A 57,671-nucleotide genomic window follows, 5' to 3' on the forward strand; every position below is an offset into this window, starting at 1 on the left:
CCGGCCGGCCTGCCGGGGATGCGCTGACCGGGCCGCTGCACGCGGTCGCTGCCGGACCCGGGGCGGCCGCCCAGGAGTCGCACGAGCCGGTACGGGCGCTGTGCGGCACCTGGGTGCGGATCGTGCCGGTCGAGGACGTCCCGGACGACACCGGCCTGTGCCGCGCCTGCCAGTACGGCTCCTGACCCGTTCCACGTGGAACGAGCCAGGGGCACGATGACCCGATGAACGACTTCGACCTGGTGCTGCCCCCGGCGGTCGACGTCCGGGAGGTCGGCATGCGCGACGGCCTCCAGCTGGAGGACCCGCTGCCGCTGGCCGACAAGCTGGCGATGCTCGAGGCGATCGTGGCCACCGGTGTCCGCCGGGTGGAGGTCACCTCGTTCGTCTCGCCGAAGGCCGTGCCCGCGCTCGCCGACGCCGACCAGGTCGCCGCCGAGCTGCACCGCTTCCCCGGCGTGCACTTCTCCGCCCTGGTCGCCAACCCGCGCGGCGCCGTGCGGGCGGTCGACGCAGGCATCGCGCACCTGGAGTACGTGGTCTCCGCCGCTGATTCGCACAGCCGGGCCAACGCCGGGCGGGCCACCGGGGAGGCGCTCGCGGCCGTCGGCGAGATCGCCGGGCTGGCGCACGGTGCCGGCGGCTCGCTGGAGGTGGTGGTCGCCACCGCCTGGGACTGCCCCTTCGACGGCCGCACCCCGATCGCCCGCACCGTCGACGTCGCCCGGGCCGCCGTCACCGGGGGCGCGGACGCCCTCTGCCTGGGCGACACGATCGGCACGACCACCCCGGCCCGGGTGGTGCGGCTGCTCCATGCCGTCCGGCGGGCCTGCCCGGGCACCCCGGTCGGCGTGCACTTCCACGACACGCGCGGCACCGGTCAGGCCAACGCGCTCGCCGCCCTGCAGGCCGGCGTCACCCAGCTCGACGCCTCGGTCGGCGGCCTGGGTGGCTGCCCGTTCGCACCGGGCGCCAGCGGCAACATCGCCACCGAGGAGCTCGTCTACTGGCTCGGCGACGCCGAGGTCGACACCGGTGTCGACCTGGCCGCGGTGCTCGCCGCCGCCGCCGTCACCGAGCGCGCGGTCGGCCACCCGCTGCCCAGCTCGCTCCACCGGGCCGGGGGGCCGTCGGTTCCGCGGGGGCCGGTCCGGCCGATCTGAGCCGCACCGGTCGGACCGTGGTGGGATGGGGTGCGTGAGTGCCGACGTCCCCGCCCCCGTGGTCGACCCCCAGCTGATGCGCAACGTCCTGGGCCACTTCGTCTCCGGGGTGACCGTGGTGACCGCCACCGGTCCCGACGGCCCGGTCGGCTTCACCTGCCAGTCGTTCAGCTCGCTGTCGCTGGACCCGCCGCTGGTCGCCTTCGCGCCGGCCCGCACCTCGCGCACGTGGCCGCAGCTGCGTGAGGCCGGCCGGTTCTGCGTCAACGTGCTCAGCGAGGAGCAGAGCGACCTCTCCCGCCAGTTCGCCCGCTCCGGCACCGACAAGTTCGCCGGGGTGGCCTGGGCGCCCAGCCCGCACGGGTCCCCCATGCTCGAGGGCGTGGTGGCCTGGATCGACAGCGAGCTGTGGGCCGAGTACGACGGCGGCGACCACACGATCGTCGTCGCCCGGGTGCTCGACCTCGGCGCCGACGCCAGCCGCACGCCGCTGCTGTTCCACCGCGGCGCCTACGGCCTGCAGGCCGCCCTGCTCGAAGACGGCGGAGCCTGAGCCGCGTCAGTCGAAGCGGACGGCGATGACCGCGATGTCGTCCCGGCGGTCCGGGTGCGGTCCGACGGCTGCGACGCACAGCTCCGCCGGGGGTGCGTCCAGCGGTGCGTCCGCCAGCCGCTCGACCAGCAGGGCGATGCCGGTGTCCATGTCCGCACCGGGGCGCTCGATGAGCCCGTCGGTGTAGGCCACCAGGGTCGAGCCGGCCGGCACCTCGACGGTGTGCGACCGGCGCTCCGCGCTGGCGTCGACGCCGAGGAGCAGACCGGTGACGCCGTCGAGCAGCTGGACCGAGCCGTCGGGACGGCGCAGCGCCAGCGGCGGGTGCCCCGCGTTGGCCAGGGTCAGCTGCCAGGGGCGGCCGCTCTCGGCCGGGGGCACCGCCCGGGCGTAGACCATGGTCGCCATCCGGGCCACGTGCAGCCCCTGGACCAGCGTGTCCACCCGGCCGAGCACCCGGCCGGCGTCGGTCTCCCCCGCATCCCAGGCACAGGCGCGCAGCAGCCCGCGCAGGTGGCCCATCGCGGCGGCCGCGGCCAGGTCGTGCCCGACGACGTCGCCGATGGCGATCCCCACCGAGCCGTCGGGCAGGTCCAGCAGGTCGTAGAAGTCCCCGCCCACCTCGGCGGCGCTGGAGGCGCTGACGTACTGCCCCGCGGCGCTGATCCGCGAGATCTCCGGCAGCTCGGGCAGCAGCGAGCGCTGCAGCGCCTCGGCGACCGAGTGCTCCTGCTGGTAGAGCCGCACGTTGTCCATCGCCATCGCCGCCCGGCGGGACAGGTCCCGGGCCAGGTCGACGTCGTCGGGGCCGAACCGGCGTTGCTGGGTCTCGGCGACCAGGGTGAGGGCACCGAGCGTGCGACGGCGCGCCACCAGCGGCACGGTCAGCTGCGAGGAGGTGCCCAGCTCGGCCATCACCGCGCGCAGCGCGGGGTCGGGCGCGGCCCTGAGCAGGATCTCCTCCGTGATCTCCGGGACCAGCACCGGCTCGCCGGACCGCAGGACCCGCCGGATGGGCGCTGCCTCGGGCAGGTCGGCGATGCGCAGCGCGGCGAAGCGGCGGAGCTCCTCGGCCAGGCCGCGGCGGTGGGCGGCCGAGATGCCGGTGACCGTGCCGTGCTCGTCGACGAGGGTGACGAAGACCCAGTCGGCCAGCAGCGGCACGCACAGCGCGGCGAGCCGGTCGAGCAGGTCGTCCAGGTCGAGGGTGGCGCTGAGCGTGCTGGTCGCCTCGGCCATCAGGGCCAGCCGGCTCTGCGCCCGTTCGGCGGCCTCGCGCGCGACCTCGGCCTCGTGCCGGGCGGCCTTCTCGGCCGTGAGGGCGGCGGTCCGGTCCTCTTCCACCCGGACCCGCTCGGTCACGTCGGTCTGCACCCCGACGAAGCTGATCAGCTCGCCCTCGCCGTCGAAGACCGGGGTGATGGACACCTGGTTCCAGAACGCCGTGCCGTCCTTGCGGTAGTTCAGCAACGTCCTCGTGATCGGCTCGTGCTGCTGCAGGGCCGTGCGCAGCTCGGCGGTCCGCTCGGTGTCGGTGGCCGGGCCCTGCAGGAAGCGGCAGTTCTGCCCGATGCTCTCCGCGTAGCTGTAGCCGCTGATCCGGCTGAAGGACGGGTTGACCCAGACCAGCGGGTTGTCGGGCCGGCGCGGGTCGGTGATGGTGAAGGCGATGTCGGTGGCGACGACGGCGCGGTCGCGGAGGGTCTTCAGCTGCGTCTCGGGGTCGGCGGTGGCGTGGCCCTCGTCCAGGTGCAGGAAGACGACGAGCGCCAGCCGCTGGTCGCTGTCGGCGCGGGAGAGCGGGAAGCCGGTCACCCAGAGCAGCTGCTCGTCCGCGGCATCGGCGGCGCTGGCCCGCAGCTCGTCGGAGCTGCGCCGCGCGGAGAGCCGGACCGCCTCCCCGGTGACCGGGCGCCCCAGGGCCAGGCGGGACAGCGGGTTGCTCGTGCTCGCCAGCGCGGCGCCGGAGAGGTCGGTCAACCCGGCCGAAGCCCCCCAGGTGTCGATGGGCAGCGGCAGGTGGGGGTTGCCGGCCAGCTCGATCGCCGCGGTGTTGGCGTAGACCACCGTGCCCTCACCCTGGTCGATGACGAGGACGGCGACCGGGACCTCGGCCAGCACGCCGGGCAGCGCCGCCTGCCCACCGGCGCCGTCGGTGACCGCGGCCGCGGCGGCGCCGACCAGCGACTGCTGCTGGTCGCGCTCGTCCTCGTCGACCGGCGCGCCCATCGTGGTCATGGCGGCCGCCGCCTCCAGCGGGACGTCGGTGCCGGGGTCCACCGGCACCCCGGCCTGGTCCACCACGGCGTCGACCCTAGCGATCCACTCGGTTGGGCACCACCGACAGGTCCGGATCACGCGGCCGGGGGTCAGCCCGCGGATCCGCCCTGCTCGGCGGCGACGTCGGACCGGTGGCGCAGCCAGAGCAGGCCGAGCACCGGCAGCGCCAGCGGGACGAATCCGTAGCCCTGCCCGTAGTTCGACCACACGGTGGCGTCGGGGAAGGCGTCCGGGTCGGCCAGCGAGAGCGTGCCGACGACGAGCACGCCGGCCAGCTCCACGGAACACGCGACCAGCGCCGTCCAGCGGCCGCCCCGTCCGCCGCGCGCCAGACCGACGGTGGCGACCAGGTACACCACCGCGGCGAACGCGGAGAGCAGGTACGCCAGCGGCGCCTCGCCGAACCGGGTGGCCAACTGCACACCGGCTCGGGCGCCGGCGGCCAGGGCGAAGACGCCGTACAGGGCGACCAGCACCCGGCCGGGCCCGCGCGTGGTGTCCGCCGTCGCCGAGGTCGACTCGGCCGGCGCATCGGCGTGCTCAGCCACCGGTCACCTCCCACACCTGGTCCAGCCGCCAGACCATGACCGCGACCGCGGCGGCGGCCACCGCGATGACCGTGCCGGCCCAGCGGGTCGGGTCGGTGCGCGCCCACAGCACGCCGGCCACCGGCAGCAGCACCACGCTGGCCAGGTAGCCGAGGAAGGTGGCCAGCTCGGTGGGCCGGTGCCCACCGACCAGCCCGGCGACCGCGACCCCGGCCAGCGCGAGGACGAGCAGCTGCAGCAGCCCGGCGCCGGCGAGGTGGGCGGTGCCGATGCGCCGCCGCAGCGCGGTGCTCAGCACGCCGAGCACGGCCAGGGCGACGGCGACGACGGTGACCGCGACGAGCAGCGGGGTGTTCACCGGCGGGGGCCGGACGGGCGGGGACGCACCCGCCCATCCTGCCGTGTCCTTCGGCCACCGTTCAGGGGCCCGCGCCGAGCGTGCGAGGCGTGGGGGGAACGGTGGTCCTTCATCAGCGGTGCACGGTGGACATGTCCGGGTAGCGGTCGCCGACGGTGGTCCCGGCGGGCGCCGCCGCGTCGATGCGGCGCAGGTCGTCCTCGCTGAGCTCCAGCTGTGCGGCGGCGGCGTTCTCCTCCAGGTACTGCACCCGCTTGGTGCCGGGGATCGGCACGACCGCGGGGTTGCCGCCCCGGCCGGACTGCGCCATCACCCAGGCCAGCGCGAGCTGGGTGGCGGTGACGCCCTTCTCCTCGGCGATCTCGCGGACCCGGTCGACCAGCCGCAGGTTCTGCTCGAACGCCGCCCCCTGGAACCGGGGGTTGTGCCGGCGGAAGTCGTCGGGCGCCAGGTCGTCGAGGCTGCGGATCTGACCGGAGAGGAACCCGCGGCCGATCGGGGAGTAGGCGACGAAGCCGATGCCGAGCTCGGCGCAGGTGGCCAGCACGCCGTCGTCCTCGGGGTCGCGGGTCCACAGCGAGTACTCGGTCTGCAGCGCCGTGACCGGCTGCACGGCGTGCGCCCGGCGGATGGTGTCCGGCGCGGCCTCGCTGATCCCCGCGTGCCGGACCTTCCCGGCGTCGACCAGCTCCTTGATCGCGCCCCAGGTGTCCTCGATCGGCACCGTCGGGTCGACCCGGTGCTGGTAGTAGAGGTCGATCTCGTCGACCCCCAGCCGCTGCAGCGAGGCGTCGCAGGCGGTGTGGACGTACTCCGGCCGGCCGTTGATGCCGCGGAAGGACCCGTCCTCGCCCCGCTCGTTGCCGAACTTGGTGGCCAGCACCACCTCCGCCCGCCGCCCGGCGATCGCCTGGCCGACCAGCCGCTCGTTGGTGAACGGCCCGTACATGTCCGCGGTGTCCAGGAAGGTGACGCCCAGGTCGAGGGCCCGCTGGATGGTCCGCTCGGCCTCGGCCTGGTCACCGGAGCCGTAGAACTCGCTCATCCCCATGCAGCCCAGGCCCTGGGCGGAGACGGTCAGGTCGCGCAGTGTCCGTGTCTGCATGAGCCGGGGGTGCCCGCCGACGGCCGTGGGCAACCGGCGTCCCGGCCAGTGGGAACTCCGGCCGGTTCGGTCACGAAAAGGTCACGGCGAGGTGACAGCAGGACCGGTGATGAGGTTGGTTAGGCTCCACTAACTGAGGCGAGCCTCTCCTAGCTCTCCCCGACAGGCTCTTCCCCGACACTGGAGTTTCTGCATGCGCGCAACGCCCCGGCCCCTGGCCGGCGCCGCCCTGTCCCTCTCGGCACTCCTCGCCCTGACCGCCTGCGGCGGCGAGCAGGGCGCCGAGGCGGCGGAGGGCACCTCCTCGAGCAGCGCCCCCGCCGAGGTCACCGTCTCCCACGCCCAGGGTGAGACCGAGGTCCCGGTCGACCCGGAGACCGTCGTCGTGTTCGACCTCGGCGTGCTCTCCACCCTGGACGCCCTCGGGGTGCAGGTGGACGGCGTCCCGGAGGCCAGCTACCCGGAGGCGCTGTCGGAGTACGGCGGCGACGAGTACGCCAAGGTCGGCTCGCTGTTCGAGCCCGACTACGAGGCGGTCAACGCCCTGGAGCCCGACCTGATCATCGTCGGCGGGCGCTCGGCGGCGGTGTACCCCGAGCTGGCCGAGATCGCCCCGACCATCGACCTGACCGTCGACAACACCGACTTCCTGCCCTCCTTCACCGAGCGGACCACCGCGCTGGCCGAGGTGTTCGGCGCGGAGGACGACGTCACCGAGCGGCTCGACGCCCTGGACGAGCGGATCACCGAGGTCTCCGAGGCTGCCGCGGACGCCGGAACGGGCCTGGTCGTGCTGACCACCGGCGGTGAGGTGAGCGCCTACGGGCCGAACTCCCGGTTCGGTGGGCTGATCCACGACACCCTCGGGGTCACGCCGGCCGACGGGAACCTCAGCGACGCCACCCACGGCGATGCGATCTCCTTCGAGTACATCGCCGAGACGAACCCCGACCTGCTGTACGTCATCGACCGGGACGCCACCATCGGCGAGTCCGGCGCCGCGGCCGAGCAGGTGCTCGACAACGAGCTGGTCCGGAGCACCACCGCCTGGTCCGAGGACGCGGTCACCTACCTCGACGGCACCGACTGGTACCTGGCGCCCAACGGCCTGCCGAACGTCGAGCGGATGGTCGAGGAGATCGCCGAGAGTGTCGGCGCCTGACCTCCCGCATGGCCGACACGCTGAAGACCCGCGACGCCGCGGCTCCCGCCTCCCGGGAGCCGCGGCGTCGCGGCGTGCGCCGCTGGCACCTGCTGGCCGGGCTGCTCCTGGTCGTCGGTGGCGCCTTCGCGTCGCTGTTCATCGGTGTCACCGACCTGACGCCGCTCGACCTGCTGCACCCCGACGAGGCCCAGACCCGGGTCTTCCTCGCCTCCCGGGTGCCCCGGCTGCTGGCGATCCTGCTGTCCGGCTCGGCCATGGCGGTCGCCGGGCTGGTGATGATGACGCTGACCCGCAACCGGTTCGTCTCCCCGCACACCGCCGGGACGGCGGAGTGGGCGGGGCTGGGCATCGTCGTCGCCACGCTGCTGTTCGGCAGCAGCTCACTGCCGGCCAAGATGGGCATCGCCATCGCGTTCGCGCTGTTCGGCACCTGGGTGTTCCTGCACCTGCTGCGGCGGATGGTCTTCACCGACATGATCGTCGTGCCGCTGGTCGGGATCATGCTCGGCGGCGTGGTCATCGCGGTGGCGATGTTCCTGGCCTACCGCTACGACCTGCTGCAGACCATGGACGCCTGGACCAACGGCGACTTCTCCGGCGTCGTCTCCGGCCGGTACGAGCTGCTGTGGGCGGTCGCCGCCGCCACCGTCGTGGCCTACCTGTTCGCCGACCGCTTCGCCGTCGCCGGCATGGGTGAGAGCTTCGCGATCAACCTGGGCATCGCCTACGACCGGGTGGTGCGGACCGGGCTGGTCATCGTCTCGGTGGTCACCGCGATCGTGGTGGTCACCGTCGGGTCGATCCCGTTCCTCGGCCTCGTCGTCCCCAACCTGGTGACCATGCTGCTGGGTGACCACCTGCGCCGGGCGCTGCCGGTCACCGCCCTCGCGGGCGCCGCGTTCGTGCTCGTCTGCGACGTGATCGGGCGGACCGTCCGGTACCCGTACGAGATCCCGGTGGGCAGCGTCGTCGGCGTCGTGGGCGGGCTGCTGTTCATCGCGCTGCTGCTGCGCGCCCGGACCCGGGGCGCCTGATGGCCACCGTCTCCCCCGCCGCAGCCACCGCCACCGAGGCCCAGCGCGCCGCCCGCCGCCGGCGGGTGCTGCTGCTGCTCGGGCTGGTGGCCCTGGTCTGCGCCGGCCTCTTCCTCACCGTCGGCGTCACCGGCTCGTGGGAGTTCTCGCTGCGCCTGCGCAGCCGGCGGCTCGCCGCGATGGTCGTCGTCGGGATCGCCGTCGCCGTCGCGACCGTGCTGTTCCAGACCGTGACGAACAACCGGATCCTGACCCCGTCGATCATGGGGTTCGACTCGCTGTTCGTGCTCATCCAGACCGTCGGGGTCTTCTGGTTCGGCGCCGGCACCCTGGCCGGGACCGACGTGCGGCTGCGCTTCCTCGTCGACCTGGTGGCGCTGGTCGCCTTCGGCGCGCTGCTGTACCGGATGCTGTTCGGCCAGACCCAGCGGGACGTCTACGTGCTGGTCCTGGTCGGCGTCGTGCTCGGCACGCTGTTCACCAGCCTGACCCTGCTGGTGTCCCGGCTGATCGACCCGAACGAGTTCCTCACCCTGCAGGACCTGCTGTTCGCCAGCTTCAACGGGGTCGACCCCCAGCTGCTCACGCTGGCCGCGGTCATCGTGGCGGCGGTGCTGGTCGGGGTGGTCCGGCTGGTGCCCCGGCTGGACGTCGTCGCCCTGGGCCGGGACACCGCCGTCGGCCTCGGTGTCGACCACCGCCGGGTGGTCGCCGTGTCGCTGCTGGCGATGACCGTGCTGGTGGGCGTCTCCACGGCGCTGGTCGGGCCGATCACCTTCCTCGGGCTGCTGGTGGCCAACCTCGCCCGCCAGCTGCTGGGCACCCACCGGCACGCCTGGGCCCTCCCCGGAGCCAGCCTGCTCGCGGTGATCGCGCTGGTCGGCGGACAGCTGGTGCTGGAGCAGGTGTTCGGCTTCAACTCCAGCCTGTCCATCGTCATCAACTTCGTGGGCGGCATCGTCTTCATCGCCCTGCTCACCCGCGAGCCACGACTGTGAGAGGGCGCCTCCTGTGATCCGCATCGAGGGAGTCAGCAAGTCCTACGGCGACGTCCGGGTCGTCGACGACGTCAGCCTGGTGATCCCGGACGGCGGGATCACCTCGCTGATCGGCGCCAACGGTGCCGGCAAGTCCACCCTGCTGTCGATCGTGTCCCGGCTGCTGCCCGCCGACGCCGGCCGGGTCACCGTCGACGGGCTGGACGTCGCCAGGACGCCGGGCCAGGAGCTGGCCCGGCGGCTGGCGGTGCTGCGCCAGGAGAACCACATGTCGGTGCGGCTGACCGTGCGGGAGCTGGTCGCCTTCGGCCGGTTCCCGCACTGCGGTGGCCGGCTGACCGCGGAGGACCGGCGGCTGGTCGACGAGGCGATCGAGTGGTTCGACCTGGGCCCGTTCGCCGACCGGCACCTCGACCAGCTCTCGGGTGGGCAGCGGCAGCGGGCGTACGTGGCGATGGTGCTGTGCCAGGGCACCGACTACGTGCTGCTGGACGAGCCGTTGAACAACCTGGACATGAAGCACTCCGTCGGCATGATGCGGATGCTGCGCCGGATGGCCTCCGAGCTGGGCAAGACCGTGGTCCTGGTGGTGCACGACATCAACTTCGCCTCCGCCTACTCCGACCGGATCGTGGCGATGCGCGACGGCCGGGTGGTGGCCGAGGGGCCGACGGCGGAGCTGATGGAGACCGCCGTGCTGCGCAAGGTGTTCGACGTGGAGGTCGACGTGCACGAGATCGGCGGCCGCCAGGTCGGCGTCTTCTGGACCTGACTCCCGCCCGGACCTCTCGACCTCCGGCGTCGGCGGCGGTTCCACGTGGAACGCCGGCGAAACCCGGGTCGCCTACGGTGGACGGGTGACCAGTGCACCCCGTCGGCTGGCCGGCCACCGCGCGCGACGGGAACCCCGCGCGCCGCTCACCAGCCGCTCCTGGCAGCAGCCCGATGCCCACGACCTCGCCGGCATGGCGACCGACGTCGTGCTGGACATGGGCTGGGGGCGGCTGGTCTTCGGCCAGACGTTCGCCGACCTCTCGGGCGTGCTGGCCGCGCTGCGCGCGGAGGAGACCGGCCGCCGGGACATCTGCATCTACCCCCGCGACCCGCAGGTGCTCGTCGGCCTGGCCCCCGACGAGCTGTTCATCGACCCCTCCTACGTCTACCGGCTCCCGCTGCACCGGTACCGGCCCCGGGAGGAGGTCATCCGGGGCGTGTTCGTGCGCACGGTGACCTCCGCGGCGGAGATGGACCGGATCAACGACCTCTACGCGCGGGCCGGCATGGTGGTCGGTGACGCCGCCACGATGTGGCGCAATCACCGCACCCGCACGTTCACCTACCTGGTCGCCGAGGACCGCCGCACCGGCGCGGTGATCGGCACCGTCACCGGCGTCGACCACGTGCTCGGCTTCGACGACCCCGACGGCGGCACCAGCCTGTGGTGCCTGGCGGTCGACCCGCAGGACGCCCCGCCCGGCACCGGCGAGGCGCTGGTCCGGGTGCTCGCCGAGCGCTACATCGGCCGCGGGCGCGCGTACCTGGACCTGTCGGTCATGCACGACAACGCCGGGGCGATCGCGCTCTACCGCAAGCTCGGCTTCTCCCGGGTCTCGGCGGTCTGCGTGAAGCGGAAGAACCCGATCAACACCCCGCTGTTCTCCGCTCCCCCGGCCGGCCTGGAGGAGCTGAACCCCTACGCCCGGATCATCGCCGACGAGGCGCTGCGCCGCGGCATCCGCGTTCAGGTCACCGACCCCGAGTGGGGCGAGATCCGGCTCACCCTGGGCGGGCGGTCGGTGCTCTGCCGGGAGTCGCTGTCGGAGTTCACCAGCGCGGTGGCGATGAGCCGGTGCGACGACAAGCGGGTGACCCGGCGGATCGTCGAGCGGGCGGGCGTGCGGGTGCCGCGCGCCGTCGTCGTCGACGGCCACGGCGACAACGAGGACATGGCCGCCGCCCGCCGGCTCCTCGCCGAGTGCGGTGAGCTGGTGGTCAAGCCGGCCCGGGGTGAGCAGGGCAAGGGCATCACCGTCGGCGTGCGCGACGACGACGGGCTGGTGCGCGCCGTCGAGCTCGCCGGCCAGTTCTGCCCCGACGTGCTCGTCGAGGAGCTGGTGGCCGGCGACGACCTGCGCGTCGTCGTCATCGACCACGAGGTGGTGGCTGCGGCGCTGCGCCGCCCCGCCGAGGTGGTCGGCGACGGCCGCCAGGACGTCACCGCGCTGGTGCAGGAGACCAGCCGGCGCCGTGAGCGGGCCACCGGCGGGGAGTCGAGGATCCCGCTGGACGACGCCACCGCCGAGGTGGTCGCCGACGCCGGGCACGGGATGGACGACGTGCTGCCGTCCGGGCAGCGGCTCCGCGTGCGACGCACGGCGAACCTGCACACCGGCGGCACCATCGAGGACGTCACCGACCGGCTGCACCCGGAGATCGGCGCCGCCGCCGTGCGGGCGAGCCGGGCGATCGGCATCCCGGTGACCGGCATCGACTTCCTGGTGCCCGACGTGACCGGGCCCGACGCGGTGTTCATCGAGGCCAACGAGCGTCCGGGCCTGGCCAACCACGAGCCGCAGCCCACCGCGGCCCGCTTCGTCGACCTGCTGTTCCCGGAGACCCGCCGGCGGTGATCGGGTACGTCGCCGCCGCGCTGGGCGGCGCCCTCGGGGCACTGGCCCGCTGGGCCGTCGCCGAGGTGCTCCCCTCCCCCGCCGCCGGCGGGTGGCCGTGGGCCACCCTGCTGGTCAACCTGGCCGGCTGCCTGCTGCTGGGCGCCCTGCTCGGCGCGGTGTTCCCCCGGCACCCCGACCACCCCTGGCTGCGGCCGTTCCTCGGCACCGGGGTGCTCGGCGGGTTCACCACGTTCTCCACCTTCGCCGTCGAGACGGTGCGGCTGGCCGACGGCGGCGCCTGGGCGACGGCGGCCGGCTACGTGGCCGCCTCGGTGCTGGGCGGGGTGCTGGCGGCGGTCGCCGGGGTCCGGCTGGCCGGGGGACGACGCCGGTGACGGCGCTGTGGGTGGTGCTCGGTGCACTGGCCGGGGCGCCGCTGCGGCTGCTCGCCGAGCGGGTGGCCGTCGCCCGCCGCGGCCGGGGCAGCGTCGTCGGCACGCTCACCGTCAACGTCGCCGGCAGCGCGCTGCTCGGGGTGCTCCTCGGCCTGCGCGGGGTCTCCCCCGCCGTCGTGGCGCTGGTCGGCACCGGCTTCTGCGGCACGCTCACCACGTTCTCCACCTACGGGAACGACGTCGTCCGCCTGGTCGAGGAGCGGGTGGTCGGCCGCGCGCTGGCCTACCTGGCGGGCACGCTGGTGCTCGGCCTGGCGGCGGCTGCCGCCGGCTGGTCGCTGGTGCGCTGAGCGGCTGAAGGCGCGCCCGACCCCACCGGTTGCGTAGGGTCAAGGCCGTCAACGGACCGGCGAACGGCGGAGGTGCACAGGTGGGCGCGGACAGCCCGGTCGTGGTGGTCGCCAACCGGCTCCCGGTCGACCAGGTCACCGACCCCGACGGCACGACCCGCTACCAGCGCAGCCCCGGAGGGCTGGTCACCGCACTGGAGCCGTTCGTGGCCGGCCGGGGCGGGGCATGGGTCGGCTGGTCCGGGGCGGCGGGCGAGGCGCCCGAGCCCTTCGAGTCCGGCGGGATCCAGCTGGTGCCCGTGCCGCTGTCGGAGGACGAGGTCGACCGCTACTACGAGGGGTTCTCCAACGCCTCGCTGTGGCCGCTCTACCACGACGTGGTGGAGAAGCCGGAGTACCACCGCAAGTGGTGGGACGCCTACGTGCAGGTCAACAGGCGGTTCGCCGACCGCGCCGCCCAGGTGGCCGCGGAGGGCGCGATCGTCTGGGTGCACGACTACCAGCTGCAGCTGGTGCCGGCCATGCTCCGCCAGCAGCGACCCGACCTGACCATCGGCTTCTTCCTGCACATCCCCTTCCCGCCGTACGAGCTGTTCACCCAGCTCCCCTGGCGCTCGGCGATCATCGAGGGGCTGCTGGGCGCCGACCTGATCGGCTTCCAGCAGCCCGCCGCGGCCAGCAACTTCGTCAACCTGGCGCGGCGCCTGCACGACCTGCAGTGCAAGGGCAACACGGTGAGCTACGAGGGCCGCACCGTGGTGGCCAAGTCGTTCCCGATCTCCATCGACGTCGCCGCCTTCGACCGGCTCGCCAGCTCCCCGGAGGTCCTCGCCCGGGCGAAGGAGATCCGCGCGGAGCTGGGCAACCCGGAGAAGCTCGTGCTCGGGGTCGACCGGCTCGACTACACCAAGGGCATCGGCGTGCGCCTGGAGGCATTCGAGGAACTCCTCGAGGACGGCGCCATCGAGGCGCCCTCCACGGTGTTCGTGCAGGTGGCCACCCCCAGCCGCGAGCGGGTCGAGCACTACGTGACCATGCGCGAGACGATCGAGCAGCAGGTCGGCCACATCAACGGCCTGTACGGCTCGATCGCCGGGCCGGCGGTGCAGTACTTCAACCAGTCGATGCCCCGCGATGAGCTCGCCGCGATGTACCGCGCGGCCGACGTCATGCTGGTCACCCCCTACCGCGACGGCATGAACCTGGTCGCCAAGGAGTACGTCGCGGCCCGGGGCGACCTGGGCGGGGTGCTGGTGCTGAGCGAGTTCGCCGGGGCCGCGGCCGAGCTCAAGCAGGCGCTGCTGGTGAACCCGCACGACATCGCCGGGGTGAAGAACCAGCTGCTCCGGGCGCTGCGCATGGACCCGGCGGAGGCGACCAAGCGGATGCGGTCGATGCGCCGGCACCTCGCCAGGCACGACCTGGACCACTGGGCGAACTCGTTCTTCGACTCCCTGAAGGCCCAGGCGTGAGCAGCGGCCCGACCGAGCTCGACCCGGAGCTCACCGCGGCGCTCGACGGGCTGGCCGCCCGGCGTCCGCTCCTGGTGGCCAGCGACTACGACGGCGTGCTCGCCGGGCTGCGCGACGACCCCGCCGCCGCCGTCCCCGAGCCCGGCGTCGCCGAGCTGCTGGGCCGGCTGGCCGCCGTCGACGGCGTCACCGTGGCGCTGGTCAGCGGCCGCGGGGTCGAGGACCTGCAGCGCACCAGCGGCCTCACCGGGCCGTTCCGCTGGATCGGCAGCCACGGGGCGGAGTTCGACGGCCCGCTCGCCGGTGAGCTGCGCGCCGCCCGGGACGAGCTGGTGGCCTCGCTGTCGCCACTGGTGGACGCCGTCCCGGGTGCCCGCCTGGAGGTGAAGCCGGCCGCCGTCGCGGTGCACGTGCGCACCGTGCCCGAGCCGGCCGCGCGTCCGGCCCTGCTGGAACGGGCCGCGGCCGCCGCGGGCCCGCACCACACCCCCAAGCCCGGCAAGGACGTGCTGGAGATCGCCGTCACCGACGCCGACAAGGGCACCGCGCTGCTGCGGCTGCGCGACGAGCTCGGCGCCGACGGTGCGCTCTACCTCGGGGACGACGTCACCGACGAGGACGGCTTCCGCGCCCTGGGCGGCGACGGGGTGACCGTCAAGGTCGGCGACGGGGAGACCGCGGCCGCCCACCGGGTCGCCGATCTGGCCGGGGCCCGGGCCGTGCTGGCCCGGCTCGCCGACGCGCTCGGCGGTTGAACCACCCCTTCCCCGCCTCCCTCCCTCCGGGGTGTCCCCGCCCGCCGGCGGTCAGGATGCCCCGCTCCCCTGCCGATGGCTGAGAGCACGCCGGGCAACGCCGGCGCCCGGCCTCACCCGTTCGGTGGCGTCCGGAGCAGAAAATCGTGCACAACGCCTGGGTTCCCCTCAAGGAGATCGGCGGTGTGCCGATGAAACCGACGCTGCGCGGGGAAGGCCCGCCGCGGCACCCACAGGGAAGAGGCGGGCGTGGACGGTCTGGACGACATCGTCGAGGAGTTCCTCGTGGAGAGCCACGAGAACCTCGACCAGCTGGACCAGGACCTGGTGGCCCTGGAGCAGGACCCCCGTTCCCGTGAGCGCCTGTCGAGCATCTTCCGCACGATCCACACCATCAAGGGCACCAGCGGCTTCCTCGCCTTCAACCGGCTGGAGGAGGTCGCGCACGTCGGGGAGAACATGCTGTCCCGGCTGCGCGACGGCGCGCTGGACCTGACCCCCGTGCGCACCGACGCGCTGCTGACGATGGTCGACTCCATCCGCGCGCTGCTGGCGGCCATCGAGGCCTCCGGCGGCGAGGGATCGGTCGACGTCACGAGCACGGTGGCCCTGATCAGCGCTGCCCTCGAGGACGCCCCCGCCCCCGTCGTCGAGGACACCCCCGTCCCCGTCGTCGAGGACACCCCCGCCCCGGCCGAGCCGGCGCCGGTCGCGGCCGCTCCGGCCCCGGCGAAGAAGGCCCCGGCGCGCAAGGCCCCCGCGCGGGCCGCCGCGAAGGCCCCGGCGAAGGCCGCCGCGAAGGCCCCGGCGAAGAAGGCCCCTGCCCGGAAGGCGCCCGCCAAAACCGCCGCCGCACAGCCCGTCGTCCCGGCGCCCGCTCCGGCGCCGGAGGTCGAGTCCATCCGCACCGCGGCTCCGGAGGTCATCGACCTCCCGGCCGTGGCCGAGGTCCCCCTGGAGGTCCCCGTGGACGTTCCCCCCGCACCGGTGGCCCCCGCCGTGCCAGCCGGCGACCTGGCTCCCGAGCCGGGCACCCCCGAGGCGCAGAACGGCCGGCGCGCCGTCGCCGACAGCACCATCCGCGTCGACGTCGACCTGCTGGACAACCTGATGCTGCTCGTCGGTGAGCTGGTGCTCACCCGCAACCAGATCGTCCAGTACGTCGGCCGGCAGAACGACCAGGACCTGGTCCGCGCCTCGCAGCGGCTGAACCTGATCGCCAGCGAGCTGCAGGAGAGCGCGATGAAGACGCGCATGCAGCCGATCGACCACATCTGGAGCAAGCTGCCCCGGGTCGTGCGCGACCTGGGCCTGCAGTGCGGCAAGTCGGTCCGCCTGGAGATGGAGGGGCGCGACACCGAGCTGGACAAGACGCTGCTCGAGGCGGTCAAGGACCCGCTGACCCACCTGGTGCGCAACTCCGTCGACCACGGCATCGAGCCGGCCGCCGGGCGGTCCGCCGCCGGCAAGCCGACCGAGGGCGTGCTCACCCTGCGCTCCCGGCACGAGAGCGGCCAGGTCGTGGTCGAGGTCGCCGACGACGGCGCGGGCATCGACCCGGCCAAGATCGGCGCCAAGGCCGTGGAGAAGGGCCTGCTCACCGCGGACGCACTGTCCCGGATGAGTCCGCAGGACGTGCTGCAGCTGATCTTCCTGCCCGGCTTCTCCACCGCCGCGGCGGTCACCAACGTCTCCGGCCGTGGCGTCGGCATGGACGTCGTCAAGACGAACATCGAGGCCATCGGCGGCACCATCGAGGTCGAGTCGGTGCCCGGCCACGGCACCTGCACCCGGCTGCGCATCCCGCTGACCCTCGCGATCGTGCCCGCGCTGACGATCGAGTGCGCCGGCGACCGCTACGCCATCCCGCAGATCAGCCTGCAGGAGCTCGTGGCGCTGGACGCGGAGAAGGCCGCTGCCGCGGTCGAGGACGTCGGCGGCGCCTCGGTCTACCGCCTCCGCGGCGAGCTGCTCCCCCTCGTCCACCTCGCCGACGTGCTCGGCCTGCCCTCGGACCGGCACGACGGCCACGTCGTGATCGCGGTGCTCAGCTCGGAGGGGCGCCGGTTCGGCCTGGTGGTCGATCGGGTCATCAACACCGAGGAGATCGTGGTCAAGGCCGTCAGCGGCCAGCTCAAGCAGATCGGCCTGTACTCCGGGGCCACGGTCCTGGGCGACGGCGCCGTCGCGCTGATCCTCGACGTGCAGGCGCTGGCCCGCCGCGCCCTGCGCACGGAGACCACCGAGCGCCAGGAGCACCGCAACGCGCTGGCCGCCGCGGCCGCCTCGTCCGCCGAGCGGACCCGGATGCTGCTCGCCGCGATCGGTGGGGGCCGCCGGGTGGCCATCCCGCTGGACACCGTCACCCGCCTCGAGCAGGTGCGCAGCGAGACGGTGGAGCGCGTCGGGTCCCGCGAGGTCGTGCAGTACCGCGGCGCGATCCTGCCGATCGTCCGGCTGGACCGGCACCTGGGTGCCTACGGCGACGCTGACCGCGAGGTGCTCGAGGTCATCGTCTACGCCGACCACGGCCGCAGCGTGGCGATCGTCGTGGAGGAGATCCTCGACATCGTCGACGGCGAGGCCGCGGTGCAGAGCGACATCGACGACCTGGGCCTGCTGGGCTCCGCGGTCATCGGCGACCGGGTCACCGAGCTGCTCGACGTCCGGGCCGCGATCCTCGCCGCCGACCCGGCCTTCTACACCAGCACCGCCCCGATCACCGAGCTGCCGGGGACCGGCTTCGACTCCCCCGGCTACGGCTTCGAGAGCGGCTCCTCGGCCCACCCCACCACCCACTTGACGGAGGTCTGACATGAGCAGCGCGACCGCCACGATGCCGGCCAGCGCGCAGCTGGCCACCTTCTGGCTCGACGGTGACCTGTTCGGCGTGGAGGTGGAGCACGTGCAGGAGGTGCTCCGCAGCCAGGGCATCACCCGGGTGCCGCTCGCCCCGCCGGCCGTCGCCGGCCTGATCAACCTCCGCGGCCAGGTGGTCACCGCCATCGAGCTGCGGGAACGCCTGGGCCGCAAGCCCCGGCCCGACGGGCAGGAGGCGGTCGTCATCGTCGTCCGGCTGCGCGGCGAGGCGGTCAGCCTGCTGGTCGACAGCATCGCCGACGTCGTCGACGTCAACGTCCGTGACTTCGAGGCCCCGCCGGACACCCTCGACGGTGCCGGCCGGGACCTGATCCGGGGCGCCTACAAGCTCGACGGGCAGCTGCTGCTGGCCCTCGACGTCAACCGCGCGGTCGGGGCCTGACGCAGGACCACTCCCCGACCGCACCACCACGACGGCCGCCGCGCCTCCTCCGGGAGGCCGGCGGCCGTCGTCGTGTCGGTGACCGGTGGACCGGGTCGACTCGTCGATCTCCCAGAATGGTCACCCGACCATTTTCCGCAGGCGCGCGACAACTGCTCCGGTGTTCGGGAGAATGGTCTCGTGCCGGTCGGGCCCGACCGGCACCTCCGGGAAATGCCGAAGGACCCGTCCCGGTCGACGGTCACTCGACCGGGACACCGCACCACCTCCGCGGCCACTGCCCCGCCCCCTTCCCCGGGCGAGGTGGTGGCCGCGGTGGCATTTCTGCCGGACGGGACACGAGTGTCGACATGGGGACCGTCGGGAACGGTGACCACCTTTTCCGGAAAAGGATTGCGCGACACGGATCGAGAACCGGTACAGCGCGTTTCCGCAACGCCCACCATGTGATCCGACGCCCTTCCCCCGTTGTTCTGGAGCCCGCCATGTCCGCACTCGCCACCCCGTCCCGTGACCGCTCCTGGTGGGGCGACCGCAGCGTCAAGACCAAGGTGCTGGCGACGGCCGGCATCGCCGGGGTGGCCGCGGCGGGCATCGGCATCATGGGCTTGCAGGCCCTGGGGGCGTCGGCCGACGCCGCCGACGCCCTGTACGAGGACAACCTCGTCGGCGTGGCCGCCGTCTCCGAGATGGAGGCGCGGATCGGTGACCTGCGGGTGAACCTGCGTGACACCATCCTCGGCACCGATCCGGCGGCGGCGGTCGCCAACATCGACACGCTCGCCGACCGCTTCGCCGCGTCGGCCCAGGCCTACACCGTCGGCACCGAGGACGACCGGAAGCTGGAGCTGCTCGACCAGATCAAGTCCGACTTCACCGACTACGTCGAGTTCCAGAAGACCGTGCTGGTGCCGCTCGCCCAGGCTGGTGACTACCAGGCCTGGATGGCGCAGAACGCGTCCGGCGGGACGCCGCCGGTGACGGCCGCGATCGCGGGCATCGGCGAGCTGGTCGACATGGAGTCGGCGGAGGCGGAGCAGGCCGCGGCGGACAACCGCGATGCCTACGAGCAGCAGCGCACCCTCTCGCTGGTCCTCATCGTGGTGGGCGTGGCCGTCGCGCTGGGGCTGGGCTGGTTCGTGGCTGGCTCGATCGCCCGCTCGGCCAATCGGGTGAAGGACGTCGCCGAAGGGCTGGCAGCCGGCGACCTCACCCGCAGCACCGGGCTCACCAGCCAGGACGAGCTGGGCCGGATGGGGGCCGCGCTGGACGCCGCGGTGGTGGAGCTGCGCTCGGTGATGGCCACGGTGGTGTCCTCGGCCGACGCGGTCGCCGCCTCCTCGGAGGAGCTGTCGGCGTCGTCGGCGCAGATCTCGGCGTCGGCGGAGGAGACCTCGGCGCAGTCCAACGTGGTGTCGTCGGCGGCGGAAGAGGTGTCCCGGAACGTGGGCACGGTGGCGGCGGGTGCGGAGCAGATGGGCGCGTCGATCCGGGAGATCAGCCAGAACGCGAACGAGGCGGCGCGGGTGGCCGCGCAGGCGGTCACGGAGGCCGAGGCGACGACGGCCACGGTGACCAAGCTGGGCGAGAGCTCCCGCGAGATCGGTGAGGTGGTGAAGGCGATCACCTCGATCGCGGAGCAGACGAACCTGCTGGCGCTCAACGCCACGATCGAGGCGGCGCGGGCCGGGGACGCCGGCAAGGGGTTCGCGGTGGTGGCGAACGAGGTGAAGGAGCTGGCGCAGGAGACGGCGCGGGCGACGGAGGACATCGCGCGGCGGGTGGAGGCGATCCAGGGCGACACCTCCGGTGCCGTCGCTGCCATCGGCCGCATCTCCGAGGTCATCGGCTCGATCAACGACTTCCAGCTGACCATCGCCTCGGCGGTGGAGGAGCAGACCGCGACGACGAACGAGATGTCCCGGTCGGTGCAGGAGGCCGCCGGTGGGTCGACGGAGATCGCCGCGAACATCACCGGGGTGTCCAGCGCGGCGTCCTCGACGACCCAGGCGCTGGGCCAGACCCGGCAGGCGGTCGACGAGCTGTCCCGGATGGCCAGCGACCTGCGGGGGAGCGTCGCCCGCTTCACCTTCTGACCGGTTCCGCCGGAACTCGTCCGCGGCCGACACCTCCCTCGGTGGAGGTGCCGGCCGTTGTCGTTCCCGGGCATCGCACGTGCACGTTCGGCCATTCCTGAGTGTCGACAAGGGGACGTCGGTGACGGTCAGGTGGATTTCATGGAATCCATTCCACGACACACGCGCCGGGCGCCCGGGACGAGCTCACCGACTCTTCATCCTGTGCGTGACGCCACCGCCCTCTCCCAGGTCGGTGCGCTCCTCATCGCCCCCGGCAACGAATTCTCAGGAGAAGCCCCATGTCCGCGAACCCACTGGCCCACATCGCATCGTGGTGGGGGGACCGAGGAGTGAAGACCAAGATCCTCGTGGCGGTGGCCGTTCCTGCCGCCGCCGCAGGCGCCATCGGGGTCCTCGGCATGCAGGCCATGTCCGAGGCCACCTCGCAGGCCGAGGTGCTGTACGAGAACAACCTGAGGGGTGTCGCCGCCGCCGGTGACATGAGCGACGCGATCAGCGAGATGCGCATCCTGGCCCGGGATGCGATCCTCGCGACCGGTCCGGCCGACGCCCAGGTCAACCTGGACCAGATGGACCCGCTGCGGGCGGAGTTCGACCAGCTCGCGAAGGCCTATGCGGCCGGTGGGGTGGGTGACGGTCGCCAGGAGGCCCACGACCACCTCCTGGCGACCGTCGACGAGTACGTGGCCTTCCAGCAGACCGTGTTGGCGCCGCTTGCGCTCGCCGGTGACGTCCAGGGCTGGATCGCTGCCAACGACGCAGGTGGCACGCCGCTGGTCGAAGCCATGTCGGCGGACATCCGCGACCTGCAGGACCGCGAGGACGCCGCGGCGCAGGAGCGGTTCGAGGAGATCAGCTCGTCGGCCACCACCCAGGCGACGAGCTCGATGATCATCCTCGTGGTGGCCCTGCTGGTGGCGCTGGGCATCGGGCTGTTCGTGGCGGTGGGGATCGCTCGGGCCACCCGGAGGGTGCAGCAGGTGACCACGGCCCTGGCCGGCGGTGACCTGACCGTGACCAGCGGCCTCAGCACGCGGGACGAGCTCGGCCGGATGGGGGCCGCGCTGGACGAGGCCGTGAGCGGGCTGCGCGGGGTGATGGCGTCCGTCGTGGCCAACGCGGATGCGGTCGCGGCGTCGTCGGAGGAGCTGTCGGCGTCGTCGGCGCAGATCTCGGCGTCGGCGGAGGAGACCTCGGCGCAGTCCAACGTGGTGTCGTCGGCGGCGGAGGAGGTGTCGCGCAACGTGGGCACGGTGGCGGCGGGTGCGGAGCAGATGGGCGCATCGATCCGGGAGATCAGCCAGAACGCGAACGAGGCGGCGCGGGTGGCCGCGCAGGCGGTCACGGAGGCCGAGGCGACGACGGCCACGGTGACCAAGCTGGGTGACAGCTCCCGGGAGATCGGTGCGGTGGTGAAGGTGATCACCTCGATCGCGGAGCAGACGAACCTGCTGGCGCTGAACGCCACGATCGAGGCCGCGCGGGCCGGGGACGCCGGCAAGGGGTTCGCGGTGGTGGCGAACGAGGTGAAGGAGCTGGCGCAGGAGACGGCGCGGGCGACCGAGGACATCGCGCGGCGGGTGGAGGCGATCCAGGGCGACACCTCCGGTGCCGTCGCTGCCATCGGCCGCATCTCCGAGGTCATCGGAAGCATCAACGACTTCCAGCTGACCATCGCCTCGGCGGTGGAGGAGCAGACCGCCACGACCAACGAGATGTCCCGGTCGGTGCAGGAGGCCGCCGGCGGGTCGACGGAGATCGCCGCCAACATCACCGGGGTCGCCACTGCCGCGGACTCGACCACCCAGGCGCTGGCCCAGACCCGGCAGGCGGTCGACGAGCTGTCCCGGATGGCCAATGACATGCGGGGGAGCGTCGCCCGCTTCACCTTCTGACCCGCCGCATCGGTCCGGCCGTCCCGTCCACCCGGACGGGGCGGCCGTTCGCCGTTCCGGGGGCAGCACGACCAGGGGCAGTGGCCATTCCCGGGAATCGACATGGAGCCGATCAGAACAGGTCACCCGCATTCCGGTCGGCCATTCCGCCGACACGCAGGACGACTGTCGCCGCGCCGATCACACCTGCAGCACCATTCGCCTCGTGAGCGTGGTGCCGGCCGCGCGAACCGATCACCCGAATCGCGGGGGAGTGAACGCGTCATGGGCGGCGCCCGCGCGCACCGGGACCGCAAGCCAAGCACTGCAGCAACGGACGCCCAGCGCGTTCCAGTCACCAGGAGCACCACATGCGAACTGCCTCTTCTCGATCGCGCCGACTGGGCTGGCTCTTCGACCGGCCGATCGCCGTCAAGATCGGGGTCGTCGTCGCCCTGATGGGGCTCGTGGCGGCCCTCATCGCCACTCTGGCGGTCCGCGGGGTGCACGATCTCCGGGACGGTGAGCGGCGGCTGTACGAGGAGATCGTCCGGCCGATGGACACCCTGGGTGCCATCCAGCGCAGCTTCCAGGGCGACCGGGTGCGGATCGTCTCCTACAACGTCGCGGACGCCGAGACTCGTGCGGCCCTGCGCGATTCCCTCGCCGAGCGCCGGGGGGAGCTCCAGGAGCTCATCGACGAGTACGACGGTCACCAGGCCGACGACGCGGCCTGGGCGGAGTTCACGTCCGCCGTCACCGAGTACTACGCCGAGGCGGACCGACAGCTGGCCGCCATCGACGCCGGGGCGGCGCAGTCCTACGGGTTCAACGAGGAGAAGCCGCTGGCCAGTGCGGTCATGAACCCGTACGCGGTCGAGAGCGAGGCGGAGGCGGCCGCCGCCGCCCAGGAGGCCGCGGCGGGCGAGGAGCGCGCCGCGGAGGTCGCCGTGCAGGTGCTCCTCACCGCGGTGCTCGGCATCGCCCTCGCCGCCGGCCTGGCGCTGCTCGTCGTCCGCCAGCTGAAGCGGACCGTCGTCTCGGTCCAGCGATCGGTCGAGGCGCTGGCCACAGGTGACCTGACCGTCACCCCGGAGGCCGGGTCCTGCGACGAGATCGGCCGGATGGCGACCTCGCTGGCCGCTGCCCAGGAGAGCCTGCGGTCGGTGCTGGCCTCGGTGGCGGTGTCGGCGGATGCGGTGGCGGCGTCGTCGGAGGAGCTGTCGGCGTCGTCGGCGCAGATCGCGGCGTCGGCGGAGGAGACGTCGGCGCAGTCCAACGTGGTGTCGTCGGCGGCGGAGGAGGTGTCGCGGAACGTGGGCACGGTGGCGGCGGGTGCGGAGGAGATGGGTGCCTCGATCCGGGAGATCAGCCAGAACGCGAACGAGGCGGCGCGGGTGGCCGCGCAGGCGGTGGCCGAGGCGCAGTCGACGACGGAGACGATCACCAAGCTGGGCACGTCGAGCCAGGAGATCGGCGCGGTGGTGAAGGTGATCACCTCGATCGCGGAGCAGACGAACCTGCTGGCGCTCAACGCCACGATCGAGGCGGCGCGGGCCGGGGAGGCGGGCAAGGGGTTCGCGGTGGTGGCGAACGAGGTGAAGGAGCTGGCGCAGGAGACGGCGCGGGCGACGGAGGACATCGCGCGGCGGGTGGAGGCGATCCAGGGCGACACCTCCGGCGCGGTGGCTGCCATCGGCCGCATCTCCGAGGTGATCGGAAGCATCAACGACTTCCAGCTGACCATCGCCTCGGCGGTGGAGGAGCAGACCGCGACCACCAACGAGATGTCCCGGTCGGTGCAGGAGGCCGCCGGTGGGTCGACGGAGATCGCGGCGAACATCACCGGGGTGTCCAGCGCGGCGTCCTCGACCACCCAGGCGCTGGGCCAGACCCGGCAGGCGGTCGACGAGCTGTCCCGGATGGCCAGCGACCTGCGGGGGAGCGTCGCCCGCTTCACCTTCTGAACCACGATGCCCGGCTCCGGCCGTCGTCCCCGCAGTCCGGGGGCGGCGGCCGTTCGCCGTCCCGGAGGCCGGCACCCCCCATCGAGTGAGGCGCCATTCCATTGAGCATGACGGAACGCGGTTGGGTCACTGCTCTCCGTGAAGGGATGCCGCACGGGCGTCCCCGGCGTCAGTCGTGGAGGGCACCACCGTGAGCACCCCGTCCGTCCGGTCCCGTCTCCGGGACCTCTCCATCAGCACCAAGATCCTCGCCGCCGTCGGAGCGGCGGTGCTGGTGGCCGTGCTCGTCGGCCTGCTCGGGCTGCGCAGCCTCGGGCAGACCGCCGACGCCACCGACACCATGTACCGCGACGAGCTGGTCGGCACCGTCGAGGTCGAGGCGGTCCGCTCGCAGTTCTTCGCCGTCCGGCTGGTCGGCACGAACTACGCCGTCGCCACCGACCCGGCCGACCGTGAGGCCTACCTCGCCGCCCGCGAGGCGGCCTACGCGGGCCTGGCCGAGGCTGCCGAGCGCTACCTGGGCACGCACCCCTCCGCCGCGGGCCAGGAGCTGATCGAGCAGGTGCGGGACGGGATGGCGGAGTACCGGCAGGACATGGTCGAGCTCGACGCACTGGCCGACATCGGTGACCTCGCCGCCTGGTCCGAGGCCCGCGAGACCACCGTCGGCCCGCTGGCCACGGAGATCATCGGCTGGATCGACGAGCTGGCCGCCCAGCGGCAGGCCAACGCGGCCGCGACCGCCGAGACGGCCGCCACCGAGTACCGGGACACCCGGCTGGTGCTGGTCGTGGTGATCGTCGCCGGGGCCGTGCTGGCCCTGGGGGCCGGTGTCCTGGTGGCCCGCGCCATCACCCGCGGGCTGCGCCGGGTGCAGGTCGTGGCCGAGGGGCTGGCGGCCGGCGACCTGACGCGCACCGCGCAGGTGCAGTCGCGGGACGAGGTCGGCCGGACGGCGGCCGCGCTGGACGGCGCCCTGGCCGAGTTGCGGTCGGTGATGGCGTCGGTCGTCTCCTCCGCGGACGCGGTGGCCGCATCGTCGGAGGAGCTGAGCGCGTCCTCGGCGCAGATCGCCGCCTCGGCGGAGGAGACCGCGGTGCAGTCCGAGCTGGTGTCGACCGCGGCGGAGGAGGTGTCCCGCAACGTGGGCACGGTGGCCGCGGGTGCGGAGCAGATGGGTGCCTCGATCCGGGAGATCAGCCAGAACGCGAACGAGGCGGCCCGGGTGGCGGCGCAGGCGGTGACCGAGGGGCAGTCGACGACCGAGACGGTGCAGAAGCTCGGCGTCAGCTCCCGGGAGATCGGTGCGGTGGTGAAGGTGATCACCTCGATCGCCGAGCAGACGAACCTGCTGGCGCTCAACGCCACCATCGAGGCCGCGCGGGCGGGGGAGGCCGGCAAGGGGTTCGCGGTGGTGGCGAACGAGGTGAAGGAGCTGGCGCAGGAGACGGCGAAGGCGACCGAGGACATCGCCCGCCGGGTGCAGGCGATCCAGGGCGACACCTCGGGCGCGGTGGACGCGATCGGCCGCATCGGTGGGGTCATCGGCCAGATCAGCGACTTCCAGCTGACCATCGCCTCGGCGGTGGAGGAGCAGACGGCGACCACCAACGAGATGTCCCGGTCGGTCCAGGAGGCCGCCGGCGGGTCGACGGAGATCGCGGCGAACATCACCGGGGTCTCCAGCGCGGCGTCCTCGACCACGCAGGCGCTGGGTCAGACGCGGATGGCGGTCGACGAGCTGTCCCGGATGGCCAGCGACCTGCGGGGGAGCGTCGCCCGCTTCACCTTCTGAGGCCAGCTCCGCTGCACGCGCCGACGGCCGTCCTCCCTGCCGGGGAGGGCGGCCGTCGGCGCTCCGGTCGGGCGGGAGGCAGTTGCTCGCTCGCCGGTCCCCGCCGGAACGACACGGAGAGTGATCGAGCTCTCTCACTCACTCGGGGCCCAGCGTTGCGGAACGAGTCCGGCTCGTGCCGATAGCAGCTCAGGATCGAGTGGTTCCCGCTCCTCCGTCCGGTCCCCGGTACGCCCTCGGGCGCAGGGTGGCCGGCGGGTCGCCGAGACGGCGGGCGGCGGACCACCTCCCCCGGCGGGCCCGATCGGGCGCTGGCCGGCGACCTACGAGAAAGGCACGCCACGATGAAGGCGCCATCCGTCTTCCGATTCCAGGATCGAAGCGTCCTGACCAAGATGATCACGTCGGTCACGGTGGCGGTCGTCGTCGCTGTCACGACCGGTGTCGTCGGCTTGAACGCACTGTCCACCTCGTCCGGTCGGACGGCCACCATGCACGAGCAGAACGTGCTCGGCACCCAGCTGGCCCAGGAGATGAAGTACCAGTTCCTCAACGGGCGGTTCCTCGCCCAGAGCCGCACCTACGCGGCGGCCACCGAGGAGGCCCGGGACGCGTTCCTCACCCAGCGCAACGACGCCCGCGCCGCCGTGCTCGCCGCCGCCGAGCGGCTGCGCGCGGACACCCGGCCCACCGCCGAGGTGGTGGAGCGGGTCGACGAGGTCGTGGCCGACGTCACCGCCTACATCCACAACAGCGACCAGGTGGACGCTCTCGCCGCCCAGGGCAAGGCGGGCACACCGGAGTTCGTGACCCTGGTCAGCACCCAGGTGACCCCGCTGGGAGAGGAGATCATCACCCAGCTCGAGGAGTTGACCGCCCTGGAGGCCCACCTGGCGCAGGCCAGCGTCGAGGAGGCGGAGGCGGCCTACAGCTCGACCCGCACCAAGATGGTGGCCCTGCTGGTCCTCGGCTCCCTGTCCGCGCTCGGCATCGGCGTCGTGCTGGCCCGGGCCATCAGTGCCTCGCTGACGAGGGTGCGCCGGTCGGCCGAGCGGCTGGCCGAGGGGGACCTGACCTCGACCACCGGACTCGAGCAGCGGGACGACGTCGGCCGGCTGGCCGCCGCCCTGGACTCCGCCTTCATGCGGCTGCGCTCGGTCATGGAGTCGGTCGCGGCGTCGGCCGACGCCGTGGCGGCGTCCTCGGAGGAGGTGGCGGCGTCGTCGGCGCAGATCTCGGCGTCGGCAGGTGAGACGTCGGCGCAGTCCAACGTGGTGTCGTCGGCGGCGGAGGAGGTGTCGCGCAACGTGGCCACGGTGGCGGCGGGTGCGGAGCAGATGGGGGCCTCGATCCGGGAGATCAGCCAGAACGCGAACGAGGCGGCGCGGGTGGCCGCGCAGGCGGTGAGCGAGGCACAGGCGACCACCGCCACGATCGAGCAGCTCGGCGTCTCCAGTCAGGAGATCGGTGCGGTGGTGAAGGTGATCACCTCGATCGCCGAGCAGACGAACCTGCTGGCGCTCAACGCCACGATCGAGGCGGCGCGGGCCGGGGACGCCGGCAAGGGGTTCGCGGTGGTGGCGAACGAGGTGAAGGAGCTGGCGCAGGAGACGGCGCGGGCGACCGAGGACATCGCGCGGCGGGTGGAGGCGATCCAGGGCGACACCTCCGGTGCCGTCGCTGCCATCGGCCGCATCTCCGAGGTCATCGGCTCGATCAACGACTTCCAGCTGACCATCGCCTCGGCGGTGGAGGAGCAGACGGCGACGACGAACGAGATGTCCCGGTCGGTGCAGGAGGCCGCCGGTGGGTCGACGGAGATCGCCGCCAACATCACCGGGGTGTCCGCCGCGGCGTCCTCGACCACCCAGGCGCTGGGCCAGACCCGGCAGGCCGTGGACGAGCTGTCCCGGATGGCCAATGACCTGCGGGGGAGCGTCGCCCGCTTCACCTACTGAGCCGGCCTGACCCACTGCTGGGGAGTCCACCACGAGGCCCTGTCCCGCCATCCCGGGGACGGGGCCTCGTGGCATGTGGTCCCGTCGTCGGGCGGCACGTCGCGAGTCGACAAGTCCGCACGTGGGAATGGTCGTCCGGACAATTGTCCGACGTTCGGAGGAACGGTCGCGTCGCGACGGAATGGGCGCTCCGTGGTTGTGAGGATGGCGCAGTACCCACCCATCTGCACGGCGACGAAACGGACAGTTCTGCGATGACGACGACGAAGGCCGTGGCCCAGGGCCCCCGGCGGTGGCTCGGTGACCGGGGGATCCGGACCCGCATCTACGCGTTGAGCGCGTTGCTGCTCCTCGGGATGGTCGCCGCGGCGGCCACCGGCATCTCCGGTGCCGCCCGCGTCAGCGACCTCAACGCGCGGGCCACCGAGGCCGCCGGGGTCCAGCGGGCGGTCGAGAACGCCCGCTACGACCTGCTGTGGGCGGCCAACTGGCAGAACATCACCGCCTGGCGGGCGCGCGTCGACGGCGGTGCCGCGGCCGCCGACCCGAACGGCGACAACGTGCCGAACTACCGGGACGGCGCCACCGGGTTCGAGGAGCTGTTCTCGCTCGACCGGGACCTGCTGGACGCCGATGGGCGGGCGAGTCTCGACGCGATCGAGGCGAACTGGACCGCGATGAGCGACTTCAACGACCAGATCTTCGCGCTGTGGGCACAGGACCGGCTGGACGAAGGTGACGCGGTCTCGACCGGGGACAAGTGGGACGTCTTCTACGTGCTGGACCAGGCGATGACCGACCTGGTCGGCTCCGTCGACGCCCGGGTCGCCGAGACCCGCGCCGAGGCGGCCGAGGCCGAGTCGGCCACCGCCCGCACCACTCTCCTGGTGGCCGGCGGCGCGCTCGCCCTCGGTGGTGCGCTCGCCTTCGTCGTCTCCGGTGGCATCGCGCGCGGCGTCCGTGAGGTCCACGGCGGCCTGGTGCGGTTGGCCGGCCGTGACCTCACCGTGCGGCTGCCGGTGCGCGGCCGGGACGAGCTGGGCCAGATGGCCGAGGCGCTGAACGACGCGGCCACGACCATGTCCACGACCATCGCGGAGATCATCGTCTCGGCGGATGCGGTGGCGGCGTCGTCGGAGGAGCTGTCGGCGTCGTCGGCGCAGATCTCGGCGTCGGCGGAGGAGACGTCGGCGCAGTCCAACGTGGTGTCGTCGGCGGCGGAGGAGGTGTCGCGGAACGTGGGCACGGTGGCGGCGGGTGCGGAGGAGATGGGTGCCTCGATCCGGGAGATCAGCCAGAACGCGAACGAGGCGGCGCGGGTGGCCGCGCAGGCGGTGGCCGAGGCGCAGTCGACGACGGAGACGATCACCAAGCTGGGCACGTCGAGCCAGGAGATCGGCGCGGTGGTGAAGGCGATCACCTCCATCGCGGAGCAGACCAACCTGCTGGCGCTCAACGCCACGATCGAGGCGGCGCGGGCCGGGGACGCGGGCAAGGGGTTCGCGGTGGTGGCGAACGAGGTCAAGGAGCTGGCGCAGGAGACGGCGCGGGCGACGGAGGACATCGCGCGGCGGGTGGAGGCGATCCAGGGCGACACCTCCGGTGCCGTCGCTGCCATCGGTCGCATCTCCGAGGTGATCGGAAGCATCAACGACTTCCAGCTGACCATCGCCTCGGCGGTGGAGGAGCAGACCGCGACCACCAACGAGATGTCCCGGTCGGTGCAGGAGGCCGCCGGTGGGTCGACGGAGATCGCGGCGAACATCACCGGGGTCTCCACCGCGGCGTCCTCGACCACCCAGGCGCTGGGCCAGACCCGGCAGGCGGTCGACGAGCTGTCCCGGATGGCCAGCGACCTGCGGGGGAGCGTCGCCCGCTTCACCTACTGACTGCCCGGACGGACCGAGGGCCGGCCTCGGCCCCGTTCCGGGAACGGTGGACCCACGGCGCTGCGCCGGTCATTCCACGACGGGTCGGAATTGTCGACAGGTCTCCTCCTCGCGTGCCTCGGTCATCATTTCCGGACAAAGGGCCCGACGCGCGAACGTGAATGCCGTGCCGTATTCCCCGGTGCTTCCATGATGGGCGTCACAGAGCTTGCCCAGCGGTACCCAGGAAAGGCAGTGACAGAGATGCAGAGGCCGTCCACCGGAATCCGATTCCGGGACCTCGCCGTCACCACGAAGATCACCATGGCGGTGACCGTGGCCGTTCTCGTCGCCGTCGTCACCGGGCTGGTGGGGCTCAGTGCCCTGTCCACGTCGGCCGACCGCACCGCCGACATGCACCGGCAGAACGTGCTGGGGGGCCAGCTGGCCCAGGAGATCCGTTTCCAGTTCCTCGGCAGCCGGTTCGCCTCGACCAACGCCACCTACTCGGCCGACGCGGCCGCCAAGCAGCGGTACATCGTCCAGCGGGACGAGGCCCGGGCCGCCCTGGCCGACGCCGGTGAACGGCTGCGCACCGAGACCTCGCCGACCCCCGAGGTGCAGGCGGCGCTGGACGCGTCGCTCGCCGACATCGACCGCTACATCGAGCTCGGTGAGCAGCTCGACGCGCTGGGCGCGGCGGGCAAGGCGCAGTCCCCGGAGTTCATCGACCTGCGCACCAACCAGGTGGCGCCGCTCAGCGAGCAGATCGTCGCCGAGCTGCAGGGGCTCGCCGACCTCCAGGCGTCGATCGCCTCCGACAGCGCGGACGCCGCGGCGGATGCCTACTCCTCGACCCGCACCTGGCTCCTCGTGCTGGTGGCCGTCGGCAGCGTCCTCGCGCTCGGCCTCGGGGTGTTCACCGCCCGGTCGATCAGCGGCGCACTGGCGCGCGTCCGGCACTCCGCCGAGCGGCTGGCAGAGGGCGACCTGACCCAGGGGACGGGCGTCGCCCAGCGGGACGACGTCGGCCGGATGGCCGCCGCGCTGGACGCTGCGCAGGAGAGCCTGCGGTCGGTGCTGGCCTCGGTGGCGGTGTCGGCGGATGCGGTGGCGGCGTCGTCGGAGGAGCTGTCGGCGTCGTCGGCGCAGATCGCGTCGTCGGCGGAGGAGACGTCGGCGCAGTCCGGGGTGGTCTCCTCGGCGGCGGAGGAGGTGTCCCGGAACGTGGGCACGGTGGCGGCGGGTGCGGAGGAGATGGGTGCCTCGATCCGGGAGATCAGCCAGAACGCGAACGAGGCGGCGCGGGTGGCGGCGCAGGCGGTGACCGAGGCGCAGTCGACGACGGAGACGATCACCAAGCTGGGCACGTCGAGCCAGGAGATCGGCGCGGTGGTGAAGGTGATCACCTCGATCGCGGAGCAGACGAACCTGCTGGCGCTCAACGCCACGATCGAGGCGGCGCGGGCCGGGGAGGCGGGCAAGGGGTTCGCGGTGGTGGCGAACGAGGTGAAGGAGCTGGCGCAGGAGACGGCGCGGGCGACCGAGGACATCGCCCGCCGGGTGGAGGCGATCCAGGGCGACACCTCCGGCGCCGTCGCTGCCATCGGCCGCATCTCCGAGGTCATCGGCTCGATCAACGACTTCCAGCTGACGATCGCCTCGGCGGTGGAGGAGCAGACGGCGACGACGCAGGAGATGTCCCGGTCGGTGCAGGAGGCCGCCGGTGGGTCGACGGAGATCGCGGCGAACATCACCGGGGTCTCCACCGCGGCGTCCTCGACCACGCAGGCGCTGGGTCAGACGCGGATGGCGGTCGACGAGCTGTCCCGGATGGCCAGCGACCTGCGCACCACGGTGGCCCGGTTCACCTACTGACGGCGGACCCGGACCCAGCGGCCGCCGCCCTCCCTGACGGAGGGCGGCGGCCGCTGCCGTGTCCGGGGCCGGTCATCGTCCGGGTGACGGCCGGTTCACGGGCTGTCACCACCTCCTGACCGAGTGAGGCGAACGCGCAGCTGGCGTCAGGTCGCTGTCGCGCGACCGGGTGACGGCCGCGTGGCGCACTGCCCACGCCGCCCCCACGATGGGTGCACCACTTCCACAGGAGGCGACGTGCCCTACTCACTGGTCAGCGCGGCCACTCTCGGCTTCGACCTGGTCCGCCTGCCCGCCGGCGGTCAGGTGGCCGACGTGCTGCTGACCGGTCTGGGCGCCGACGCGGCCACCCTGCACCGCCTGGCCGCGGCGCACCCGGGCGCCGGGCGGCCGGCCGCCGAGCGCGCCGAGATGGCCGTCCGTGCCCGGCGGGCGCACGAGCTGGCCGCGGCCGGCGTGCCCCAGCTGCGCGACGTCCCCGGCAACGTCCCCGGCAGCGTCCCCGGCGGGGCCGACGAGGGCGGCGAGCGCAACGCCCGCCTCGTGGCGCTGCTCGAGCGGGGCACGATCGGCAACACCCCGGCGCTGGAGCGGCTCGTCCGCGACGACGTCCTCGGCGCCGAGCACCCGGTGGTCGCCGACCTCGACCCGGCGGTGGCCGCCGTCGCCGCCGACGTGCTGGCCGACGCCGCCACCGGCTGGTGGGCCGCCGAGGCCCTCGACCGTCCGGTTCGGCAGGAGCTCACCGCCCCCTGTGCCGCCGCCACCGCCCTGGAGCCCGCCCCGCGCCCTGATCTCGGCCCGGCGACCGCCGGGCTGGCCGAGCTGCTCGGCGAGGTCCGCGAGCTCGGCGAGGCCGGTCGCCGGCGCTGGCGGCTCGCGGTCGAGGTCGGCCGGGGCCAGCGGCGGCCGTGGGCCGCCGCCATGCACGGCGCGTCCTGGGCCGCCCACGTGTCCGGCCGCACCCGCACCCTCGCCGCGGCGCAGCTGACGGCGGTCACCGCCTTCGTCGAGAGCGGCTTCACCTCCCGCGACGGCGCCGAGGGCGTGTGGAACGCGCTGGCCGGGTGCGTGCAGGGCCTGGCCATGTCCGACCTCCTCGACGAGGAGTCGATGGCCGTCCTCGGTGCGCCGTGGGCGATGGTGACCGGGAGGTCGCTCCCCCTCGCGGGGTAGTCCTCAGCTCGTCCCGCCGCTGCGCTCAAGAGAAGCCAGCGGATGCCGATGAACGTTGTGTGCGGCCCACCTGGCCGGTACATCGGCAGCGGGGGAGCGCGTGGAGCAGATCAAGGTCATGGTGGTCGACGACTCGGTCGTCGTCCGCAAGATCGTGACGGACGTCCTCTCCGAGGACCCGATGATCCAGGTCGTCGGTACGGCTGCGAACGGCCGGATCGCGGTGGCGAAGCTCGAGCAGCTGAAGCCCGACCTGGTCACGATGGACATCGAGATGCCGGACATGAACGGCATCGAGGCGGTGCGGGCCATCCGCAGCCGCGCCGGTGGCCAGGCGTTCAGCCGGGTGCCGATCATCATGTTCAGCACGCTCACCGAGCGAGGCGCCTCGGCCACCCTGGACGCGCTGTCCGCCGGTGCGAACGAGTACGTGACCAAGCCGGCGAACGTCGGCAGCGTCGCGCAGTCGATGGAGAGCGTGCGCCAGCAGCTCATCCCCAAGATCAAGGCGCTCACCGGGCGGCCGATCAGCTCCGGCCCGGCCGCCGCGCCCGCCCCGGCTGCGGTGGCCCCCCGGCCGCCGGCCCCGCGGACCCGCGCCGCCAAGGAGCCCGCCGTCCTGGTGATCGGCTCCTCGACCGGTGGCCCGGAGGCGCTGACCAAGGTGCTGCCGCTGCTGCCGGCGTCCCTGCCCGTGCCCGTGCTGCTCGTGCAGCACATGCCGCCGGTCTTCACCCGGCAGTTCGCGCAGCGGCTGGACCGGCTGTGCCCGCTACGCGTCGTGGAGGCCGTCGACGGCACCCCGCTGGCGCCCGGCACGGTGCACATCGCCCCGGGCGACCACCACCTCACCGTCAGCTCCAGCGGCGGCAACAAGCGCACGGCGCTGAACCAGGGGCCGCCGGAGAACTTCTGCCGCCCCGCGGTCGACGTGCTCTTCCGCTCCGCGGTCGCCGCCTACGACGGCGCCGTCCTCGGTGTCGTGCTCACCGGCATGGGCTCCGACGGCCGGATCGGTGCCGGTCAGATCCGTGAGGCCGGCGGCACCGTCGTCGCCCAGGACCAGGCCACCTCGGTGGTCTGGGGCATGCCCGGTGCGGTGACCCAGGCCGGCTACGCCGACGAGGTCCTGCCGTTGGGCAGGGTCGCCGAGGCGATCACCCGCCTGCTCCCCCACCCCCGCCCGATGGGCGGCACCGTTCGCCCCCTCACGACCATGGGAGGCACGCGATGACGCTCACCGCCACCAGCTTCGACTGGGTGCGCCAGCTGGTGCACCGGGAGAGCGCCATCGTGCTGCAGCCGGGCAAGGAGTACCTGGTGGAGGCCCGGTTGCTGCCCATGGCGCAGCAGCGCGGCCTCTCCGGCGTCAGCGAGCTCGTCGAGTCCGTCCGCAACCGCCCGGACCCGGCCACGACCCGGCGGATCGTCGAGGCGCTCACCACCAACGAGACCTCCTGGTTCCGGGACGGTGACCCGTTCACCGCGCTGACCGGCACGGTCCTGCCGCAGCTGCTCGCCGCCCGCGGGCCCAACGAGCGCCTGCAGATCTGGTCGGCCGCCTGCTCCAGCGGGCAGGAGGCCTACACGATCGCGATGCTGCTGTCCGACGCGCTGCCGAACGCGACCAGCCGGGTGTCGATCACCGCGACCGACCTCTCCCGGGAGATGGTCGAGCGCACCCGCGCCGGCCGGTTCAGCCAGCTCGAGGTCAACCGCGGGCTGCCGGCGCCGATGCTCGTCCGGCACTTCACCCGGGCCGGCAACGAGTGGGAGATCGCGCCCGAGCTGCGCCGGATGGTGACCGCGAGCGAGTGCAACCTCGCCGCGCCGCTGCCCCGGATGGGCCCGTTCGACGTGGTCTACCTGCGCAACGTCCTCATCTACTTCGACCTGCCCACCAAGCAGGGGATCTTGAACCGCGTCCGCCAGCTCATGCGACCCGACGGGTGGCTGTTCCTGGGCGCGGCCGAGACGACCCTCGGGGTCGATGACAACTGGGAGCGGGTCGTCATGGGCCGCGGCTCCGCCTACCGCCCGCGGAAGGGGTCCTGACCGTGCGAGCTCTCGTGATCGACGACTCCCGCGCCATGAGGCGCATCGTCGGCAGCATCCTGACCGATCTCGGCTTCGAGGAGGTGCGGGAGGCCGGCGACGGCCGCCAGGCCCTCGACGTCCTGGAGTCCGGCTACGTGCCGGACATCTGCTGCATCGACTGGAACATGCCGGTGATGGACGGGCTGCAGTTCGTCCTCGCCGTGCGCGTGAACCCGGCCCACCGCCAGGTGACGCTGATGATGGTCACCACCGAGAGCGAGCACGGGCAGATCGTCAAGGCCCTCGCCGCCGGGGCGCACGAGTACCTGATCAAGCCGTTCACCGCCGATGCGCTCCGCGACAAGCTGGCGCTGCTCGGCCTGCTCCCGGAAGGTGCCCCCGCATGACCGCCTCACCCGAGCTGGCCCAGCTCTCGAGTGCTCAGCCGATCTCCGCGTTGCTCGACGCGCGGACCGTGCAGAGCATCGCCGACGAGGTCTGGCCGTCCCTGGTCGGCGACGGCGAGGTCTTCATCCCCGTCCCGGCCCCTCCGCCGCTCGAGCCGGTCAGCGCCTGGGTGACGATCACCGGTCCGTGGAACGGCGCCGTCGTCCTCACCTGCGACACCGAGACCGCCGAGGCGCTCACCGAGAGCGTGCTCATGCTCCGCCCGCCGACCCTCGTCGAGGAGGAGGACGTCCAGGACGCGCTGGGCGAACTGGCGAACGTGCTCGGCGGCAACATCAAGTCCGTCCTGCCCGGGCCCTCCAGCCTCGGGCTCCCCCAGACCGGCGCCGCACCGCCCACCGGGCGGCTCGACGACGTCTGCCGCGTCAACGGCCAGTGGCGCGGCCAGTCCCTGACCATCACCGTCCAGGGCGCCTCCACGGCGCCGGACACCGAGCGGAACGAGGTGCCGCAGCAGTGAAGATCCTGGTGACCGACGACAGCCGTGTCATGCGGCAGATCGTGATCCGCACCCTGCGCCAGGCGGGGTACGACGACCACGACATCATCGAGGCCGAGGACGGGCAGCAGTGCCTGGCCAAGATCGGGTCCGACAAGCCCGACCTCGTCCTCTCCGACTGGAACATGCCCAACATGACCGGCATCGAGTGCCTCGAGGCGCTGCGCGCCTCCGGGTCGCAGGTGCCCTTCGGCTTCGTGACCTCCGAGGGGTCCCCGGAGATGCGGGAGAAGGCGGCCAACGCCGGCGCCCTCTTCCTCATCGCCAAGCCGTTCAACGAGGACACCTTCAAGGACGCGCTGGACGGGGTGATCGCATGACGGCCGCCCTCCAGCCGGCCACGCTGCCCACCGCCAAGGACGTCCGCGACATGCTCGAGGGCCTCTTCGGCAAGGCCGTCGTGGTCTCCCCCGGGGACCCGGTGTCGCTGAACGACAAGCCCGCCGTCGCCGTCTACATCGACCCGACCATGGCCACCACCGCGCTGTGCCTGGTCGACCTCCGGCTCGGGGCCTGGCTCGCCGGCGCCCTCGCGCTGCTGCCCAAGGGCGGCCTGGAGGACGCGATCGACGAGGGCGAGCTCTACCCGATGCACCTCGAGGCGCTGTACGAGGTGGTGAACATCGCCGCCTCGATGTTCAACGGCGAGGGCGTCAACCACTCGAAGCTGCACACGCTGCACGCACCCGGGGAGTCGATCCCCGGGGACATCGCCGGGCTGGCGGCGGCGTTCAACCGCATCGACCTCACGGTCGACGTCGCGGGCTACGGGTCGGGCTCGCTGTCCATCGTGATGGCGCACTGACCCTCCCGCGAACCCAGCACGACCCCGGGACCGGGGGAGCGCAGCCGTCACCGACGACGGGCCGCGCTCCCCCGGTCCCGTCGTTCGTCACCCGCTGGAGGGACGTGCCGGGCGGATTCCCGGCGGGCGGTACGGCGATGTCCCTGCCATGGGGCAGAGTGGCCGCCATGAGCCCGGACGGCTCCGCGCCGCCGGCGGACCTGCTAGCGCGGGCGGTCGACGCGATGCCCCGGCCGCTGTTCGCGCTGGACGACGAGTGGCGGTTCAGCTACGTCAACCCGGCCGGCGCCCGGTTGCTGCAGCGGCGGGTCGAGCACCTGGTGGGCCGGGTGATCTGGGCGGAGTTCCCGGAGGGCGTCGGCAGCGAGTTCGCGCGGCACTACGAGCACGTGGCACGCACCGGTGAGCCGGTCGGCTTCGAGGCCTGGTACCCGCCGCTGCGCACCTGGTTCCGGGTGGACGCCTTCCGCACTGCCGGCGGGCTCGTGGTCACCTACGACGACGTGACCGAGCGGCGGGCGGCGGAGCAGGCCCGGGCCGAGGCGGTCGCGGCCCGCGAGGAGGAGGCCGAGCGAGCCGCCGCGGCCGCGCACGCCGCCGAGCTGGCCGGCCGGCACCTCATGCTGCTCGGCGACGTCAGCCAGGCGATGACCGCGACGCTGGACGCCGGCGAGGCGGTGCAGCGCCTCGCGGAGCTGATCGTGCCGGCGCTGGCCGACTGGTGCCTGGTCAGCGTGGTCGAGGACGGCGTCCGCCGGGACGTCGGACGTGCCCACCGCGACCCGGCCATGCTGCCGCACGTGCACCGGTACGCCGACCTGCGCGCCCGCACCAACCAGGCGACCGCGCCGGTGCCCACCGCGCTGCGCGACGGCCGGCCGGTGGTCATCCAGGGGATCGAGGCCCAGCAGGTGGTGGCGATGACCACCCCGGCGGCCCGGGAGGCCCTGGCGCCGCTGCGGGTGCACTCGGTGGCGACGTTCCCGCTGATCGCGCGGGGCGAGCTGTTCGGCGCCGTCACCCTCGTCACCGGTCCGGAGCGGGGTGCCTTCACCGACGCGGAGCTGCGCACCGCCGACATCATGTCCCGGCGGGCCGGGCTGGCCCTGGACAACGCCCGGCTGGCGACGGCGCAGACCCGGGTGGCCGAGCGGCTGCAGCGCAGCCTGCTGTCCCCGCCCGTGCAGCCCGACGCCCTGGAGCTGGCGGTCCGCTACCGGCCGGCGGCCCGGGACGTCTCCATCGGCGGTGACTGGTACGACTCCTTCCTCCAGCCCGACGGCGCGACCGTCCTGGTCATCGGCGACGTGATGGGCCACGACCTGGAGGCGGCCGCGACGATGGCCGAGCTGCGCACCCTGGTGCGGGCCATCGCCTACGACCGGCAGACCGGCCCGGGGGAGGTGCTGCGGCGGGTCGACCGGGCCGTCGTCGGCCTGGGCGTCGCCTCCCTGGCCACCGCGCTGGTCGCCCGGATCGAGACCGACGACGCCGACCGGGCCGCCGGCGTGCGCCGGCTGCGCTGGGCCGTCGCCGGGCACCCGATGCCGGTGCTGGTGCTCCCCGACGGCACGGTGACCGACCTCGACGCGCCGGTGGGCCCGCCGCTGGGCCTGGGGCTGGACGGCGCCCGCGGCGAGGGGGTCACCGCACTGCCACCGGGCAGCACCCTGCTGTTGTTCACCGACGGCCTGTTCGAGCGGCGGACCAGCGACCTGGACGCCGGCCGGGACCGGCTGCGCGCGGTGGCGTCCCGGCTGGCGGGGGAGCCGCTGGAGCGGCTCTGCGACCGGCTGCTGGGGGAGCTGCTGGCCGACGGCGCCGAGGACGACGTCGCGGTGCTGGCGGTGCGCTGCCACCCGGTGGACGCGCCGCGCCCGGCGGCGGCACCGCGGGCACTGGCGGCCGCCGTCCCCCCGCCGGACTGACCCGGGTCAGCGGTCCGCTGCTGCGGCCGACCGGACCGCCTCGGCGATCGCGGCCACCCCGTCGGCCGACCAGATGATCGAGTCGTGGTCGGTGCCGGGCACCTCGCGGGCGCGGACGTGCGCGTCGGAGAGGTTCATCCCGGCCAGCCGCACCTCGTCGTAGAGGCCGGGCACCTCGCCGTTCATGCCGCGGGTGGCCCACAGCACGGTGGCCGGCACCGGCAGGTCCGTGGTCGTCTCCAGCACCGCCTGGTTGCGGAACATGTCCGCGCCGTCGACCCGGACCGCCTCGTGCACCACCGAGCTGCGCAGCTCCGGCGGCTCACCGGTCAGGTCACGGGCGAGGAAGGCCCCCACCGTGGGGTCGTCGACCCACCGGCCGATGACCGGGTGGTCGGCCCAGAAGGCGCGGACGGCGGCGAGGTCGGCGAAGGGTCGGTCCAGCCGCTCCAGCGTCGGGCCGAGGAAGGCGGCCAGCATGTCGTCGGTGTCGGCGGCCGGAGGGACGGCGAAGGGGAGGCCGCCGTCGACGAGCACCAGGCCGTGCACGAGGTCGCGGGCCTGGCCGGCGGTGGCCAGGGTGGCGACGAAGCCGCCCATCGAGTGCCCGACCAGCACCGTGGCGTCTGCACCGGCCGCTCCGTCCGCGCCGAACCGGTCCAGCAGCGCGGTGACGTCGGCGGCGTGCGCGGACAGGCCGTAGGGGCCGGGCAGGCGCGCGCTCCCGGCTCGTCCGCGCAGGTCGGGGGCGACGACCTCGCACTCGCCGGCCAGCGCGGCGGCCACCGTCGTCCAGGTCGCCGCGTTGGAGGTGATCCCGTGCAGGAGCACCACCAGGGGAGCGGCGGGCGCGTCGGCGGCCCAGTACAGCGCGGCCAGGTCACCGCCGGCCACCGGGACGGTGATCTCCTCAGGGGTGCGGACGTCGTACCTGCTGCTCCCGGTCGCGCTCATGTGATCACCCTGCCCCGGTGAGCGGCTGGTTGCACGTGGAACGGCGTCCTGCCGCGTCCGCCGTCAGGCCCGGTGAGCCCCATCAGTCGGCGTGGCTGAGCAGGTAGCGCCCGAAGTGCGGCACGGTGAAGGCGATCTGCCCGCGCTCGGCGGAGTAGACCAGGCCCTTCTTGATCAGCGAGTCGCGGGCGGGGGAGAGCGAGGCCGGCTTGCGGCCCAGCGTGGAGGCCACCTCCGCCGTGGCGACCGGGTTGCCCTGCGGCCCGCCGAGCTCGGCCATCGCGTGCATGTACTCGCGTTCGGCCGGGGTGGCGCGGTCGTAGCGGGAGCCGAAGAAGCCGACGGCGAGTTCGGCCTCGGCGGCCGGGGCGGCCATGGCGACGTCGGCGGCAGTGACGGGGGAGGAGGCGGCGACGTCCCAGGTGACCTTGCCGTAGGCCTGCACGAAGTAGGGGTAGCCGTCGGCGGCGGCGTAGAGGGCGTCGAGCGCCTCGGGCTCGAAGGTGACGTCCTCCCGCTCGGCGGGGGCCAGCAGCGCCCGGTCGGCGGCGGGCCGGTCGAGCCGGTCGATCCGCAGGTAGCGGAAGAGCCGCTCGGAGTAGCTCTTGGACGCCGACAGCACGGCGGGCAGGTGGGGGAGCCCCGCCCCGACGACGATCAGCGGCGCCCCCTGCTGGGACAGCTCGTGGCAGGCCGCGCAGATCGCCGACACGTCGGGCGCCTGCACGTCCTGCATCTCGTCGATGAACAGCGCGATGCCCTTGCCGACGTCGGCGGCCAGGCCGGCGGCGTCGCTGAGCAGCTCGACGAGGTCGATCTCCATGTCCCCGGAGTCGGCCCGGCCACTGGTGGCGGGGGCGTCGATCCCGGGCTGCCAGCGCTCGCGCACCTTGGCCGAGGCGTCCGACCCGCGGAGGGCGAACGCCTTGAGCACCCCGAGCACCGCCTCCATGGACTCCTGGTCGGGGTGCCGCAGCTCGCGCAGCGCCATGTGCAGCGCCGAGGAGACCGGCCGGCGCAGCGACTGGTCGGGCCGCGCCTCGATCTTCCCGGTGCCCCAGCCGCGGCTGATCGCCGCCGAACGCAGCTGGTTGAGCAGCACCGTCTTCCCGACCCCGCGCAGCCCGGTGAGCACGAGCGACCGCTCCGGTCGGCCGTGCGCGATCCGCTCGAGGACGACGTCGAAGGCGGAGAGCTCGGTGTCCCGCCCGGCCAGCTCGGGTGGGCGCTGGCCGGCGCCGGGGGCGTACGGGTTCCGCACCGGGTCCATGTCGAGCACCCTATGGCCTCGTATAGACGGAGCGGTAGAAACCGATAGACGAGGGCATGCTGCAGTGACTCGACCGTCGTCTGCAGGTGTCTAGCCCGATCACTAGACGCGACCAGACGAGGACAGAGCCGTCGACCTCCGGTGACACCGAGACTAGCAGACAGGTCGAACGTGTGTTCGAATGGTCGGGCGCCGAGAGGGGGGAGTCGAGGTGACGAGCACTGTCTTCCGATCTCTCGTGTGTGCGCTAGAGAGTGATAGACGGCGGGAGAGCCGGGCCTGCCGGCTCCGGGCGGCCGGTCGCCGCGCCCCGGCGCCGCCACCAGTGGGCGCAGGTCAGGACGACGAGCGCCAGGGACAGCGGCACGAGGGCCAGCAGCAGGGTCCGGCCGTCGCCCAGGCCGGCCGCGCCCACGCTGGCCCCCACCGCGACGTGCAGCACGGTGCCCGGCGTGAGCCCGATCGCCGAGCCGAGGAGGTGGTCGCGCAGCCTCATCCCGGACAGGCCCCCGGCGTAGCTGACCAGGGTGAACGGCAGCACGGGCGTCAGCCGGGCGACCAGCACCGCGACCGTGCCGCGGTCGGTGAGCAGCGCGTCGGCCCGGGCCAGCCGTGGGCCGGCGAGCCGGGTGACCGCCTCACGGCCCAGCAGCCGGGCCAGGGTGAAGCCGGCGAGGGCGCCGAGCACACCACTGGTCAGCGCCAGGGCGAGGCCGCCCCAGAACCCGGCGAGCACCCCGGCCAGCACCGACAGCGCCGTCCGCGGCACAGGGGCCAGCGTGGCCAGCGCCGAACCGGCGAGCAGGCCCGCCCACCCGGCGGGGCCGGCGTGGTCCAGCCAGCCGCGCACCTCACCCACCCCGGGCACGTCGACGGCGACGGCGAGGCCGGCGCCGAGCAGCAGCAGCACGACCAGCAGCGCGGCACGTCCGGCAGCGGGCGCCGGCACGCGGCGGCGTCGGGCCTGTTCGGTCATGGTCCACCCAGTGTGCCGCCTGCCGGTCTCTGCACTCCTCTACGACAGACGCGAGACTGCACTAGACGGCGGAAGAGGGCCTGGCGTCGAGCCGCGGGCGCTAGCGTGCCGACGTGGCAACGATCGGGAAGTTCGCCGTCCGTGTCGTCGTGCTCGCGGCGATCATCTACGCAGTCACCCGGCTCGTCGACGGGATCGAGGTGATCGGCAACCCCACCGGGTTCTTCGGCGAGACCGGCACGTACCTCTGGGTGGCGCTGCTGTTCGCGCTGGTCAACTCCATCGTGGGGCCGATCGTCCGGCTGCTCGCGCTGCCGTTCGTGATCCTGACGCTCGGGTTGTTCCTGCTGGTGATCAACGCCGCCATGCTCGGGCTGACCGCGCTGATCTCCGACCGGTTCAGCGTGGAGACCTTCTGGGCGGCGCTCGTCGGCGGCTTCCTGATCGCCCTGTTCAGCTGGATCGCCGAGCTGATCCTGCCGCTGAAGGTCCGCGCCGGCTGAGCTCCCCGGCGTGCCGCGCCGGGCTCGCCGGTGTAGGTGCGGCCCGGGGCGGCGGCCACTAGCGTGGCCGGACATGGTCCGCCGCGGCTCCTCCTCCGACGTGGGCGCCGACATGGCCGCCCTCGAGGCCGCCCAGGAGGAGAAGCGCCGCCTGCTCGACCGGGCGGCCGAGACCGCCGGCGGGCAGCTCGCGACCGCGCAGCCGACGGCCGGTCAGGCCCCGCTCGGCCCGGTCGACGCCGCGGCCCTGCTGCACCGCTTTTACGCCGGTGAGCCGGCCGCCGAGATCGTCGGGCACGACCCCGCCGACCTCGCGGCGCTCGCCGTGGCCCACCTCCGGCTGGCCGCCACCCGGCCGGCGGGCACCGCCACCGTCGACGTCCACCGCACCGCCGGGGGGCGGGCCGTGCTGCGGGTGGTCGTGGACGACATGCCCTACCTGGTCGACTCGGTCACCGCGGAGGTCGTCCGCCAGGGCGTGGCCGTGGAGCACGTCGTCCACCCGGTCGTCGTGGTCCGCCGGGACCCCGACGGTGAGCTGACCGAGTTCTGCGACAGCGCCGATGCCGCCGCCTGCGGGGCCGGCGCGACCGCCGAGTCGTGGATGGCCGTGGTGCTCGCCGGCCAGGTCGACGACGAGGCCGCCGCCGACCTGGTCGCGGGGTTGGCCGGCGTGCTCGCCGACGTCCGGCGGGCCCACGAGGACGCCGTGGCGCTGGCCGACCGCGCCCGCCAGGTGGCCGACGCCCTGGACCGGCTTCCCGACGACCCCACCGACGGTGCCCCGGCCGACGCCCCTGCCGGGCACCCCGCCGACGACCCGGCCGAGGCCGCCGCCCTGCTGCGCTGGCTGGCCGACGGCACGTTCCTCTTCCTCGGCGCCCGCACCGTGGAGCTGATGGGGGAGGACGCGACCCCGGAGGTGGTGCCCGGCTCGGAGCTCGGCGTGCTGCGCAGCTCCCCGGACCGGGCCACCTCCGTCGCCCCGGCCGCGCTGGCCGCCCGCGGCGGCACCGGCCACCGGGTGTTGGTCACCAAGGGCGACGCCCGGTCGACCGTGCAGCGCCCGGCCTGGCTGGACCTCGTCGTCGTCGACCTGCCCAGCGACACCCCCGGCAGCCGGGCACGCCAGCACCTGCTGGTCGGCCTGTTCCCCACCGAGGCCTACGCCAGCAGCGTCCGCGACGTGCCGCTGGTGCGCCGCACCGCCGAGGCCGTCCTCGCCGGCTCCGGCGTCCCGGCCGACAGCCACTCCGGCAAGGAGCTGCTCGACGTCCTGGAGAGCTACCCGCGCGACGAGCTGCTCCAGGTCGACGTCGACGAGCTGCTGCCGGTCGCCCTGGCCGTGCTGCACCTGCGCGAGCGCCGGCAGACCCGGCTGTTCCTGCGCCGCGACCCGTTCGGCCGGTTCTTCTCCGCGCTGGTCTACCTGCCCCGCGACCGCTACACCACCGCCGTCCGGCTGGCGATGCAGCAGCTGCTGCTGGAGCACCTGGGCGGCACGACGGTGGAGTTCACCGTCCGGTCCAGCGAGTCGGTGCTCACCCGGCTGCACTTCGTCGTGCGGGTGCCGGTCAGCCGGCGCGGGCTGCCCCGGCTGCCCGACGTCGACGTGCCGGCCCTGGAGGCGGCGCTGGCCGGCGCCGCCCGCAGCTGGACCGACGACCTGGCCGACGCGCTGGCCGCCCGCCACGGCGACGACGCGCCGCGGATGCTCGCCCGGGTCGCCGACGCCTTCCCCGCCGCCTACCAGGAGGACTTCCCGGCCGCGGTCGCCGTCGACGACCTGGCCCGGCTGGACCGGCTCGGGCCCGGCGAGATGGACCTGCGGTTGCGGGCCCCCCGTGACCCGGCCGAGGGGGAACGGCGGCTGACGATCTACCGGGTGGGGGACCGGCTGCTGCTGTCCGACGTCCTGCCGGTGCTGCAGCACATGGGCGTCGACGTCCTCGACGAGCGGCCCTACGAGATCGACCGGATCGGTGCCCCGCTGGCCTGGGTCTACGACTTCGGGCTCGCCTCCCCGACCGACGAGGTGCCCTTCGCCGGCACGCTGCCGGAGCGGTTCACCGACGCGGTCACCGCGGTCTGGGCCGGTCGCACCGAGGACGACGGGCTCAACGCGCTGGTGCTGCGCGCCGGGCTCACCTGGCGCCAGGTGGCGGTGCTGCGCGCCTACGTGCAGTGGCTGCGCCAGGGTGGGCTGCCCTTCGGGCAGGGCTACGTCCAGCAGACCCTCGCCGCCCACCCCGGCGTCGTCGCCCGGCTGGTCGCGCTCTTCGAGACCCGCTTCTCCCCCGACCGCGCGGCCGGGCGGGAGGCCCGCACCGAGGCGCTGGTCGGCTCGCTGACCGAGGCGATCGGCGAGGTGGCCTCGCTGGACGCCGACCGGGTGCTCACCGCGCTGCTCGCCGCCGTGCGGGCGACCCTGCGCACCACCGCCTACACCGCCGACGTCGTCGCCGGCCGTGCGCCGCTGGCGCTGAAGCTCGACCCGACCGGCGTCCCCGACCTGCCCGAGCCGCGGCCGGCCCGGGAGGTCTGGGTCAGCTCGCCGCGGGTGCTCGGGGTGCACCTGCGCTTCGGCGCCGTCGCCCGGGGTGGGCTGCGCTGGAGCGACCGCCGCGAGGACCTGCGCACCGAGGTGCTCGGCCTGGTCAAGGCGCAGACGGTGAAGAACACCGTCATCGTGCCCACGGGCGCCAAGGGCGGGTTCGTCCCCCTCCGGCCGCCGGCCGGTCCCGATCCCACCCGGCCCGCCTCGCGCGACGACGTGCTGGCCGAGGGGGAGGCCTGCTACCGGCTGTTCATCGGCGCCCTGCTCTCGCTCACCGACAACTACAGCTCGGACGGGGTGGCCCCCGGCGAGGTCGTCCCACCCGAGCGGGTGGTCCGGCACGACGGCGACGACACCTACCTGGTGGTCGCGGCCGACAAGGGGACGGCGACCTTCTCCGACCTGGCCAACGCCGTGGCGATCGAGCGCGGCTACTGGCTGGGCGACGCCTTCGCCTCCGGCGGCTCGGTCGGCTACGACCACAAGGCCATGGGCATCACCGCCCGGGGCGCCTGGGAGTCGGTCACCCGGCACTTCCGCGAGCTCGGCGTCGACGTGCAGAGCCAGGAGGTCACCGTCGTCGGCATCGGCGACATGTCCGGCGACGTCTTCGGCAACGGCATGCTGCTGTCGGAGCACCTGCGGCTGGTCGCCGCCTTCGACCACCGGCACGTCTTCGTCGACCCGACGCCGGACGCCGCCGCGTCCTTCGCCGAGCGGCAGCGGCTGTTCGCCCTGCCCCGGTCCTCCTGGGCGGACTACGACCGGTCGCTGATCAGCCCGGGCGGTGGGGTGTGGCCGCGGACGGCGAAGACGGTGCCGGTCTCCGCCCCGATGCGCCACGCGCTGGGCCTGGCTCCGGGCATCGAGTCGCTCAGCCCGGTGGAGCTGGTCCGCGCGGTGCTGCTCGCCCCGGTCGACCTGCTCTTCAACGGTGGCATCGGCACCTACGTGAAGGCCGCCACGGAGAGCGCCGCCGACGTCGGCGACAAGGCCAACGACGCCGTCCGGGTGGACGGCGGCCGGCTGCGGGTGCGGGTCGTGGGGGAGGGCGGCAACCTCGGCCTGACCCAGCGCGGCCGGATCGAGTACGCGCTGACCGGCGGGCGGCTGAACACCGACGCCATCGACAACTCCGCCGGGGTGGACACCTCCGACCGGGAGGTCAACATCAAGATCGCGCTGAACCGCGTGGTCGACGAGGGCCTGCTGGACGCCGGGGGGCGGGCACGGCTGCTGGCCGAGATGACCGACGAGGTCGCGGCCGCCGTGCTCACCGACAACCACGCGCAGAACGCCACGCTGGCCGGCGAGGCGGCCGCCGCCCGCGGCCTGCTGGACGCCCACCAGCGCTATCTGCGCTGGCTGGAGCGCGCCGGCCGGCTGGACCGGGCGGTGGAGTTCCTGCCCGACGACCGGGCGATCACCGAGCGCCGCCGCGACGGGCTGGCGCTCACCGGCCCCGAGCTGTCCGTGCTGCTGGCCTACGCCAAGATCGAGGCCGGCGACGCGGTGCTCGCCTCGGGGCTGCCCGACGACCCGGCGCTGGCCGGGCTGCTGTCGGACTACTTCCCCCGCCCGCTGCGGAGCCGGTTCGCCGCCGCGATCGCCGACCACCCGCTGCGCCGGGAGATCGTGGCGACCGCGCTCACCAACCGCACGGTGAACGTCGCCGGCGTCACGGGTGTGTTCCGGCTGGCCGAGGAGACCGGCGCGCCGCTGTCCGCGGTGGTCCGGGCCCACGCCGTCGCCCGGGCCGTCTTCGACGTCGACCGGCTGTGGGACGCGCCCCGGCAGCTGGACAACCGGGTGCCCGCGGCCACCCAGGTGCACGTCCGCACCGAGGCGACCCGGCTGGCCGAGCGGGCCACCCGCTGGCTGCTCCGGCTGCCCGGGCTGACCGCGGAGCCGGCGCCGTCGCTGCAGGAGGTCGTCGACCGGTTCGCCGGGCCGGTCGCGGAGGTCTGCGCGGGGCTGCCCGGGTGGCTGCTGGGCGCCGACGCCGCCGGCTACGCCGAGCGGGCCGCCGCCCTGCACGCCGACGGGGTGTCCGCCGAGCTGGCCGCCGAGGTGGCCGTCGCGCCGCTGCTGCCGGCGGCGCTGGACCTCGCGGTGGTCGCCGAGGCGACGGGGGCGCCGATCGCGCTGGCCGCCCAGGTGGCCCAGTGCCTGGGGGAACGGCTGGGGCTGGTGCCGCTGCGGGAGCTGGTCACCGCGCTGCCCCGCAACCGGCGCTGGGACTCCATCGCCCGCACCTCGCTGCGCGACGACCTCGCCGCCGAGCAGGCCACGCTCACCGCCGACGTGCTGGGCCTGCGCCAGTCCGGCGACGAGCCCGCGGACGCGCTGGTCGGCCGGTGGGCCGACGCATGGGACGTCGCCCAGCAGCGGGCGGCGGCGCAGCTGGAGGAGCTGGCGACCGGGGAACGGCACGAGCTCGCCGAACTGCTCGTCGCCGTCCGCACCCTGCGCGGGCTGCGCCGCCGGGCCGGCTGACCCGGGTAGGCGTGGCCCGCCATCGGATGGGGCACGACCGGACGGTGAAGACCGTCGTCGTCGCCGTCCTCGGTGGCCTGCTGACCCTCGCCGGCATCGCCCTCCTCGTGCTGCCGGGCCCGGGCTTCGTGCTCGTCGCCGCGGGGCTGGCGGTGCTCGCCACCCGCTTCTCCTGGGCGCGGAAGCCGCTGGACTACGCCAAGGAGAAGGCGCAGGAGGGCATCGAGGAGGTCGGGCGCAGCCCGTGGCGTGCCCTCGGTGCCGTGCTCGCCGCGCTCGTCCTGGTCGGGCTCGGCGGGCTCACCCTGATCGGGGTGGAGATCCCGTTCGCCAACGCCTTCACCGCCGTCGTGCTGATCCTGTCCGGCCTGTTCCTCGTCGGGACCGTGGTGTTCGCCCGGCACGAGGAGCACGTCCAGGTCGAGCGCGCGCACCGCCCGGCCGGCACCCCCGGCACCGGCGGCGCCTACCGCGCGGCTGCCCGCCGAGGGGGTTGAGCCCCTCCAGCGGACGTTGAGCCGTGCTGTGGCGCGGCTCGACGTCCGGTCATCCGGCTCGACCCGCGGGGCCGGTGGGTGGCTCAGAGCTCCGGACGGCGCAGGCCGTGACCGGTGGCCTGCTCGAAGGCGTGCCCGACCTCCAGCACCCGCCGGTCCGCCCGCGGAGCGCCGACGATCTGCAGCCCCACCGGCAGCCCGTCGGCGGTGAACCCGCCGGGCACCGACAGCGCCGGGCAGCCGGTGGCCGAGATCAGCGTGCAGGAGCGCATCCAGCCCAGGTAGTCGTCGAACTCCACCCCGTTCACCGCGGTGGGGTACTCGACCTCCACCGGGAAGGGCAGCACCTGCGTGGTCGGGGCGAGCAGCACGTCGTACCGCTCGAAGAAGGCGACGACCCGCTCGTACAGCTTCGTGTGCGCCACCTCGGCGCGGCCGACGTCGGCGCCGGTGAGCTCCGCGCCCCGCGCGGCGTTCCAGCGGATCGTCTGCTTGAACGACTCCGGGCTGCGGCGCACCTGGTCGCCGAAGCTCGCCTCGAACAGCCAGGCCCGCAGCACGCCGAACACCTCGTCGGCGTCGCGCAGGTCCGGGCAGTCCTCGTCGACCGTTGCGCCGAGGGCGCGGAAGACGCCGAGCTGGGCCATGAGCACCTCGGTGATCGCCGGGTCGACCGGCACCCGGCCGCCCAGGTCGGGGGTCCAGGCGATGCGCAGGCCGGTCAGCTCCGTGGGCAGCGGTGCGGCGAACGGGCGGCCGGGGTCGGAGAGCGAGATCGGCACCCGCGGGTCGGGGCCGGCCAGCACCGACAGCTGCAGCGCGACGTCGGCGACGGTGCGGCCCATCGGCCCCTGCACCGACAGCTGCGACCAGCCGATCGGCGCCGGGTGGGTGGGCACCCGGCCCGGGGTGGTGCGCAGCCCCACGACGTTGCAGAAGGCCGCCGGGTTGCGCAGCGAGCCGCCCATGTCGCTGCCCTCGGCCAGCGGCACCAGCCCGGCCGCGAGCGCGGCGGCGGCGCCGCCGGAGGACCCGCCGGCCGACAGCCCGTGCCGGTAGGGGTTGTGGGTGGCACCGAACAGCGTGTTGAAGGTGTGCGAGCCGGCGGCGAACTCCGGCACGTTCGTCTTGCCCACCCGGATCGCGCCGGCGGCCCGCAGCCGGGCGACGGCGAGCTCGTCGCGGGCGGGCACGGTGTCGGCGTGCAGCGGCGAGCCCCACGTCGTCCGCATGCCCCCGGTCTGGTGGGTGTCCTTGTGGGCCACCGGCAGGCCGTGCAGCGGGCCGACCGGCTCCCCCGCGGCGAGCTGCGCGTCGGCGGCGTCGGCCGCGGCCCGCGCGCCCTCGGCGTCCAGCGTCACGATGGCGTTGAGCGCCGGGTTGAGCCGGTCGATCCGCGTCAGGTGCGCCTCGAGCAGCTCGCGGGCGCTGACCTGCCGGTCGCGGACCAGCGCCGCGAGCTCGGTGGCCGGGCGGGTGCACAGGTCGTTGCTCACCCCGGCGACGCTAGCCGGTCTCTCAGCGCTGAGGAACCTCGCTCACCGGGTGACCGCATCGGCCGGGACGACGAGGGTGAGCCGGCTGCCGCCGTCGTGTTCCACGTGCAACCCGTTCCGGCGCAGGAGGGTCCGCAGCCGCACCACGGAGTCCGGCTCGGCCGTCGTCGTGGCCAGCAGCCGCGCCAGCCGGCCCTTGTGCGCCTTGTTGAAGTGGCTGACCACGGCCCGGGTGCCGTCCGGTCGCTCGCTGAGCACCTGGACGGTGACCGCGTCGGGCACGGGGGCCAGCTCGGCGTAGGCGCCCGAACGCAGGTCGATGACGAGCTCGTCGGTCGCGGTCAGCACGTCGGTGAGCACGGGCTTCCACAGCGACCGCAGGGTGGGCAGGCCCGGCAGCGCCGAGCCCGCCGACAGCCGGTAGGCCGGCACCTGGTCCCCGGCTCGGACGACGCCGAACAGCGCCGACCCCACCGCCAGGCGGGTCGCGGCCCGGGCCCGCTGGGCGCGGGTCAGCGACCGGACGTCCAGCGCGTCGTAGAGCACGCCGGTGTAGCGCTCGATGGCCGGCATGGTCGGGCTGGTGCGCAGTGCGGCGTTGCGGGCGATCTCGTCGTCCTGCTTCGCCGACAGCCCGAGGGCGGCGCGGGCGGCGGGGACGTCGGCGGCGAGGGCGGTCAGCGCGTCGACCAGCTGCGCCCGGACCGGCGTCAGCTCCGGGGCGGTCAGCGCGGCCAGGTCGAGCGGCGGGCCGTCGCCACCGGGCTGCTTGGTCTCCGACGGGGGCAGCAGGACGAGCACGTCGTGCGACGGTACGGGGCGGCGGTGAGCGTCCGGGCACCCCGGTGGCAGGCTGTCGGCACGCCCGGAGCCGCGGCGCGCGCGGCGCTGCCCGGGGGCGCCGCGCCGTCGCGTCATCTAACGTCCTCTCGATCACTGCCGCGCGCGGTGCCAGGTGAGATCTGCAGGTCAGGAGGTGGAGACGGTGCTCGTGCTGGACAGCGCAGCCGTCTCCACCCGCGGCCCGCGCCCGGACAACCAGGACTCCGCGGTGGGTGGCCCGCTGCTGGTCGCGATCGCCGACGGCGTCGGTGGCAACGTCGGCGGGGCGGTGGCCTCCTCGCTGGTGGCCACCTGGCTCGCGCCGCTGGCGGTGGGCAGCACGGGGGAGGGCTCCGACGACCCGGTCCGGGTGGTGGCCAGCGCCAACGAGCGGATCCGGGCCGCCTACACCGAACGCCCGCGGCTGCGCACGATGGCGACCACCCTCACCGCGGTGCACGCGGACGCCGAGGGGCTGGTGCTGCTGCACATCGGCGACTCCCGTGGCTACCTGCTCTCCGGCGGTGAGCTGCAGCAGGTGAGCACCGACCACACCCTGGTGCAGGCGCTCATCGACGCCGGCAGCCTCACCCCGGCCGAGGCCCGGGTGCACCCGCAGCGGTCGGCGGTCTACGCCGCGCTGCACGGCGCCGACGACGACGTCGCCGCCCTCGACGTGATCCGGCTGGACGCCGCCGCCGGTGACCGGGTCATGGTCTGCTCCGACGGCCTCTCCGACGTCGTCCCGCCCGACGTGATCGCCGGGCTGCTCGCCACCGGCACCCCCGCCGAGGCCGCGGCGGCGCTGCGGGACGCCGCGCTGGCCGGCCCGCCCACGGACAACATCACGGTGGTGGTCGCCGACGTGCGGGCGACCGAGGAACCCGTGCCGCAGCGGCTGTGCACGGTGGGAGCGGCGCAGGAGCTGCGTGAGGAGACCGCCGAGGCGCTGGAGGCCGACTGGCCGGGGCCGGTGCCGGTCGGGCTGGTCCAGCACCGCCCGCACTGACGGCGGTTCAGTCGGCGAGGTCCACGATCACCGGGGCGTGGTCGCTGGCGCCCTTGCCCTTGCGCTCCTCGCGGTCGATCCGGGCGTCGCTGACCCGGCGGGCCAGCGCGGGGGAACCGAGCACGAAGTCGATGCGCATGCCCTCGCGGCGCGGGAAGCGCAGCTGCGTGTAGTCCCAGTACGTGTAGACGCCGGGCCCCGGGGTGTACGGCCGGACGACGTCGGTGAACCCGGCCTCGACCACCCCGCGGAAGGCCGCCCGCTCGGGCTCGGAGACGTGCGTGGAGTGGCTGAACACCGAGATGTCCCAGACGTCGTCGTCCTGCGGGGCGATGTTCCAGTCGCCGACCAGCGCCACCTGCGCGTCGGCGTCGTCGGTCAGCCAGCCGCCGGCGCTGACCCGCAGCGCCTCCAGCCACTCCAGCTTGTACTGCAGGTGCGGGTCGGTCAGCGTCCGGCCGTTGGGGACGTAGAGGCTCCACACCCGCACCCCGCCGCAGGTGGCACCCAGGGCGCGGGCCTCGGCGGCGGGCTCGGCGCCCTCCTTGGCCCACGACGGCATGCCGGGGAAGCCGACCTCGACGTCGGTCAGCCCCACCCGGGACAGCAGCGCCACGCCGTTCCACTGCGAGTAGCCGACGTGCGCGACCTCGTAGCCCAGCGCGCGGAAGCGCTCCTCGGGGAACTGCTCGTCCTTGCACTTGGTCTCCTGCAGCGCCAGGACGTCGACGTCGCTGCGCTGCAGCCAGGCCTCCACCCGGTCGACTCGGCTGCGGATGGAGTTCACGTTCCAGGTCGCCAGGCGCACGGGGACCGAGCCTAGGTGGGTCGGGAGGTGATGGAACGGCGGCCCTGCAGGGGCCCGGGCCGGGCGTGCGAGGTCCGGGGGGCAGGGTGGTCCTTCTACTGGGGGAGCGAGGTCAGCTGGGTGTCCTGCCGGGCCTGCTGGCGGGCGCGCATCCGCTCGCGGCTCTCCACGAACCTGGTCGCCTGGGCGTCCAGCCCGACCATGAACTGCGCGAGCTCCTCGCGGGCCTGCTCGCCGGCGGGCCCGAGGTTCGTCCGCTCGAACACCTTCCAGGCGCGCAGCACCGGGGAGATGACCTCGTCGTGGTGCAGGCGCAGGTCGTAGATCCCGGCCTTGGCGATGATCACCGAGTTCTTGCGGAAGCCGGCCATGGTGGCGCCGGGCATCTCGAAGCGCATGACCTCGTCGGCGACCGCCCGCATGGTGGCGTCGGGGTCGATCTCGAACGCCGCGGAGACGATGTTCCGGTAGAAGACCATGTGCAGGTTCTCGTCCTTGGCGATCCGGGCGAGCAGCTTGTCCGCGATCGGGTCGCCCGTGGCCTTGCCGGTGTTCCGGTGGCTCACCCGGGTGGCGAGCTCCTGGAAGGAGACGTAGGCGACGGTCTCCAGCGCGGTCTTGTCGCCGGAGTCGTAGCCGGAGGTCATGTAGTCCATCCGGGCCCGCTCGAGCTCCACCGGGTCGACGCCGCGGGTGACGACGAGGTAGTCGCGCAGGGCGATGCCGTGCCGGTTCTCCTCCGCCGTCCAGCGGCCCACCCAGGTGCCCCAGGCGCCGTCCCGGCCGAACTGGGTGGCGATCTCCCGGTGGTAGCTGGGCAGGTTGTCCTCGGTGAGCAGGTTGGTGAACATCGCCGCCTTGGCGGTCTCGTCCAGCTTCGACTGCTCCGGCGACCAGTCCTCGCCGCCGAGGAAGGCGAAGTCGCGCCCCTGCGACCAGGGGACGTAGTCGTGCGGGTGCCACTCCTGGGCCAGGCCGAGGTGGCGATTCAGGTTCTCCTCCACGACGGACTCGAGCTCGATGAGCAGTGCTGCCTGTGCGGTGGTCTGCGGCACGGGTCCTCCCGGGAAGTCACCTACGGTCTCGTAACCTACGCAACCGTAACAACGGGCGCGGCGGCTGACGTTCCCCCGACTACCCGCCATCGGGCCGGCGCAGTCCGCGCCCGTGCGCCTGTTCACCACCTCGTCCCCCGCTTCGGCGCTGACCGTGATCATGCGCGGACGCACCGTCGATGCTGGCGGCCCGGACGGGTGATCCGCGGTCGCAGCCGGGGCACGGCACCCGTATCCGGTGGGAGCATGGGTGGGATGACCGGGTGCTGCGAGGGGACGACGGCTGCGTGAGCGACGACCCATCGGGCTCCGCCCGCACCTCCGGGCCGCCTCCGCCCGCCGGTGCCACCGCGGCCGGTCGCCGTGGCCGGTACGCCGACCGCGGCTTCGGCTCCGCGCTGGGGCTCACCGTCGTCGGCGCCGTCCTGCCGGGCACGGCACTGGTGGCCGGTGGCCGCCGCCGGCTGGGCGCCGCCGTGCTCGTCGTCTTCGGGCTGCTGATGGCCGCGCTGGTGTGGCTGGGCCTGGGCGGCTGGCGGGACGCCGTCCGGGTGGCCGTGGACTCCACCGCCCTCGCCTGGGTGGTCGTGGGGCTGGTCGCGCTCGCGGTCGCCTGGGCGCTGATGGTGGTCGCCGGCTGGGTGGTGCTGCGCCCCCGCCGGCTGCGCCCCTGGCAGCAGGCCGTGGGAGCCGCGGTCGTCCTGGCCCTGTGCGCGGGGATCGCCTGGCCCACCTACCAGGCGGTGGGCGCGACCCTGGCCCAACGCGACCTGGTCGACACGGTGTTCGCCGACCGGGAGAGCGCCACGGTCACCGACCCGGTGGACGACGATCACCCCTTCGGCGACACCGACGAGGTCAACATCCTCCTGCTCGGTGGCGACGGCGGGGAGGGGCGCGAGGGGGTGCGCACCGACACCGTCATCGTGGCCAACATCCAGACCCGCACCGGGGAGACGACGCTGTTCAGCCTCCCCCGCAACCTCCAGGACCTGCCCTTCCCGGAGGACAGCCCGCTGCACGACGTCTGGCCCGACGGGTTCGACGTCGGCAGCGAGAGCGAGAGCCTGCTCAACGCGGTCTACCGCAACGGGCCGGCCTGGTACCCCGACATCCTGGGCCCGACCGACGACCTCGGCGCGGACATGCTCAAGCTGGGCGTCGGCGAGGCGCTGGGCCTGCACATCGACTACTTCGTGCTGGTCAACCTCGAGGGGTTCAGCCGCCTGGTCGACGCCCTCGGGGGCATCACCGTGGACGTGAACTACTGGGTGCCGATCAACGGCATCGTCGGCCAGGAGCTCCCGGACGACTACATCGCGCCGGGCCCCGACCAGCACATGGACGGCGTCCGTGCGCTGGACTTCGCCCGGGGTCGCTACGGGCTGTCGGACTACCAGCGGATGGACCGCCAGCGTTGCGTCATCGACGCGATCGTCGAGGCCGCCGACCCGGTGACCCTGCTGTCCCGGTACCGGGAGCTGGCCGCGACCACCCAGGACATCGTCTCCACCGACATCCCGCAGTCGCTGCTGGACGACGTCGTCGACCTGGCCTTCCTGGTGCAGGGCACCGAGATCCGCAGCGTCGTCTTCGACGACACGGTGATCACCCCCGCCTACCCCGACTACGACCGCATCCGCTCGCTGGTGCAGCAGGCGCTGCAGCCCCCCTCGGACGGCGACGCGGCGGCCGGGACCACCGCGCCGCCGGCCGACGCCGCGCAGCCGGCCCCCTCGAGCTCGACGGCCCAGTCGAGCGCACCGGCAGAGCCTCCGCCGGCCGACCCGGCCGACCCGGCCGCCGAGGTCACCGACGCCTGCGCCTACGACCCGGTCCAGGCCCAGGAGGCGCTGGACGAGGGCAAGCCGCCGACCAAGCGCGGCTGAGCCTCAGAGCCGGTCGAAGGGCGCGGCGTACCGGAAGGTGCCCGCGGGCGTGGCCGGCCCCAACAGCCGGGCCTGGAAGTGCTCGCCCCACGCCGGGTCGGGGGCGGTCACGGCCAGCTCGGTGGCCGGGCGGAAACCGAAGCGGCCGTAGTACGCAGGGTCGCCCAGCAGCGCCACCAGCCGCTCGTCGCACGCCTCGGCCGCCGCCAGCACCGCGTGCACCAGCACCGTCCCGACGCCGCGCCGCTGCGCGGCGGGCAGCACGCCCAACGGGCCGAGCCCCAGCGCCGGGACGGCGAGGGGCTCGAGCCGGCCGCGGGTCGCCAGCACGTGCCCGACGACCCGGCCGCCGTCGACCGCGACCAGCGACAGGTGCGGCAGGAAGCCGGCGTCCGCGCGGAGCTCGTCGACCAGGCGGGCCTCGGGGACCTCGGCGCCGTCCGGCAGCCCGGGCGCGGCGAAGGCCGCCCGGTGCACCTGCCGGACCTGCTCGGCGTCGGTCGGCTGCTCGCGGCGGACGATCACGTCGGCATGCTGCCCCCGCGCCCCGGTGTCCGCACCCGGTTTCTGCCTGCCGGGCCCTCAGGCGGTGGCGAGGTCGCGGCGGCGGAACGCGCCCAGGCCGATCACCGTCAGCGCCGCGGTGACCGCCAGCAGCCCGGCCACCGGCGCGGTCGACCAGGGCTCGGCCGGCATGGCCGGCGTCCAGGCCAGCGGCGAGAGGTCGGTGACCCAGCCGGGCCAGTCGAAGGACTCGGCGAACAGCGTGACGACGGCGACCAGGCCGAAGGCGGCCCACGCCGCGGGCAGCGCCGGCTCGGGCGCCAGCCCCACCAGGGCGACGGCGACCGCCACGAGCACCCAGACGCCGGCGGTGTGCGCCAGCGCCGCGCCGAGCACCCGGACGAGGTCGCCGGCGTCGCCGGTGGAGGCCGCGCGGGCCGCGCCCGTGCCGAGCCCGCCCAGCGCCAGCAGCACGACCGTCCCGGCGAGCGCGACGAGCACGTGCCCGCCGAGCCAGCGGCTCCGCGAGGTGGCGGTCGCCAGCAGTGGCTCGGCGCGCCCGGCGGTCTCCTCCGCGCGGGCCCGCAGCGCCGCGGCGACGCCGTAGGCGGCCACCAGCAGCGCGGTCGTGGTGAGCGCGACGCCGAGGAAGGCGTCGACCAGGCCGGCGGCCGAGGCGTCGGGCAGGAAGGCGGTGACGTCGGGGTTGTCGGCCAGCAGCGTCTCCACCGACTCGGCGAGGGCGCCGTAGACCGCCCCGAGCAACGTCACCCCCACCGCCCAGCCCAGCAGCGCGCCGCGGTGCAGCCGCCAGGTCAGCCCCAGCGGCGAGAGCAGCGACCGCGGGGCCACCGCGGCCGCGGGGCGGGGGTGCACCAGCCCGGCGCCGAGGTCGCGCCGGTCCAGCACCTGGGTGGCCGCGGCCAGCGCTGCCACGCCTGCGGCGACGCTCAGCAGCAACGGCCACCAGCGGTCGCCGGACCAGGGGTGGCTGGCCTGGGCCCATCCCACCGGGGACGCCCAGGACAGGCCGTTGCCCTCGACGTCGCCGATGGCCCGCAGCACGAGGGAGACACCCAGCAGGGCGCCCACCAGGCCGTACACCCCGCGGGCGGTGGAGACGAGCTGGGCAGCCAGTGCGGTGAGCCCGGTGAAGGCCAGCCCGGTCGCCGTCGCGGATGCGCCCAGCACGAAGGCCCCGGGCGCGGGGAGCCCGCTGGCGGTCGCCCCCGCGCCGATCGCGGCTCCCAGCGCGGCGCTGGCGAGCGCGGCAACCCCGGCCGCCGCGGCCAGCGGGGCGTGCCGGCCGATCCGGGTCGACCGGACCAGCTCGGTGCGCCCGAGCTCCTCGTCGGCGCGGGTGTGCCGCACGGTGGTGAACATGACCATCAGCACCGCGACGACGGCCAGGGGCGTCGCCATCTCGAAGGCGACCGTGCCCGCGATCGTGTCCAGGCCCACCGGCGGGCCGGCGAGGGCGATGGACGCGGCGTTGCTGCCCACGGAGGCCCGGTAGGCGGCCAGCGAGCCGGGGGAGTCGTAGGTCGACTGGGCAGCGGCGGACTGCACGATCACCAGCAGGGCGCCGCCGGCCACCCAGGCGGGCAGCCGGAGCCGGTCCCTTCGGAGCGCGAACCGCAGCAGCGCGCCGGTGCCGGCCAGCGAGGGGCGGGCGGTCACCGCGCGCCGTCCGCGGTGGGGGCCGTCTGGTCGTAGTGCCGGAGGAACAGCTCCTCCAGGGTGGGCGGCGCGCTGTGCAGGGACCGCAGCCCGGCCTCGCTCAGGCAGCGCACCGCGGCGTCCAGCGCGTCGCCGTCGACGTCGAAGGCGACCCGGCCGTCGGTCACCTCCAGCCCGTGCACCCCGGGCAGCTCGGCCAGCCCGGGCGCCGGGCGGTCGGTCTCCGCGGTGACCGCGGTGCGGGTGAGGTGGCGCAGCTCGGCCAGGCTGCCGCTCTGCACCGTGCGGCCCTGCCGGATGATGCTCACCCGGTCGCACAGCGCTTCCGCCTCGGCGAGGATGTGGCTGCTCAGCAGGACCGTGCGGCCCTCGGCGCGGACCTCCTGCACGCAGCGCTGGAAGGTCGCCTCCATCAGCGGGTCGAGCCCGGACGTCGGCTCGTCGAGCACCAGCAGCTCGGCGTCGGACGCCAGCGCCGCGACGAGCGCGACCTTCTGCCGGTTGCCCTTGGAGTAGGTGCGCGCCTTCTTCCGCGGGTCGAGGTCGAAGCGGTCCAGCAGCTCGGCCCGGCGCCGAGGGTCCAGGCCGCCGCGCAGCCGGCCGAGCAGGTCGATGACCTCCCCGCCGCTGAGGGTGGGCCACAGGACGACGTCGCCGGGCACGTAGGCGAGCCGGCGGTGCAGGGCGACGGCGTCGCGCCAGGGATCGCCGCCGAGCAGCCGGACGTCGCCGGAGTCGGCCCGCAGCAGCCCG

The 57,671-nt window shown here is 74.0% G+C and carries 48 protein-coding genes (2 of these 48 only partly in view); 34 read left to right on the forward strand and 14 right to left on the reverse strand.

From position 1 onward, the window contains the following. The 3 genes in view from ACI783_RS04825 to ACI783_RS04835 are tightly spaced (at most 39 nt apart) and all read left to right on the forward strand, a layout consistent with a single transcriptional unit that may run on beyond the window. Positions 1-185, forward strand: partial view of a hypothetical protein gene (locus tag ACI783_RS04825; protein ID WP_457139383.1) — the 3' portion only. The gene continues 49 nt to the left of window position 1, outside the view; the window shows 185 of its 234 coding nt (coding positions 50-234); the start codon falls outside the window, past its left edge; its stop codon occupies positions 183-185. 39 nt (positions 186-224) lie between these two features. Next, positions 225-1,163, forward strand: coding sequence for a hydroxymethylglutaryl-CoA lyase (locus ACI783_RS04830; protein WP_457139384.1), 939 nt, complete (start codon positions 225-227; stop codon positions 1,161-1,163). 34 nt (positions 1,164-1,197) lie between these two features. Then, a complete protein-coding gene (locus tag ACI783_RS04835) occupies positions 1,198-1,716 on the forward strand; it encodes a flavin reductase family protein (protein WP_457139385.1) in 519 nt (172 codons plus the stop codon). Between the two features lie 6 nt (positions 1,717-1,722). Here ACI783_RS04835 and ACI783_RS04840 read toward each other — a convergent pair whose 3' ends face one another. The 4 genes from ACI783_RS04840 to ACI783_RS04855 form a co-directional block, all read right to left on the reverse strand. Next, positions 1,723-4,020 (reverse strand): SpoIIE family protein phosphatase, encoded by a 2,298-nt coding sequence (locus ACI783_RS04840; protein ID WP_457139386.1) that lies wholly within the window; start codon positions 4,018-4,020, stop codon positions 1,723-1,725. Positions 4,021-4,085: 65 nt separating this feature from the next. Then, complete coding sequence (locus tag ACI783_RS04845) at positions 4,086-4,544, reverse strand: hypothetical protein (RefSeq protein WP_457139387.1); 459 nt, start codon at positions 4,542-4,544, stop codon at positions 4,086-4,088. Then, positions 4,537-4,902, reverse strand: a complete 366-nt coding sequence (locus ACI783_RS04850; RefSeq protein ID WP_457139388.1) for a hypothetical protein — start codon at positions 4,900-4,902, stop codon at positions 4,537-4,539. Before ACI783_RS04850 ends, ACI783_RS04845 begins: the two co-directional genes overlap by 8 nt. A gap of 112 nt (positions 4,903-5,014) precedes the next feature. Further along, complete coding sequence (locus tag ACI783_RS04855) at positions 5,015-6,007, reverse strand: aldo/keto reductase (protein ID WP_457139389.1); 993 nt, start codon at positions 6,005-6,007, stop codon at positions 5,015-5,017. Positions 6,008-6,200: 193 nt separating this feature from the next. Between ACI783_RS04855 and ACI783_RS04860 the strand changes: the two genes are divergently transcribed. The 26 genes from ACI783_RS04860 to ACI783_RS04985 all read left to right on the forward strand — a co-directional run bounded on the left by ACI783_RS04860 (position 6,201) and on the right by ACI783_RS04985 (position 38,402). After that, positions 6,201-7,169, forward strand: a complete 969-nt coding sequence (locus ACI783_RS04860; protein WP_457139390.1) for a siderophore ABC transporter substrate-binding protein — start codon at positions 6,201-6,203, stop codon at positions 7,167-7,169. Positions 7,170-7,177: 8 nt separating this feature from the next. Continuing rightward, positions 7,178-8,206 carry an ABC transporter permease gene (locus tag ACI783_RS04865; RefSeq protein ID WP_457139391.1) on the forward strand — a complete coding sequence of 343 codons (1,029 nt, stop codon included), beginning with the start codon at positions 7,178-7,180 and terminating at the stop codon, positions 8,204-8,206. Beyond that, the gene (locus ACI783_RS04870) at positions 8,206-9,204 is read left to right on the forward strand and encodes an iron chelate uptake ABC transporter family permease subunit (protein WP_457139392.1); all 999 of its coding nucleotides are present in this window, start codon (positions 8,206-8,208) and stop codon (positions 9,202-9,204) included. Before ACI783_RS04865 ends, ACI783_RS04870 begins: the two co-directional genes overlap by 1 nt. Before the next feature lie 13 nt (positions 9,205-9,217). Beyond that, a complete protein-coding gene (locus ACI783_RS04875; RefSeq protein WP_457139393.1) occupies positions 9,218-9,976 on the forward strand; it encodes an iron ABC transporter ATP-binding protein in 759 nt (252 codons plus the stop codon). An 85-nt stretch (positions 9,977-10,061) separates the two neighbouring features. Then, positions 10,062-11,834, forward strand: coding sequence for an N-acetylglutaminylglutamine synthetase (gene ngg / locus ACI783_RS04880; RefSeq protein WP_457139394.1), 1,773 nt, complete (start codon positions 10,062-10,064; stop codon positions 11,832-11,834). Then, positions 11,831-12,211 carry a fluoride efflux transporter CrcB gene (gene crcB, locus ACI783_RS04885; protein ID WP_457139395.1) on the forward strand — a complete coding sequence of 127 codons (381 nt, stop codon included), beginning with the start codon at positions 11,831-11,833 and terminating at the stop codon, positions 12,209-12,211. Before ngg ends, crcB begins: the two co-directional genes overlap by 4 nt. After that, positions 12,208-12,561: a fluoride efflux transporter FluC gene (locus ACI783_RS04890; protein WP_457139396.1), complete on the forward strand. Its 354-nt coding sequence runs from the start codon at positions 12,208-12,210 to the stop codon at positions 12,559-12,561. The genes crcB and ACI783_RS04890 overlap by 4 nt, the downstream gene beginning before the upstream one ends. 80 nt (positions 12,562-12,641) lie before the next feature. After that, the gene (locus tag ACI783_RS04895) at positions 12,642-14,033 is read left to right on the forward strand and encodes an alpha,alpha-trehalose-phosphate synthase (UDP-forming) (RefSeq protein WP_457139397.1); all 1,392 of its coding nucleotides are present in this window, start codon (positions 12,642-12,644) and stop codon (positions 14,031-14,033) included. Then, positions 14,030-14,788, forward strand: coding sequence for a trehalose-phosphatase (gene otsB / locus ACI783_RS04900; RefSeq protein ID WP_457139398.1), 759 nt, complete (start codon positions 14,030-14,032; stop codon positions 14,786-14,788). The genes ACI783_RS04895 and otsB overlap by 4 nt, the downstream gene beginning before the upstream one ends. A gap of 249 nt (positions 14,789-15,037) precedes the next feature. Beyond that, positions 15,038-17,602 carry a chemotaxis protein CheA gene (locus tag ACI783_RS04905; protein ID WP_457139399.1) on the forward strand — a complete coding sequence of 855 codons (2,565 nt, stop codon included), beginning with the start codon at positions 15,038-15,040 and terminating at the stop codon, positions 17,600-17,602. A gap of 1 nt (position 17,603) precedes the next feature. Next, a complete protein-coding gene (locus tag ACI783_RS04910) occupies positions 17,604-18,050 on the forward strand; it encodes a chemotaxis protein CheW (protein ID WP_457083410.1) in 447 nt (148 codons plus the stop codon). Positions 18,051-18,535: 485 nt separating this feature from the next. Beyond that, the gene (locus tag ACI783_RS04915; RefSeq protein ID WP_457139400.1) at positions 18,536-20,146 is read left to right on the forward strand and encodes a methyl-accepting chemotaxis protein; all 1,611 of its coding nucleotides are present in this window, start codon (positions 18,536-18,538) and stop codon (positions 20,144-20,146) included. Positions 20,147-20,427: 281 nt separating this feature from the next. Further along, positions 20,428-22,044, forward strand: a complete 1,617-nt coding sequence (locus ACI783_RS04920) for a methyl-accepting chemotaxis protein (RefSeq protein ID WP_457139401.1) — start codon at positions 20,428-20,430, stop codon at positions 22,042-22,044. Between the two features lie 350 nt (positions 22,045-22,394). Continuing rightward, positions 22,395-23,990 (forward strand): methyl-accepting chemotaxis protein, encoded by a 1,596-nt coding sequence (locus ACI783_RS04925; RefSeq protein ID WP_457139402.1) that lies wholly within the window; start codon positions 22,395-22,397, stop codon positions 23,988-23,990. 190 nt (positions 23,991-24,180) lie between these two features. Next, entirely contained in the window at positions 24,181-25,785 is a 1,605-nt protein-coding gene (locus ACI783_RS04930) for a methyl-accepting chemotaxis protein (RefSeq protein WP_457139403.1), read from the forward strand. A gap of 395 nt (positions 25,786-26,180) precedes the next feature. Further along, positions 26,181-27,743, forward strand: a complete 1,563-nt coding sequence (locus ACI783_RS04935) for a methyl-accepting chemotaxis protein (protein ID WP_457139404.1) — start codon at positions 26,181-26,183, stop codon at positions 27,741-27,743. Positions 27,744-27,997: 254 nt separating this feature from the next. Further along, on the forward strand, positions 27,998-29,632 hold the full coding sequence (locus tag ACI783_RS04940; RefSeq protein WP_457139405.1) for a methyl-accepting chemotaxis protein: 1,635 nt from the start codon (positions 27,998-28,000) through the stop codon (positions 29,630-29,632). Between the two features lie 243 nt (positions 29,633-29,875). Continuing rightward, positions 29,876-31,489, forward strand: coding sequence for a methyl-accepting chemotaxis protein (locus ACI783_RS04945; protein ID WP_457139406.1), 1,614 nt, complete (start codon positions 29,876-29,878; stop codon positions 31,487-31,489). Between the two features lie 237 nt (positions 31,490-31,726). After that, positions 31,727-32,665 (forward strand): hypothetical protein, encoded by a 939-nt coding sequence (locus ACI783_RS04950; protein WP_457139407.1) that lies wholly within the window; start codon positions 31,727-31,729, stop codon positions 32,663-32,665. A gap of 100 nt (positions 32,666-32,765) precedes the next feature. Then, complete coding sequence (locus tag ACI783_RS04955; RefSeq protein WP_457139408.1) at positions 32,766-33,899, forward strand: protein-glutamate methylesterase/protein-glutamine glutaminase; 1,134 nt, start codon at positions 32,766-32,768, stop codon at positions 33,897-33,899. After that, positions 33,896-34,720 (forward strand): CheR family methyltransferase, encoded by an 825-nt coding sequence (locus ACI783_RS04960; RefSeq protein ID WP_457085102.1) that lies wholly within the window; start codon positions 33,896-33,898, stop codon positions 34,718-34,720. Before ACI783_RS04955 ends, ACI783_RS04960 begins: the two co-directional genes overlap by 4 nt. Before the next feature lie 2 nt (positions 34,721-34,722). Then, positions 34,723-35,109 (forward strand): response regulator, encoded by a 387-nt coding sequence (locus ACI783_RS04965; protein WP_457139409.1) that lies wholly within the window; start codon positions 34,723-34,725, stop codon positions 35,107-35,109. Further along, positions 35,106-35,630: a chemotaxis protein CheX gene (locus tag ACI783_RS04970; protein WP_457139410.1), complete on the forward strand. Its 525-nt coding sequence runs from the start codon at positions 35,106-35,108 to the stop codon at positions 35,628-35,630. The genes ACI783_RS04965 and ACI783_RS04970 overlap by 4 nt, the downstream gene beginning before the upstream one ends. Beyond that, positions 35,627-35,989: a response regulator gene (locus ACI783_RS04975; protein ID WP_457085105.1), complete on the forward strand. Its 363-nt coding sequence runs from the start codon at positions 35,627-35,629 to the stop codon at positions 35,987-35,989. The genes ACI783_RS04970 and ACI783_RS04975 overlap by 4 nt, the downstream gene beginning before the upstream one ends. Then, positions 35,986-36,474 (forward strand): hypothetical protein, encoded by a 489-nt coding sequence (locus ACI783_RS04980; RefSeq protein ID WP_457139411.1) that lies wholly within the window; start codon positions 35,986-35,988, stop codon positions 36,472-36,474. The genes ACI783_RS04975 and ACI783_RS04980 overlap by 4 nt, the downstream gene beginning before the upstream one ends. Positions 36,475-36,641: 167 nt before the next feature. Beyond that, positions 36,642-38,402: a SpoIIE family protein phosphatase gene (locus ACI783_RS04985; RefSeq protein ID WP_457139412.1), complete on the forward strand. Its 1,761-nt coding sequence runs from the start codon at positions 36,642-36,644 to the stop codon at positions 38,400-38,402. A gap of 6 nt (positions 38,403-38,408) precedes the next feature. Here the strand turns inward: ACI783_RS04985 and ACI783_RS04990 are convergent, their stop codons facing one another. From ACI783_RS04990 to ACI783_RS05000, 3 genes are all read right to left on the reverse strand, one after another. Then, on the reverse strand, positions 38,409-39,356 hold the full coding sequence (locus ACI783_RS04990) for an alpha/beta fold hydrolase (protein ID WP_457139413.1): 948 nt from the start codon (positions 39,354-39,356) through the stop codon (positions 38,409-38,411). Positions 39,357-39,438: 82 nt separating this feature from the next. After that, complete coding sequence (locus ACI783_RS04995) at positions 39,439-40,626, reverse strand: AAA family ATPase (protein ID WP_457139414.1); 1,188 nt, start codon at positions 40,624-40,626, stop codon at positions 39,439-39,441. Between the two features lie 247 nt (positions 40,627-40,873). Further along, positions 40,874-41,602 (reverse strand): TVP38/TMEM64 family protein, encoded by a 729-nt coding sequence (locus ACI783_RS05000; RefSeq protein ID WP_457139415.1) that lies wholly within the window; start codon positions 41,600-41,602, stop codon positions 40,874-40,876. Positions 41,603-41,715: 113 nt separating this feature from the next. Here ACI783_RS05000 and ACI783_RS05005 point away from each other — a divergent pair, with 113 nt between their 5' ends. The 3 genes from ACI783_RS05005 (at position 41,716) to ACI783_RS05015 (ending at position 47,655) form a co-directional block, all read left to right on the forward strand. Then, positions 41,716-42,105, forward strand: coding sequence for a phage holin family protein (locus ACI783_RS05005; protein ID WP_457139416.1), 390 nt, complete (start codon positions 41,716-41,718; stop codon positions 42,103-42,105). Between the two features lie 73 nt (positions 42,106-42,178). Then, positions 42,179-47,158, forward strand: coding sequence for an NAD-glutamate dehydrogenase (locus ACI783_RS05010; RefSeq protein ID WP_457139417.1), 4,980 nt, complete (start codon positions 42,179-42,181; stop codon positions 47,156-47,158). 44 nt (positions 47,159-47,202) lie between these two features. Beyond that, a complete protein-coding gene (locus ACI783_RS05015; RefSeq protein WP_457139418.1) occupies positions 47,203-47,655 on the forward strand; it encodes a PGPGW domain-containing protein in 453 nt (150 codons plus the stop codon). 83 nt (positions 47,656-47,738) lie between these two features. Here ACI783_RS05015 and ACI783_RS05020 read toward each other — a convergent pair whose 3' ends face one another. Together ACI783_RS05020 and yaaA are read right to left on the reverse strand one after the other, a co-directional pair. Further along, complete coding sequence (locus ACI783_RS05020) at positions 47,739-49,151, reverse strand: amidase (RefSeq protein WP_457139419.1); 1,413 nt, start codon at positions 49,149-49,151, stop codon at positions 47,739-47,741. 42 nt (positions 49,152-49,193) lie between these two features. Beyond that, entirely contained in the window at positions 49,194-49,952 is a 759-nt protein-coding gene (yaaA, locus tag ACI783_RS05025; RefSeq protein ID WP_457139420.1) for a peroxide stress protein YaaA, read from the reverse strand. 154 nt (positions 49,953-50,106) lie between these two features. On the opposite strand from yaaA, the gene ACI783_RS05030 reads away from it, so the two are divergent. Then, complete coding sequence (locus ACI783_RS05030; protein WP_457085115.1) at positions 50,107-50,982, forward strand: PP2C family protein-serine/threonine phosphatase; 876 nt, start codon at positions 50,107-50,109, stop codon at positions 50,980-50,982. A gap of 7 nt (positions 50,983-50,989) precedes the next feature. Here the strand turns inward: ACI783_RS05030 and ACI783_RS05035 are convergent, their stop codons facing one another. Next, positions 50,990-51,790 (reverse strand): exodeoxyribonuclease III, encoded by an 801-nt coding sequence (locus tag ACI783_RS05035; RefSeq protein ID WP_457139421.1) that lies wholly within the window; start codon positions 51,788-51,790, stop codon positions 50,990-50,992. A gap of 95 nt (positions 51,791-51,885) precedes the next feature. Beyond that, positions 51,886-52,845, reverse strand: a complete 960-nt coding sequence (locus ACI783_RS05040) for an acyl-ACP desaturase (protein WP_457139422.1) — start codon at positions 52,843-52,845, stop codon at positions 51,886-51,888. Between the two features lie 287 nt (positions 52,846-53,132). Between ACI783_RS05040 and ACI783_RS05045 the strand changes: the two genes are divergently transcribed. After that, the gene (locus ACI783_RS05045; protein WP_457139423.1) at positions 53,133-54,734 is read left to right on the forward strand and encodes an LCP family glycopolymer transferase; all 1,602 of its coding nucleotides are present in this window, start codon (positions 53,133-53,135) and stop codon (positions 54,732-54,734) included. 3 nt (positions 54,735-54,737) lie between these two features. On the opposite strand, the gene ACI783_RS05050 is transcribed toward ACI783_RS05045, so the two are convergent. The 3 genes in view from ACI783_RS05050 to ACI783_RS05060 are tightly spaced (at most 57 nt apart) and all read right to left on the reverse strand, a layout consistent with a single transcriptional unit that may run on beyond the window. Then, positions 54,738-55,259 (reverse strand): GNAT family N-acetyltransferase, encoded by a 522-nt coding sequence (locus ACI783_RS05050; protein ID WP_457139424.1) that lies wholly within the window; start codon positions 55,257-55,259, stop codon positions 54,738-54,740. Positions 55,260-55,316: 57 nt separating this feature from the next. Then, entirely contained in the window at positions 55,317-56,918 is a 1,602-nt protein-coding gene (locus tag ACI783_RS05055) for an ABC transporter permease (RefSeq protein WP_457139425.1), read from the reverse strand. Next, positions 56,915-57,671 carry the 3' portion of an ATP-binding cassette domain-containing protein gene (locus ACI783_RS05060; RefSeq protein ID WP_457139426.1) on the reverse strand. It continues 152 nt past the right edge of the window, so 757 of the gene's 909 nt are visible here — the last part of the coding sequence; its start codon lies beyond the right edge, outside the window; the stop codon is at positions 56,915-56,917. The genes ACI783_RS05055 and ACI783_RS05060 overlap by 4 nt, the downstream gene beginning before the upstream one ends.

The organism is Modestobacter sp. SYSU DS0511, assembly GCF_054050755.1.

What these genes read in the sequence shown, in the direction of transcription:
- ACI783_RS04830 (WP_457139384.1), top strand. Translation starts at nt 225, where the DNA reads ATGAACGACTTCGACCTGGTGCTGCCCCCGGCGGTCGACGTCCGGGAG.
- ACI783_RS04855 (WP_457139389.1), bottom strand. Translation starts at nt 6,007, where the DNA reads ATGCAGACACGGACACTGCGCGACCTGACCGTCTCCGCCCAGGGCCTG.
- ACI783_RS04860 (WP_457139390.1), top strand. Translation starts at nt 6,201, where the DNA reads ATGCGCGCAACGCCCCGGCCCCTGGCCGGCGCCGCCCTGTCCCTCTCG.
- ACI783_RS04865 (WP_457139391.1), top strand. Translation starts at nt 7,178, where the DNA reads ATGGCCGACACGCTGAAGACCCGCGACGCCGCGGCTCCCGCCTCCCGG.
- ACI783_RS04870 (WP_457139392.1), top strand. Translation starts at nt 8,206, where the DNA reads ATGGCCACCGTCTCCCCCGCCGCAGCCACCGCCACCGAGGCCCAGCGC.
- ACI783_RS04910 (WP_457083410.1), top strand. Translation starts at nt 17,604, where the DNA reads ATGAGCAGCGCGACCGCCACGATGCCGGCCAGCGCGCAGCTGGCCACC.
- ACI783_RS04915 (WP_457139400.1), top strand. Translation starts at nt 18,536, where the DNA reads ATGTCCGCACTCGCCACCCCGTCCCGTGACCGCTCCTGGTGGGGCGAC.
- ACI783_RS04920 (WP_457139401.1), top strand. Translation starts at nt 20,428, where the DNA reads ATGTCCGCGAACCCACTGGCCCACATCGCATCGTGGTGGGGGGACCGA.
- ACI783_RS04925 (WP_457139402.1), top strand. Translation starts at nt 22,395, where the DNA reads ATGCGAACTGCCTCTTCTCGATCGCGCCGACTGGGCTGGCTCTTCGAC.
- ACI783_RS04935 (WP_457139404.1), top strand. Translation starts at nt 26,181, where the DNA reads ATGATCACGTCGGTCACGGTGGCGGTCGTCGTCGCTGTCACGACCGGT.
- ACI783_RS04940 (WP_457139405.1), top strand. Translation starts at nt 27,998, where the DNA reads ATGACGACGACGAAGGCCGTGGCCCAGGGCCCCCGGCGGTGGCTCGGT.
- ACI783_RS04945 (WP_457139406.1), top strand. Translation starts at nt 29,876, where the DNA reads ATGCAGAGGCCGTCCACCGGAATCCGATTCCGGGACCTCGCCGTCACC.
- ACI783_RS04960 (WP_457085102.1), top strand. Translation starts at nt 33,896, where the DNA reads ATGACGCTCACCGCCACCAGCTTCGACTGGGTGCGCCAGCTGGTGCAC.
- ACI783_RS04970 (WP_457139410.1), top strand. Translation starts at nt 35,106, where the DNA reads ATGACCGCCTCACCCGAGCTGGCCCAGCTCTCGAGTGCTCAGCCGATC.
- ACI783_RS04980 (WP_457139411.1), top strand. Translation starts at nt 35,986, where the DNA reads ATGACGGCCGCCCTCCAGCCGGCCACGCTGCCCACCGCCAAGGACGTC.
- ACI783_RS04985 (WP_457139412.1), top strand. Translation starts at nt 36,642, where the DNA reads ATGAGCCCGGACGGCTCCGCGCCGCCGGCGGACCTGCTAGCGCGGGCG.
- ACI783_RS04990 (WP_457139413.1), bottom strand. Translation starts at nt 39,356, where the DNA reads ATGAGCGCGACCGGGAGCAGCAGGTACGACGTCCGCACCCCTGAGGAG.
- ACI783_RS04995 (WP_457139414.1), bottom strand. Translation starts at nt 40,626, where the DNA reads ATGGACCCGGTGCGGAACCCGTACGCCCCCGGCGCCGGCCAGCGCCCA.
- ACI783_RS05000 (WP_457139415.1), bottom strand. Translation starts at nt 41,602, where the DNA reads ATGACCGAACAGGCCCGACGCCGCCGCGTGCCGGCGCCCGCTGCCGGA.
- ACI783_RS05010 (WP_457139417.1), top strand. Translation starts at nt 42,179, where the DNA reads ATGGTCCGCCGCGGCTCCTCCTCCGACGTGGGCGCCGACATGGCCGCC.